This is a genomic window from Marihabitans asiaticum (assembly GCF_007828725.1).
GTDB lineage: Bacteria > Actinomycetota > Actinomycetes > Actinomycetales > Dermatophilaceae > Marihabitans > Marihabitans asiaticum.
This window is the reverse complement of record NZ_VIUW01000002.1, coordinates 341,042-396,008: the sequence shown is the minus strand read 5'-3', so window position 1 is coordinate 396,008 and position 54,967 is coordinate 341,042. Positions and strand designations below refer to the sequence as shown.

Genomic DNA, 54,967 nt, shown 5'->3' with positions numbered 1-54,967 from the left:
GTCGTGCGCTCGCGAGGCATGCTCGCAAACGGGGCACACGGCGACTTCGACGGGCTGCTCCGGTGACCCACGGGCACCTCCTGGCCCTGCTCGCGGCCGTAGCAGTGGTCCTGGCCGGCTGCGGTGGCGAGGGCTCGACGATCAACGACCAGATGCGTCAGGGCGACCAGAAGGGATACGTCGCCGGTGACGGCACCATCCAGGTGCTGGCGCCGGAGGAGCGCGAGACCGTCATCACCCTGGAGGGGACGACCCTGGAAGACGAGGCGTGGTCCTCGCAGGACCACCTGGGCGAGGTCGTGGTGGTCAACGTGTGGGGGTCGTGGTGCGGGCCGTGCGTGGAGGAGGCGCCGGACCTGGAGGAGGTGGCCACCGAGTTCGCCGAGGCGGGTGAGCCGGTGCAGTTCATCGGGGTCAACAGCCGTGACTCGGTACCCAGCGCCCTGGCCTTCCAGCAGAAGTACGACGTGTCCTACCCCTCGCTCCAGGACGACGGCGGGCGCACCCGCGCCCAGCTGCAGGGGCTGGCCGTCGCGACGCCGACCACGATGGTCCTCGACGGACAGGGGCGCCTCGCCGCCCGGGTCAGCGGACCCGTGGAGGCGTCGACGCTGCGCGGCCTGGTCGAGGACGTGCTGAAGAGTGAGTCCGCCCGGTGAGCGAGGTCGTTCTCAGCGGGCCGCTGCTGCTGGCCGCCGCGATCGCCGCGCTGGCAGGTCTCGTCTCGTTCGCCTCGCCGTGCGTGCTACCGCTGGTCCCCGGCTATGTCGGTTACCTCTCGGGAATGGCGTCGCCCATGTCGGGCGCTCACGCGCCGGGGCGGTGGCGCCCGACGGTCGGGGCGCTGCTGTTCGTTATGGGTTTCTCGGCCGTCTTCATGGCGATGAGCGTGGTCATCTCCTCCCTGGGCATGGCCCTGGCGCAGCACCAGGGGCTGCTGCTGCGCCTGTCCGGCGCGGTCGTCCTCGGCCTCGGCCTGGTCATGCTGCTGCAGCCGACAGCATCAGTTTCGGTGCGATGGCGACCGGCCGCCGGGATCGCCGGGGCTCCGCTGCTCGGGGTCGCCTTTGGCCTGGGATTCAGCGCCTGCACCGGACCGGCGCTCGCCGCGATCCAGACGCTCGGCACCTCGATCCTCCCGGGGGACGACCAGGTGGGCCGCGCCCTGGTGCTGGGCACCGCATACAGCCTGGGACTGGGGGTGCCGTTCGTGCTCGCCGCCGCCGGGCTGGGCTGGGCCAGCCGCGCCTCGCGCTGGCTGCGCGACCACTACCTGCTCGTGCAGCGCGTCGGCGGCGGGCTGCTCGTCCTCCTCGGCCTGCTCATGATCGCCGGCATCTGGGCCGAGGCCATGGCGTGGGTCCAGACCCGACTGACCAACAACTTCACCACGGTGATCTGACATGGCCAGCACGCGAACACCGGAACGGATCGAGCCGTCCTATCCCAAAGACCGCACCACCTTGGGCGGCCCCCGCCTCGGACCAGCCGGCTGGGCACGTTGGGCCTGGCGGCAACTCACCAGCATGCGCACCGCCATCTACCTGCTTCTGCTGCTGGCGGCCGCGGCCTTCCCCGGCTCAATATTCCCGCAGCGCTCCGTAGACCCGGTCCAAGTGCGCACCTTCTTCGAGAACAACCCCGACCTGGCGCCCTGGCTGGACCGGGTTCTCCTCTTCGACGTGTTCTCCTCCCCATGGTTCGCCTCGATCTATCTGCTGCTGATGATCAGCCTGGTCGGTTGCATCATCCCGCGGATGCGCCAACACTGGCGTTCGATCCGAGCCCAGCCGCCGCCGGCACCACAGCGTCTGACCCGACTGCCCGCCCGCGCCGACGGAACCGTCGCCACCGACGGCCGCGAGGCCCTGGCCGCAGCCCGGGAGGCGCTGAAGGCGAAGGGCTACCGGCTGCGCGACGCCGAGGACGGCGATCTCTGGGTCACCGGAGAGAAGGGGTACCTGAAGGAGACCGGAAACCTGCTCTTCCATCTGGCTCTGCTGGGCGTGATCGTCGCCTTCGCCGCCGGTAACCTGTTCGGCTGGCGCGGGGAGATCATCATCCAGGAGGGGCAGTCGTGGACGGCCACTGCCGGCACCTTCGACACGCTCAACTTCAGCCCGTTGGCCGATGAGGGAGACATTCCCACGTTCACCGTGGAACTCAACAAACTCGACGTAGCCTTCGAAAGCCAGGCCGACGGCGCCCAGTTCGGCCAACCCCGCAGGTTCGACGGGTTGGCCACCGTCGAGGTCCCCGGCCAGGAACCCGAGCAACAGGAGTTCGCAGTCAACCACCCGATCTCCGTGGCCGGAGACTCCATCTTCCTGCTCGGCAACGGCTACGCCCCCATCGTGACCATCCGCGACCCCGACGGAGAAGTCCTCTACTCCGACGCGGTCACCTTCCTCCCACAGGACAACAACTACGCCAGCGAGGGCGCCATCAAGGTCACCGCGCGAGACCCCGGCCTCGGCCTGGTCGGCGGCTTCCTACCGACCCTGCGCATTGATCCCGAGCTGGGGATGACGTCCTCCTTCCCCGGCCTGGTCGACCCCGTGCTGGCACTGACGGCATTCGAGGGAAACCTGTTCCCCGACGGGCGCCCGCAGTCGGTCTTCAATATCGACACCGACCAGATGACCCAGCTCACCGACGAGGAGGGCAACCCCGTCGCGATGCTGATCCGCCCGGGCGAGTACTTCGAGCTACCCGACGGCACCACCGTGGAGTTCGACGGCATAATCCGCTGGGCCGGGCTGCTGGCGCGGCACGACCCGGGCCGGATGCCCGCCCTTGGCTTCGCGATCGCCACCACCGTCGGCCTGGCCCTGATGCTCGGTATCAAGCGGCGCCGGATCTACGTACGGATCAACCCTGAACACCCCATCAATGGTCCGATGCAGACACTAGTGAGCATCGGTGGCCAGTCCAAGGGCAGCGACCCCGGACTCCAGGCCGTCGTCGACGACGTCCTGCTCCGGATCACCGGGACCACGGGTGGCCGGACCAATACTCCTAAAACCCACCATCGAGACAAGGACACGGTATGACCGACCCACAGCTGGCCCTGGCCAGCGACATCGCCATCTGGGCCAGCCTGGCCGTGCTCGCGCTGGCCCTCATCTCCTTCTCGGCACACCTGGCCGTTACCGGAACCGCCAGGGAACGCGCCGCCTCCGTCAAAGTCGCAGAGAGGGTCCGCGTTGGGGCCGGCACCGACTCTCAGACGGAAGCCAGAGACGGCCGCGAAATCGACGCTCCGGAGCCAACCGGGCCGACCACCACCGCCGTCGAGCCACCAACAGTCAGTCATCCCGCCGAGGTCACCCGCCGCTGGGGCATCATCGGGGTGCAACTCACCTGGCTGGCGACCTTCGGAGTCGTCGGCGGCACGATCTTGCGCGGGGTGTCGGTACAACGCTGGCCGCTGGGCAACATGTACGAGTTCGCGATCGTCGCCGCATCCTTCGCCCTCATCGTCTACTCCACGTGGAGCCTGAAACGCGACCGGCTGTGGCTCGGTCCCTTCGTCGTGCTGCCAGTCATGGCCGTCCTTGGCGCGGGCAAGATCTGGTACACCGAGGCCTCCCAACTCATGCCCGCCCTGGACAACACGATGTGGCTGTCCATCCACGTCACCCTCGCCACGCTGTCCGTGGCGCTGTTCATCATCGGTGCCGCCCTCGGCGTCGCCTTCCTGCTCCGCGACTCAGCCGAGAAGAGAAACCGCATCCGGGGTTGGCTGGCCGGCCTGCCCCAGGCAGACAAACTGGAGACGATGACCTACGGGATCCACATCTTCGCCTTCCCGCTCTGGACGTTCACCCTCATCACCGGCGCGATCTGGGCCGAGGTGGCCTGGGGCCGCTACTGGGGCTGGGACCCCAAGGAGATCTGGACCTTCATCATCTGGGTCGTCTACGCCGCCTACCTGCACTCCCGCGCCACCAGCGGCTGGACCAAACGACACGCCACCTACGTGGCACTCCTCGGCATGCTCTGCATCATCCTCAACTACACCGTCGTCAACCTGCTCATCACCGGCCTGCACAGCTACTCGGGGGTGAGCACGTGACGCCTTCCGCTACACCGTGAATGCGGCTGATGAACGCCAGCAACCCCAAGAACGTCGACTCCGACCACTACCAGCAAGATCATGGCCGTCAAGTGACCGACGCCCGTGGCCAAGACGGACCCGACCTGAAACGCCATCCCGCAATCGCTGGCCTCCAGCGACGTCATGTCCCTGGGGCACCAGGGCCTAAAGCGTGGCTACCTGGAACTCAAGAAGTCGGACGCAGGCGTCCAATCCCGGGGACGAACCGCCCCACGCGGGCGGCATAGTCGGCATAGGCCCGCCCGTGCGTGGCCAGCAGGTGCGGCTCCTCGACGGCGCGGACCTGCATCTGGATGCCCGCATAGACCAGGACCAGGCCCGCCAAGGCAACAAGGTTCGGGGAGGCCAACGCGAGCCCGGTGAAGGTGATAAGAGCGGTGGTGAAGATCGGGTTGCGGACGAACGCGAAAGGCCCGGAGGTGACCAGCTCGGTGCGTTCTGTCGGGTCGACACCGATGCGCCAGGCGGTGCCCATGGCCAGCTGCGCAGCGTAGGTGCAGAAGATGCCTGACGCGGCCACCACGGCCGCTGCAGTGCGCAGGGCCGGCGAGCTCAGCGGTGACACCACCGGGTCGAGCCCGAGTAGGTCTGCGACCGGTGCGGCGACGCCGACCAGGAGAGAACCCGCACCGCTGATGCGATTGGCCCACCACTGCCGGGTGCCGCGCGCGGCGGCCGCGAAGCGGAATCCGCTGTTACCGGTGCGCCGCCGCTGGACGGCCATGCGACCCACCCCCGGCGAGCAAGGCCCACACGACGAACAGCGCCAGACCGAGGATCGCATGGCCGCTCACAGCGGACCTGGGCTCGCGGCCGCCGGCTTGACGGCGACGCCGAGGACGAAGTCACCGAAGAACCGTGTCACAGCAGGGACCGGCAGCGACAGACCCAGCTCCCCCAGCGCCTCGACGAACTCCTCGGCGCTGAACCGGTCGACCTTCGGGTGCTCGAGGAACGTGCGGTAGGACCAGCGCTGCAACGCGTGGCGGGTGACCTCTTCAAACACAAGCTGCCCGCCCGGGCGCAGCACCCGCACCGCCTCGGCCACCGCCTCGCGCCAGACCGGGACGTGGTGGACCACCGCGAAGTCCACGACGGCATCCACCGCCGCGTCGGCGACCGGCAGCGCGCATGCGTCACCGACGCGCACATCGACCCGCGACCCGAACCGCGCCAAGCGCCGCCGGGCACGCTGGACCATCACCGGGTCCAGATCCACCGCTGTGACATGCGCGGCGCCCCACCGCTGCAGCAGCAGCTCGGCACCGGCGCCGCGCCCACAACCGATCTCGACCACGCGCAGGCCGGCGATCCGGGCGCCCAGACGCTCCAACAGCGGCAGTTCGTACGAACGCTGCAGCCACGCCCGGGGTGGGCTGTCGACGAGCATCGTCTCGATCCGGTTCATCAGCACAGCTGCCCTCCCTGGGCCTCGGTCTTGCCTCGTTGCCGAAGCCTCGGTCGAGGAGATCGCCGAGTACCTGGGCAGCGGACCCAGACACCGTAGCCGTTGAGCCAGAATGAATCCTGATCCGACAACATTCGTTATGACATTTTTTAGTCTGCGTATTACATCGGATGAATCAATCGCGGGCGGCTGACCCACTGCCCCGCTGGCCGGACTGAACCCAGCTCTGACCAGCGGAAACGCAGCACCGAGCGTCGTCGTAACGGCGTCCTAGGCGACGGCCTCGAGGGCGAAGAAGATGAACCCGATAAAACGGGTGGGGTCGGATTCGCTCGGCGGCAGCAGCTCAGGAGGCGTATCGGGCGACACCGGCGGCTCGCTGATCGCCAAGATCCTAAAGCCTGCGGCGGTGAACGACTCCGACATTGCGCTCAGCGACCGATACCAGATCGTTAGTGTCGCGGAGACGCCGTCGAAGTCGTACTCCTCCTCGTTCGGCACGGTCGCGAAGTAGTTCACCTCCGGGTACATCACCGGCGGGATGACCGGGTGGTTGACCACCACGACCAGCCGACCGCCGAGCTTCAGCACCCGGCGTAGCTCCAGCAGCGGCCGCGACCAGTCCTCGAGGTAGTGCAGCACGAGCACGGCCAACGCGTCGTCGAACGACTCCTCGTCGTACGGAAGCGACTGGGTCAGGTCGGCCACCTGCAGGTCGACCTCGTCTCCGAGCCGCTCCCGGGCGAGTCGGATCATCGCCGTGCTCGCGTCGAACCCGGCCACCCTCGCGCCCCGCTCCTTCAGGTCGGCGAGGAGCGGCCCGGACCCGCAGCCAGCGTCTAAGATCCGACGCCCGGCGACGTCACCGAGCAGGTCCAGGACCGCCGGCCGGGCGTACCACCTGTTGAACAGGCTGTTCTCGTTCGCCCTCGCGTACGCGTCGGCGAAGGCGTCGTAGTGGTCCGGTTGCTGCTCGGCGGTCCGCGTTTCGGAGGTCATGGCGCGCCAGTGTGCCAGTACGGATGGCGCGGTCGGCGTGGACGAGCCGTTCCTACACATCGCCCCAACGACCGGACCTGCCGTGTTGAGAGCGGATCGACCGATCGATACGCCCGGGCTTGATACGCAGGCTGTCCAGTACCGGTGGAGAGGGGTGCTGTCGGCTCGGCCCTGGGGCCTGACCCCGGTTCTTGGACACGCTGAATCCAGCACGTGGTGCTGGGGAAGCGAGATGATCCGAGAATCATGGCTAGGAAGAACTATTCCGAGGAGTTCCGTCGTCAGGCCGTCGACTTGTACGAGTCCACCCCGGGTGCCACGGTCCGCGGCATCGCCGAGGACCTCGGCATCGTGCGTGGCACGCTGCGGGGTTGGCTCGAGGTCTACGGGACCGGCAAGAAGACCGCTGCTGACGGGACGTTGACCTCCAGCCCACTGCAGTGCAGGCCGTCGAGGAAGAACTCCTCGGCGCCCGAAGGTGAGACGCCGGAGCAGAAGATCGACCGACTGGAGGCCGAGAACGCGGCGCTGCGGGCCGAGACCACCAAGCTCACCACCGAGCGGGAGATCCTGCAGCGGGCGGCCAAGTATTTCGCCGGGGAGACGCGCTGGTGAGTCGCTTCCAGTTCGTCGCCGACAACTCCGCCACCTTCGAGGTGAAGCGACTGTGCGAGCTCGTCGAGATCGAGCGCTCCTCCTACTACGCCTGGCTCAAGGCAGCCCCGGCACGCGAAGAGCGAGCTCGGGCCGATGCCGAGCTCGCGGAGCGGATCAGGGCCGTCCACGCCGAGGACAACATTTGCGGTGCGCCGCGGATCACCGCCGAGCTCAACGACAACACCCCTGCCGGTGAGCGGGGTTAACCACAAGCGCGTCGCGCGGGTGATGCGGGCCGAGGGCATCCGTGGCTATGTGAAGAGGCGGCGGGTGCGGACCACGATCCCCGAGCCGTCGGGGCGGAAGTACCCCGACCTGCTCCAGCGCGACTTCACCGCCGAGCGCCCCAACCGGCGCTACGTCGGCGACATCACCTACCTCCCGCTCGCGGACGGGACGAACCTGTACCTGGCGGCCGTGATCGACTGCTACTCCCGACGGCTCGCCGGCTGGACGATCGCCGACCACATGCGCGCCGAACTCGTCGAGGAAGCGTTGAACGTCGCGGCCGCGACCCGAGACAGCCTCAAGGGCGCGATCTTCCACAGCGACCACGGGTCGGTCTACTGCTCCAAGGCCTACGCCCAGCTCTGCAAGAAGTTCGGCGTCACCCAGTCGATGGGCGCCCTCGGCTCGTCGGCCGACAACGCACTCGCGGAGTCGTTCAACGCCACGATGAAGCGCGAGGTCCTCCAAGACACCGCCTGCTGGCCCGACGAGCTGACCTGCCGCCGGCAGGTCTTCAGATGGCTCGTCCGCTACAACACCCGCCGCCGTCACAGCTAGTGCGGCTACCTCTCCCCGTCCACCTACGAGGCCCGCCGGGCCGCTACGCTGCCAACCGCCGCGTAATCACACCCCGTGTCCAAGATCCGGGGGTAAGGCCCAGGGCCTTCTTGGAAGGCTGTGCATCATGCCTCGTCCCTACCCGCCAGAGTTTCGTCAGCGCGCCGTGGCGCTCGTTCGTGCCGGCAAGCAGATCAAGCAGGTCGCCTACGAGCTCGGCATCAGCGCCGGGTGTCTGCACACCTGGGTCCGCCAGGACCGCATCGACCGCGGGGAGCGTCCCGGGGTCTCCACCGCCGAGTCCGCGGAGCTCCGGGCGGCGCGCAAACGGATCCGTGAGCTCGAAACTGAGCTAGCGATCATCCGTGCGGCCTCGAAGTTCCTGGCGGAGGAGAAGCCGCACCCAAAAGGGTTCATCCGGTGATCGACCGCCTCGTCGACGCCGGCATCCCGGTCAAGAAGTGCTGTCGGGTGCTGGGTGTCTCCAGCCCCGGCTACTACCGCTACAAGAACCGGCCGACCTCGGCCACGCAACTGCGCCGCGAGTGGCTGACCGGCCTGATCCGCGAGGTCCACGTCGCCTCGCGCGGTACCTACGGCTACCGCCGCATCCACGCTGAGCTAACGATGGCGATGAACGTCCAGGTCAGCTCGCGGCTGATCTCGGTGCTCATGACCCAGGCCGGGATCTACGGCCTACCAGGGCCGGCGCGAGTCAAGCGGCTGCGTGGTGTCGTGACCAGCGAGGACCTGGTCAACCGCAAGTTCCACCGCCTGGCCCCGAACGAGCTGTGGGTCACCGACATCACCGAACACCCGACCCGCGAGGGCAAGGTCTTCTGTGCCGCCGTCCTCGACGCCTACAGCCGCCGGATCGTGGGCTGGTCGATCGACACCCGACAAGACAGCGCCCTGGTCATCAACGCCCTCGATATGGCCATCCGCAACCGCCGGCCCGCACCGGGTGGGATCGTCCACGCCGACCACGGAGTCCAGTTCACCTCGTGGGCCTTCGGCGACAAGATCCGCGCCGCGGGCCTGATGCCGTCCTTCGGCAGTGTCGGCGACGGCTTCGACAACGCAATGATGGAATCGTTCTGGTCCTCGATGCAGATCGAGCTGCTGAACCGCAAGAAGTGGAAGACGCGAGTCGAGCTGGCCAACGCGATCTTCGAGTACATCGAGATCTTCTACAACCGCCAACGACGCCACTCCAGCATCGGCTACCGCACCCCGATCGAATACGAACTACGCTCCGAAACCACCACCGTCACCGCCTGAGACTGCAGACGCCAACGGGTAACCAAGCCATAGGGCACGTCAAAGTGACAACCAGATCTTCAGCAGTCCCCAGTCCCCCGGGTAGGGACCGGGGCCGCGGCTCGTTGTTGCCACGCGATCACCGCAGGGATCCGCTACCGGGCGGGCTGAGCAGTTCAATTGGCTCATCATTCCTTGGCTCGTCGTCGCCCATCATGGCCGCAGCACCGCAAGCTGCCCCGATCACAGCAGTGGGGACGTCGCCAGGGCCGTCCACAGGGGGTCTGCGAGGACCCCGAGGGCCAGGCTCGCGGTGGCGGCGACACCGGCGGTGGCGGCAGCCCAGGCGTCCCCGCCCGTGCGGCGACGGGTCGCGGATTCCTGGGTGGGGCGGGCGAAGACGGGACCGAACCAGCGGAGGTAGTAGAAGAGGCTGAGCAGGCTGTTGAGCATCACGAGCAGGGCCAGCCAGCTGTGTCCACCGTCCCAAGCGGCGGTGGTGGTGGTGAGCTTGCCGACGAACACGGCCGTCGGTGGGGTGCCCACTAGGCCGAGCAGTGCGACCAGCAGGGCGAGTGCGAGCCCGGGGCGTTCGTGGACCAGCCCGCGGTAGGCGGTCAGGTCTCGGCGCTCGGGAAGGGCCGCGGTGACCGCGAAGGCGGCCACGTTGGTCAGGGCGTAGGCGGCGAGATAGAACAGCAGCGAGGGCAGGGCAAGGTCACTGCGGCCGACGGCGGCCACAGGAACGAGGAGGAACCCGACCTGGGCCACGGTTGACCAGCCCAGCAGCCGGCGAGGATCACGCTGCCAGTAGGCGGCGAGGTTGCCCTGGAGCATCGAGGCCGTGGCCAGGACTGCCGCGACGATCAACCATGTCTCGTTCCCGGCTGAGATCGTGGCCACGAACCGGTAGATGGCCACCAGTGCTCCGATCTTGGGCACGGTGGTCAAGAAGGTCGCGGCGGTCACGCCGGTGCCTTGTGCGGCGTCGGGGATCCAGAAGTGGACGGGCGCTCCGCCGGCCTTGAAGAGCAGCCCGGTGAGCACGCACAGCACGCCTGCGCCCACGGCTGCGGCCGGGGCGCCAGGTAGTTCGTCCTTGAGTTGGGTGTAGTCGGTGGCGCCGGTCAGGGCGTAGAGGAGGGTGACGCCGAGCATGAGCAGGATCCCGGACAGCGCGCCCATGAGGTAGGTCTTCATGGCGGCCTCGGCCCCGGAGCGACCGCCGGTCAGGCCCACGATCCCGTACAAGGGAATGCTGGCCAGCAGGAATCCGACGATGAGCACGAGCAGATCGGTGGTCCCGGCCAGGACCATGACCCCGGTGGTGGCGAAGAGCAGCAACGCGTAGGTGTCGGACTCCCGCGGGGAGTCGGCGATCTCCCCGGAGGCCACGCCCAGGACCAGCAGGGTGGCCAGTGCGGCGATCACCCGGGCGGCGCCGGTGGCGGTGTCCACGGCAAAGGTTCCCGAGAATGCGGTCTGCGCGGGCCCCGCCATGGCCAAGGCCGCCGCGGTCGCGGCACCCAGCAGCGCGAGGGCGGCCACGGCGCGGGCGATCCACTGACGGTCCCGGGGGAGGAAGGACCCGCCCAGCAGGACGACCAGGCCACCGAGGAAGGTGAATATCTCCGGGAGTAGCAGTGCCGGTTGCATCTGCATCGAGGCGTCCACGGTTACCTGCCGACCAGATCGACGAGGGCGGCCGAAGCCGGCTCAATCACCCCGAGCAGCACCTGCGGTAGCACCCCGATGAGCAGGGACAGGGCCAGCAATGGACCAACCGACCACAGCTCTCGACCGTGCAGGTCCGCGAACCCGGGCGACTGGCCCTGCGTGGGGCCGGTGAAGACTCGCTGCAGCGCTAACAGGAAGAGGGCGGCGGTGATCAGGATGCCCGGCAGAGCGATCGCGGTGACGGGAGCGACGGCGATGCTGCCGGCAAAGATCTGGAACTCAGCGATGAACCCGGACAGCCCGGGCAGGCCCAGGGAGGCGAAGGCCGCGATCGCGAACAGTGCCGCGAAACGCGGCGCGGGTGTGGCCAGGCCACCGTAGGCGCCCATGTCGTAGGTGCCGGCGCGGGTGCGCATCACCCCGGCCAGGAGGAAGAGCGCGGCGGTGATCAGCCCATGGCTGACCATCTGCACGACCGCGCCGGTAACTGCCACCGAACGGGCCTGGGCGGTGTCACCGGCGATGAGGCCGACCGCACCCAGGGCGAGGATGATGTAGCCCATGTGGTTTACGGAGGTGTAGGCGATCATGCGTTTGAGGTTGGTCTGGGCCAGTGCCACGAACGCTCCGTACAGGACGGAGACGATGCCGACCACCACGATCACCCAGGCCCACCCGCGCCACGCCTCGGGCAGGATCGGCATGGCGATGCGCACGAAGCCATAGGTGCCCATCTTCAGCAGCACACCAGCCAGCACCGCCGAGCCCGTGGCCGGGGCGTCGGTGTGGGCGGGGGGCAGCCAGGTGTGGAAGGGCACGGTGGGGGTCTTCACGGCCAGACCCACCAGGATCGCCGCCAACACCAGCCCGCCGGCCAGCGGGTTGTCCTCCAGCGGCGTGGCCGCGACGAGCTCGAGGATGTCGAAGGTGTGTGGGTCCGAGGCCACGTAGAGGCCGATGAAGCCCAGCAGGAGGGCGAGGGACCCCAGGAAGGTGTAGAGGAAGAACTTCAGTGCCGACCGGGCGGCATTCCCGTGACCCCAGCCGGCGATCACGAAGTACATGCCCACGATGGACAGATCGAAGAAGACGAAGAACACGATGAGGTCGGCAGCCACGAACACCCCGAGACTCACGCCCTGCAGGAACAGGAACAGAGCCGTCTGCGCGCGGGGCCGCTCACCGTCCCGAAGGGCGTAGACGGCGCACGCGAGGAAGACGACCGCCGTCATGGCCACCAGCGGCAACGAGAGCCCGTCCACGCCGACGTGGTAGCTGCTGCCGACCCCCGGGATCCAAGGCACCTGCTCCTCGAACGCCAACCCGTTCGGTCCCGGATCCTCATACCCGGCCCAGAGCACGCCGACGAGCACCAGCTCCACGGCGCTGACCGCGACCCACGCCCACCGCGCAGCCGCGGCGCCGAGCGAGGGAACCGCAGCCACGACTACGGCGACGGCCAGGGGAAGGAAGACGATCAGACTCAGCATGCTCAACCCATCACGGCGTAGACGGACCAGACCACGGCGCCGGCGGCCAGTACCGCCACGGTCTGGAGGAAGTACTGGTGGATGGCGCCGGTCTGCGGGGCCCGCGCCAGGTGCCCGAGTCGGCGGACCCGTCCGGCGACGGCCACCACGGCCCGGTCCAGCACGTGGTCATCGACGCGGGCAGCTGACCGCGCCAGCACGGGGACCGACCCGGCCACGGCATTCACGGCCCGGTCCAGGACGTGGTCGTCGAACCGCGCCAGAGCGTGCGCCACGGTCAAGGACGGGCGCACCACGACGGCCTGCGCCGCCGCTTCCAGCCCCAGCCACCGCCGAGCCCATCTCGGCGCGGGGGTACGCAGTCGCAGCATCAGCAGCAGCACGATCGCCGCGATCACGGCAGAGACGGCCAGCTCGACGATTGGGACCTGCCCGTGACCGCCCAATGCGTCGGCGAGCATGCCACTGATCGGGGGCAGGGCGAGCACACCCAGTACGGCTGCACCCACGGCGAGCAGGACCAGCGGCGCCTGCTCCAGGGTGCTGACCCCGCCGGTGTCGTCGGCGCGGGCGCCGCGCCGCCAGATCGCCCACAGGGCCTTGCCGGCATAGGCAGCCGACAATGCCGCGGCCAGTAGCCCTGCGGCGTAGAGCCACGGGGATGACTCGAGCGCGGCCGTGAGCACGGCATCCTTGGTCGCCCACAGGGACAGCGGTGCGATCCCGGCCAGAGCCAGCGCCGCCACGCTCGCGGCCACCCCCACGACCGGCCACCGACGGGCGACGCCCCGCAGTTGCCTAAGGTCCTCGGTCCCCAACGCGGTCAGCCAGGCGCCCGCGGCCAGGAACAGTAGGGCCTTGACCGAGGCGTGCGCCACCAAGTGGGCGGCGCCGCCACCGACCGCGCCGACACCGGCAGCGAGCACCACGAAGCCCAGCTGGGCGGCCGTGGAAGCGGCCAACAACTGCTTGAGATCCCGCTGTGCCAACGCCACGAGCCCCATGAGCACCGCCGTGAGCACGCCGACCCACGCGGTCAGCGGCCCGGCCCACCCGGTCGCGGCCAGCAGGGGCTCCACGCGCAACAGCAGGTAGCCACCCATGGCGACCATCGCTGCGGAGTGCAGCAGCGCGCTGACCGGGCTGGGTCCTTTCATTGCTCCGGAGAGCCAGAAGGAGAAGGGCAGCTGCGCTGCCTTGCCCAGTGCCGCCACCACGACCCCGGCGGCGGCGACATCCCGCCACGGCCCCTGCCCGGCCGGCAGGTCGGCCAGGGCCATCCCCGTCCCGCCGGCCAAGGCGGCGCCCGCGGCGACGTAGAGGCCCAGGTCGGCCGTGCGAGTCGTGATGAAGGCAGTGAGGCCTGCTGAGACACGGTCGACATCTCGCCACCAGAAGCCGATCAGGGCGTAGGAAGTCGCGCCCATCACCTCCCAGGCGAACAGCAGCGCCGGGATGCTGGCGGCGGTCGCCGTGACCAGGGCGGCCGCCGCGAAGATGAGCATCAGCCCGTGGAAGCGACCCCGGGACTCCCGAATGTTCCCGGCCGAGAAGACGAGGACCAGGAAGGTCACGGTGGCGATCATCGGCACGACCAGCGCCGCGAGAGCGTCGACGTCCAGCGCGAAGTCAGCACCAACGACGAAGGGGTACGACACGGCCGGGCGAGTCAGCGCAGCGGCGAACGCCAAGACAGTCGTGAGCCCTGAGGTCACCAGCGCGATCGGTACCGCACCGCGGCGCGGGCGGGCGAGGGCGAGCACGCAACCCACGGTGGCCGGGAGCACCACCATCGCCAGCAGGACGGCCGGGGGCCCGCTCATCCGGACAGCTCTTCGGCCATGTCGGTCATGTCCGTCTGGCGCCGTCGGTGCAGCAGCGTGGCCACCGCGAAGCCCATGGCCATCTCCACCGTCATCGCGGCCAGCACCACCAGCAGCAAGACCTGCCCGGTCGGATCCGGGGCCAGGAAGAGCCAGAACCCGGCGGCAGCCAGGAGCACCCCGTTGATCATCAGCTCCAAGCCCATCATCACCATCACCACGACCTGCTGGGACAGGGCGCCATACAGGCCCACCGCGAACAGGGCGGCAGCCACCACCAGCACAGCCTCGAGGGTCACCGGCCCACACCCCCCGGCTGGGGATCGTCGGCCGGGCGGCGGCGCAGATCATCGCCGAACCGGTCATAGCGGCTGCGGTGGGCAGCCAGGACCACCCCGGCCACGATGGTCGCGACCATGACCGGACCCAGCACGGCCATGACCAACATCTTCTCGCCCATGATCTCCAGACCGAGCGCGCGGGTGAGATCCTCGGGAACGGCGCCACGGCGCTGTGGCCAGGGGATGAGCAGCGCACCACTGGCCAGCAGCACGAAGGCTCCGACCGATGCACCAATCGCCGTCTTCTTCCCGTGGGTCATGTCCATGGGCATCAGCGCGGGATTCATCCCCATGAACATCACCATGTAGATGGCCATCACCGCCATCTCCATCACCATCATCAGGATCGTGATGAGCCCCAGGTAGCCCTGCTCCAGCAGGAGGATCTGCACTCCCACGGCGATGAACGACAGGGCCAGGGCGTACGTGGCTCGTGCCATGGAGTCCACCACGAACACGGCCACGCCCGCGGCCACGGCCACCACGGCCAGCACCCAGAACGCCACTCCGGTCAGCACGGCTCAACCTCCCGACACGACGATGAGGGACACGAGCAGGTCCTGGACCACGACCGCGGGGAGCAGCACCATCCACCCGATCTCCATGAACCGGTCCGGGCGCACCAGCGGAACCTTTCGGCGCAGCCACACCAGCACGGCCAGCACAGCCACGGTCTTGACCAGCACCCAGGCCCAGCCGGGCAACACCGGCCCGGAGCCACCGCCCAGGAACAGCGGCACCGAGAAGGCTGCTCCAGCCACCAGGAACAGGTAGCGCCCGGCCTGGAAGACGAGACGGTCCACGGCCGAGAGCTCGGCCAGCACCCCACCGGCGATGTCTGCTGCCAGCGCGGGAGCGAACGGTCCCCACACGGAGAACCCCGTCACGCCCACTAGGTAGACGAGGAAGGCCACCGGCATCCACACGACGAACCACAGGCCGTCCTGGGCGGCCACCACATCCCCGACACCCAGGCTGCCGGCGGCGATCGCCGGAGCGACCAGGGCGAACATCAGCGGCAGCTCGTAGGCCAGTCCGTGGGCCAGGAAGCGGTAGCCGCCCACCAGGCTGTGGGTGGAGTTTGCGCCCCACCCGGTCAGCCACACCAGGGCCCAGACCATGACGTCGACGACGTTGAACCACACGATGCCCACATCGGGATCGGCCAGCACCCACCGGCCCATCGGGATGACCGCGACGATCAAGAACGCGCCGATGAACATCCCGGCGCCACCGACTCGCCACAGCAGGGTGTCCGCGGCCACGGTGGTGCGTTGGCGTTGCCGCAACAGCCGCGCAGCGCGGCTCAGTGGCGCGGTCCACCCGCCGCGCACACCCAGCTGCCGGGCCGAGAGCACGGCATCGAGAGTCACCGCGACGTAGGCCAGAGCGCACAGGAGGATGCCGGCCACCCCGGCCCACCCCACAGCAGCGATCACCATCCCACTCTCAGGCATGCCCCGTCTCCTGGACGGTCGAGAAGGGTTCCAGATTCAAGCTGGCCACGGCCAGACGCACGGTGGCCAGCTCCAACCCGGTCACCAGATGCGGCATCCTCTCCCACGGCACTGCGCCAGACTCCACGGCCGCCGGGACTGCGCCGCCGCACACCTCGCTCCGGAGCCCTTCCACCATGGACGACAGGCGATCGTGGGCGTCTCCCCGGCAACCCTCCGGCAGGCCGTGCCGTGCCAGATCGGACGGATCGAGGACCAGCACCCCCCGCAGGGACCAGCGCAGCAACCACGATCTCCGCACCGTACGGTGCAACCGCTCGACGACATCCCGGGCGGCACCCTGATCGCCACGCACCAGGGCGTCCCGGGCCCGGCGAGCACGCGCCGCCGCGTCATCCGCCCCGGCCAACGCCAGCAGCGCCATGACGCCATCGCACCGCACCGCAGACGCAGGCACCGGAGGGGCCTGGGGCTCCTTGCTGCCGGCTGCCTGGCCCGCACCGTCAACGACGGACGCCGCAGCGTCGACGACGACATCACCTTGCAGCGAGCAGCACAGCACCAGCCCAGCCGGCCAAAACGGAAGCACAGGACCGAGCGGGAGATGCAGGACATCCATCTCCAGACCGTCCCGGTCCTGACCACCTTGGGCCAGCGCGATCCCGGCCGGGGCCATGTCCATTCCGCCATGACCCCCGTGGCCCGCGTGGTCCATGCCCTCGTGGTCCATGGCCTCGTGGTTCATGCCCTCGTGCCCACCGCGGTCCATGCCCTCGTGGTTCATGCCCTCGTGCCCACCGTGGTCCATGCCCTCGTGGTTCATGCCCTCGTGCCCACCGTGGTCCATGCCCTCGTGGTTCATGCCCTCGTGGCCACCGTGGTCCATGCCCTCGTGGCCCATTTGACCGTGGTCCTCAGGAATCCGAGGCTCCTGCGCCCTCTCCCGGGCATCCGCCCGGTGATACGGGGTATCGAGAAGGAGCGCTGCCGCGTCCTCGAGAGCAGAACCCACAACTGCCGACGAGGCGACGTCGACGCGCACCCGCGGACCGGGCATCTGTTCCCACAGGCGCTGCGCGAGTTCTACCAGCTCGGGACCTGGCACACCGCACACCGCCAGCACGTCCGCATCCGCCGGCGTCCATGCCGCACACCAGCCTCGGAGCAACATCTGCTGCTCGAGCTCCACGCGCGTGAGCCAGTGACCCGGTGCCTCGACGATCAGGACACGGGCGGAGTTGACCGCCAGATGGGCGAGGATTCGGGTCAGACCCATCGGAAGACCCCCTCCCGCCAAGCCCACGTCACGGCGATGAGCAGTGCTCCGAGGAAGAGGAACATCTCCACCACCGCAGTCATCCCCTCCTCGGCCACGACCACTGCCCACGGGTACATGAACAACATCTCGACATCGAAGGCGAGGAAGACGATGGAGGCGGGATACCAGCGGGCGTGGAACCGGGAGAGCGCATGTTCCTGGGGCAACCACCCCGACTGCGCCGGGAGCACCGTTAGTGGCTCGGCCAGTACATTGACAGCCCGGTGGAGCGCATAGAGGAACGCCACAGCGAACACCGCCACCAGCGCCATCGCCACGATCCCGTACACCGCGATCCGCCCTTCTTGACCTGTAGACAACAAACTTATGTAAGCCAGCAGAGGATCGACGCAAAAAAAGGGGGCGTCGTCTGCCACGGACTGCGCACTCAGCAGCATCTCAGCGTCGAGGTCACTTGGCTGGCTGGATCTCGCTCTCCACGACCCACTTGTGATTGGTCATCTTCATGCCATCCATCGTGAGGTCGACCATGTACACCGTCTCATCGCTCGCGCTGTCGATCGTCGCCTCGGCGCCATCCATGCCGGCCATGTGATCGGCATCCAGGACGACCTCGGTACCCGCTTCCAATGGCGCGTCGCCGGGGTCCTTCAGCTCCTCGTGAACGACCCACTTGTGGTCCGTGATCCGCTGGCCGCCGTCCGTGGGCGTGTAGCTGATGGAGTAGGCCGTTGTGTCGAAGGCGCCCGAGATGGTCGCCTCGGCCCCCTTCATCCCCGACATGTGGTCAGCAGTCAACGTCACCTTCGTGCCCACGGGATACGTCGGCGAACTCGCCTGCTCGATGCCCTCTGGAGGAGGTCCGCCATCAGTCTTGTGACCACCCATTGCCTCGCTGGTCCCACTGCTGGACGCGGACGAGTCAGACGTCATCGACGACTGCGGTGACTGCGTCGCGTCATCCTCGGCCGTTCCTCCGCACCCCGCCAGCAGCGCAATTGCCGCCGCGGCAGTCGCTGCCGCGTGAACCTTCCGATGGACCGTCGTCATGCCATCTTCCTTCCTTCGCGCCTTCTCCTCGTGAACTTTCATACCCTTACCCCCTGGCAGCATGTACGGCTGCGTCGGATGGAGCAGGACGAGTTCGAGCAGGGTCCCGACATCTTGAACCAGGGCATGCTGACCAATCGTGGGCACATAGCCCAGCAGCTGTTCGCTCCTGTGCCAGGCGAGCAGGTTTCGGCATACCTCGCTGGGGTAGCCCAAGGACTCTCGTCGACGCGTGCCGCATGCACCGTTGTCGCGTCGCCTCATCGAATGAAGGAGTACAGACATGCACACCGTGGAGCAGATGCTCGAGACCTACCCGAAAGATCTGGGTGGGATCGACAGAGCCAAGTTGATCGAGTGCATCCAAGCCTGCTTCGAGTGCGCCCAGACGTGCACCGCCTGTGCCGACGCCTGTCTGAGTGAGGACACAGTCACTGATCTCACCAAGTGCGTCCGCGCCAATCTCGATTGCGCGGACATCTGCACGACGACCGGCTCGGCGCTTTCGCGCCACACCGGTTACGACGCCAACCTCACGCGGGCTTTCCTCGAGGCCTGTGCGACAGCCTGCAAGTCGTGCGGTGACAGCTGTGAGGAGCATGCCTCGATGCATGAGCACTGCCGGATCTGTGCCGAGGCGTGCCGGCGGTGCGAGCAGGCCTGCCGCGAGTTGATCACCTCGCTCACCTGACCGATTATCGGGGCCGGGTCGCGCGCCACCCGTGATCCGGCCGGCCGAGCTCGTCAAGGGCATGCCGCGCTCAGAGTTCGCGCTGCATGGCCGTGATCTCGGCTTTCTGCGTCTTGACGATGGCCTTGGCCATCCTCTCGACTGCGTCGTCCTCGGTCGTGGTTAGAACTTGATCCGCCATGATCACAGCGCCTTGATGGTGCTGGATCATAAGGGTGAGCCACTGCCGGTCGAATTCGGCGCCAGTGGCTGACGTGAGTGCCGCCATCTGCTCCTGCGTCATCATCCCGGACCCGTGCTCCATGCCGGTGGAACTCGCGGTGGGAGCGTCCCAGTCCTCGAGCCAGCTTTCCATCGTCTGGATCTCGGGGCCTTGGGCGCCTTTGATGTCCTTGGCGAAGTCGCGGACCTGCTCCGAGGCATTGGCTGAAGGTTCAAGAGCGAGGTCGGCCATCGCGATCGCCTGCTCGTGGTGAGGGATCATCATTTGGGCGAACATGATGTCGCCTTGCCGGCCCTCCGCCGTCGTAGAGGTGTCGCTGGTGCTCATCGGTGTCTTGTCGTGGTCCATCCCGGACATGGATCCGTCAGAGCCGCTGGAGCAGGCAGCCAGGGCGCCTGCGGTGAGGGTTGTCGCGACCACGTGAGCAGCGCGCCGTCCAAGGCGGGTCATCGGGGACTCCTTCGCAGAATGTTCGGGGCAGGACCAACCCTCACGTCGCGGAATGGTGATTCGATCCCGATCGTATTGAGGTTGGATGAAGGCCACCGCGATGCCGGTGGAGGATCAGCGCCGCGGAGTCCGAGACCTGGTCGCACAGGCACGACGACTCACTGGACCAATGTCTGGGTGGTCCTTCCTGCATCCGTGGTGCTGATCACGCGCCCGTGGACGGACGCGATGATCTCCAGTTGTCCGTCACTAGTGCGGCCCGCCCACAACGCTTCGGCCGGCCCGATGCTCCCCGGATGAAGGGTCCAGGTCTGGCCGGCGTCGCTGCTGGTTGCCAGTCTGCCCGCGGCTGAAGAGGTGACGATGGTCTCCTCGTCGGCCCAGGCGGCGAGGACGGCGACCTCTGGTGGGGCGAGGGAGGTCCAGGTGGTGCCCTCGTCCTGACTCATGAGCAGGCCAGCGCTTGTGGTGGCCAGCACCTTCCCGGACGTGGGGGAAGCGGCCAGCACCCGTGGCGGTGAGGGAATGTCCCGCGTATCCCAGGTCTCTTTGTCGCTGGTGTGTCGAAGCGTTCCGTCGAACCCGATGACGCCGTTTGGGCCGGCGGTCAGAGCGTGGAAATCCGAGCGCCCGCCGCGTGAGGCGACCTGCCAGGTGCGACCCGTGTCCTGTGACGTGATGAGACCTACTGGCTGGGGGAGGTCGGTACCGGGTGCTGGGTGGCCGGAGGCATACAGAGTGCCGTCGTCGCCGATGGTGAAGCCCATCAGGTCGATGGCAGGACCGTTGCGGACGAGCTTGCCGTCGACCTGCTGGAACAAACCTTGATGGGTCGCCACCAGCACGTCGCCGGTTCGTGGATGTCGAGCGATCCCATGAACATGGATCAAGGGTGCGGGCTGTTGGCTCGCGTCGCTTCCCGCTGGGCTGGACGACTCACCGCCAGTGGACTGCGGTGTCCCGGTCTCGGATGTCGAAGAGCACCCGGCCAGCAGCGCCACCGCAGCCACCACAGCGATACCTCGGGCGACACGTCGTCGACGGGGCCTCATGCGATGTACTCCAACGCGATCATCATGCCGCCCTCTGCGTGGTAGATGTTGTGGCAGTGGATCATCCAGTCGCCCTCGTTGTCGGCGTCGAGGTCGATGGCGAAAGACTGCATGGGGGCCATGAGGACAGTGTCCTTCCTGAGCCCGGAGGGCAGGGCAAAGGTGTGGCCGTGCACATGCACCGGGTGAGTCATCATCGTCATGTTGGTGGCGTTGATCCGCAGTCGTTGCCCGGCCCGGACGGTCAGGGGCTCGTTCTTGCCGAACGGAGCTCCGTTCATCCCCCATGCGTAGGGCTGCATCGATCCGGTGAGAGTGAGCCGCGCGGTTGCATCGGGTCTCCTGCTGGGCAGCTTGGCTGCCTGGGCGGGTCTCAGGTCGGAGCCGATGAGGACCCGTCCGGTCAATTCTCGTGGGCTGGCGTCCCCGCCGGGTGCGGCGCCGCTTCCGGTGCGGGCTACGGCCATGGCCTGACCGCCGCCGGCCTTGCCGACCGGCTTGGCCACCAAGGGGAAGGCCCCGTCGCCGAGGGTGACAATCGCGTCATAACGTTCGCCCATCCCGATATAGAACGCGTCCGTCTCGGTCGGCTCGACCGGGAACCCATCGCTGTGCGTGATCGTCATCCGGTGCCCCCCGAGAGCAACGGTGAAGATGGTGTCGGAGGCGGCGTTGATGATTCGCAGACGAACCTTCTGCCCGGCCTTGGCTCTGAGCGTCTCGGGGTCCGCTGGCGGCCGTCCGTTGATCAGGAAGTGCGGGTAGGTCACGTCTCCGGCGTCGCCCCACGGCTCGGCCTCGTCCATGGCGCCATGGTTCATGCCACCCATCTCGCCGTGGTCCATACCACCCATGCCACCCATGCCCCCGGATCCGGAGTCATTGGCCAAGAGCTTCTCCAGGACCTGCTCGGGCGTGGTGCCTGTTCCGTCGATCCAGTCATCGAGGACAAGGACCCACTCGGCGTCGTAGCCGCCTGGCTCGTTCGGGTCGTCGATGATCAACGGGGCGTACAGTCCCCGGTCGAGCTGAACGCCGACGTGAGGGTGGAAGAAGTACGTGCCCGGATCGGGCGCGGTGAACTCGTAGACGTAGGAGGTCTCCGGCTTCACCGGGTCCTGCGTCATGCCGGGGACGCCGTCGGCCGGGTTGCGCAGACGAATACCGTGCCAGTGGATGGTGGTCTCGTCCGGAAGTTGGTTGTCGAGGGTGACGCGCAGGAAGTCGCCGGCGGTGGCCCGCAGAAGTGGACCAGGCACGGCGTCGCCGTATCCCCAGGTCGAGACGGTGCGGCCCGCTAGATCGAGGGTGATCGGCTTGGCGGTCAAGGACTTGGTCACCACCGTCTGGCCCGGGTCAGGTGAGACCGGCGTCGGAGCGCCGAAGGCCCCCTTCGGCGCGCTGGCACCCGATCCTTTGGTGGCGGCATACGTTCCCAAGCCCGCTGCGCCAGCGGTACCGAGGCCACCGATCAGCAGGCCACGGCGAGTGATAGAGCCCATAGTTCCCTCCAGGGGTCGGTGTACCGACGCGCGTCAGCGCCCATGAATGATCAGGTGACGTCGCTTTTCGTACTCATCGACGCTCAGGTCACCGCGGGCCAGTCCTTCGTCGAGAAGCGTCAGCGCGTCGGTCCGGGTAGGGCCTGTGGCGGTGCTTCTCTGGCCGGGGAACAGTGCGCGCACGGCGAGCACGACGATCACCCAGAAGGCGAGGACGCCTGCGGCCATGCCCAGCCACATCATGTCGCAGCCGTGATTCCACATCATCGGAGACTCCTTCTTGAAGCCGACCTCCCGGCATGCAGACAGGCTCCGGCGGGAAGGTCATGGGTTGGTGGTCGCCGCGTTGAGGTTTGACGAAGATCCTCGTCGATTCGCCGCTGACGTCGGCCGTGGTGCGGCCCTCGGGTGAGACTGTCTGTCGTGAGCACACGAACCCCTGTCGAGCCGTTGTCGAAGGTGCTCATCATCGAGGACGAGAAGACGCTGGCAGAGATGATCGCCGCCTATCTCGCCCGCAGCGAGTACCAGACCACAGTCGAGCACAACGGCGTCGCCGGAGTCGAAGCAGCACGAGAGCAGTCCCCAGACGTGGTGATCCTCGACCTGGGACTGCCCGGACTGGACGGCATCGAGGTCTGCCGCCAGATCCGCACCTTCAGCGACTGCTACGTCATCGTCGTGACCGCCCGATCGGACGAGGTGGACACCCTGATCGGCCTCTCCGTGGGCGCCGATGACTACGTCACCAAACCCTTCAGCGTGCGCGAGCTGGTGGCACGCGTGCAGACGGTCCTGCGTCGCCCACGGGGCGGGAACGCCGGCAACTCCAGCGCTGCGGCAACCCCATGGGTATTCGGCGACCTTCAGGTCGACCCAATCGGGCAGCAGGTCCACCTGAAGGGAGAACCAGTTCCGCTGACACCGACCGAACGGGATCTGCTGATGACCTTGGCCCAACGGCCCTCGATGGCCTTCTCCCGCACGCAGCTCATCGAGGAGGTCTGGGGTGGCGGCTGGGTCGGGGACGAGCACCTGGTCGACGTCCACATCGCTCACCTGCGACGCAAGCTCGGAGACAACCCCGATCTCGCTCGCTACATCACCACGGTGCGCGGCATCGGTTACCGGATGGGGCCCGGATGAACAAGCGCGTCAACACACTCTCCAAGGGTCTGGCGCCTCGACTACTGGCGGGACAGATCCTGGTACTCCTTGCGGGAGCACTGACAGCCGGGCTCGTCGCCGCCGTCATCGGCCCCCCGATCTTCCACGACCACCTCCTCCAAGCGGGGCACCAGGAGAACGCACCCGAGCTGGTCCACATCGAGATGGCCTTTCGGGACGCTTCGCTCATCGCCCTGGGGGTGAGCCTGCTCATCTCTCTGACTGGGGCGACTGCGGTGGCCTGGTTCCTCGCCCGACGGCTGCGTCAACCGCTGGCGCAGATGACCGATGCCGCGCGCGAACTGAGCCGTGGCCATTACTCCACCCGCGTGCCTCATGTCGGTGCGGGGACTGAGCTCGAGACCCTCGCCGGAGCATTCAACGTGATGGCGGCCCGCTTGGAAGGAGTCGAGGACACCAGACGACGGATGCTGTCCGACCTCGCCCACGAACTGCGCACGCCGATCGCGACCTTGAGCGCCTACCACGAGGGACTGCACGACGGCGTGGTGACCCTCGGTGATGACTCTCGTCTCGCGTTGACCGCCCAGACGGAACGGCTGGCGCGACTGGCCGAGGACATCAACGAGGTCTCCACGACCGAAGAAGGACATCTCGCCCTCGACATCCAGCGCCACAAGGTGACTGACTTGTTGTGGGCGGTCTACTGGGGCATGCGTGACAGCTACTCGGAGAAGGGCCTCAACCTGGTCCTGGACGTTGACAAGGCGACAGGACTCGAGACCCTGGTCGACCGGGTCCGATTCGCCCAAGTCATGACCAACCTCCTCACCAACGCCCTCAGGCACACACCCGCCGGAGGAACGATCACCGTCGCAGCGGGACGCGACGGCGGAGAAGCCATCATCACCGTCACCGACACCGGCGAAGGTATGACACCCGACCAGGTGCTGCACGCATTCGAACGCTTCTACCGCGGCGACTCAGCTCGCACAAACGACCAACGAGGATCCGGTATCGGCCTGACCATCAGCAAGGCCATCATCGATGCGCATCACGGAGGACTCACCGCATCCAGCCCCGGCCCCGGAAAGGGCTCATGCTTCACCATCTCCTTGCTGCTCGTGCGATGACGAGTAAGAGACCAAGGGAAGCCAGGCCTTGAGAACCACTGCCTCCAGCAACTGATCCACGGTGGGGCTCCGTCGGGCCCGTTGGGCGTGAGGAAGACGCGACAGGCTGAAGCCGGTTGCTCGTCACCCCGGGCAAACGGGTTGCGGCCGTCTACGAGGACCGTGGGCGAGCCGATGAAGCCCAGCCGTACGGCGCCCTCTGGTGTTTCGATCAGTACCTTGGTGACGGTCTGCTCGTCTCGGCCGAGTCGCGTTAGAACAGTGACTCGACGCTCGGGCAGAGGGGTGGGGAATCCCTCCCAACGAACCGACCTCACGTTGATTCCATCCCACGCCGACTGGCCCGCTCTCCTGTCGAGAGCGAGCTGATCGCTGGCCCCACGACGGCCGTGCACTGCACTACGGGGGGCGGCTCGTGCCGGTTCGCGAGCCTGGAGGTCAATCACCGGGGGCGTCGATCGTTTTTGTGTCGCGGCTGAGGCCCTGTCCAGCGCCGCGTCCTGCGAAGTCAGCGAGTCACGCGATCACCCCGCTCGGGGGCTGGATCGGCGCCGACGTGAAGCGCTGAGAGGGGACAGGCGAGGTCCGCGCGATTGTGCTCGACACCCTTCTCGGGTGGAGCTGCTACGGGTACTATGAGAGCCACGTGCAGCAACCGCCTTGCTGTCGTCCGGCCCCCGGAGGTTGCCGCCTCGCGGGGGTCATTCACGTCCGCAGCCGGTCGAGTTATGCCTCAGTTGTGCCCATGGGAGGGAACGACGAGGGCCTCTGACTGCGTTTCCGCAGGTCAGAGGCCTAAGTCAGTTGGTCGGGGTGACAGGATTTGAACCTGCGACCTCTTCGTCCCGAACGAAGCGCGCTACCAAGCTGCGCCACACCCCGAGGCCGCTCGTGAGCGGCGACAGGCAGGATAACCCAGCCGTGGGCTGCCGCCCCAATCGGCGGGATCAGCCGCCGTCCGAGTCGCTGGAGGAGTCGCTGGTCTCGCTGGTGACGGACGCCGAGGTGCCTGGAGAGGTGCTCGGCTCGGCGGGCGCGGTGGTGTCAGTGGTCGGTGTCCGGGAGGGCGAAGGGGGATTGCTGCTCGGCAGTGGGGCGGGTGGCGAGGTCGTCGCGGGGGTCTGCGGCGGGGTCCACGGAGGGGTCCATGCCGGGGTCGAGGTAGTCGGCCCGGGCGTCCAGGTCGAGGAGGTGGGCGGGGTCCACACCGGCGTCGTCGAGGTGGAGACAGCCGGCGACGCGGGCTGCTGGGACTGGGAGGTGGTGCTTGGCGGGGTCCAGGCGGGTGTCGACGCCCCCGTGGTGGCAGACGGGGATGGAGTCGTCGTCGACGACGTCGAGCTGCTTGACGAACGGGGCGATGAGGACGAGGAGTCACTGCTCGTGGAGCTGACCGGCGAGGTGAAGGTGGCAGAGGGCGGTGGCGCGGGCGGCGACTGGCCAACTCCCAGGGCCGCGACGGAGGCGCCAGCGGCGAAGAGGCCCGCGGTGACGAGAGCGGCAATCTCGGTGGCCTTCATGCTCGGGTCTCCTCACGAGGGATGAGCGTCAGCAGGGAGGCTTCCGGGCGGCAGGCGAAGCGGACCGGCGCAAACCGGGACGCGCCCAGACCGGCGGAGACGTGCAGCCACGACGCATCGGCCGGAGCATCGGTGTCCTGCAGGTCGGCCGCTCCCGGCCACCAGCGCGACAGCCCTCGCGCGCGTCGTCGGTCGAGGTCGCAGTTGGTCACCAGCGCCCCGTACCCGGGCGCGCGCAGCTGACCGCCATGGGTGTGCCCGGCGATGACGAGCGCTGCTCGGTCGGTGTGCATCGCGTCGAGCACGCGCTGGTACGGCGCATGCGCCACCCCGACGAGCAGGTCGGTGCCTGGCCGCGCCTCGCCCGCCACGCTCGGGTAGTCGTCCCGCTCGATGTGCGGGTCGTCGACCCCGACGAGATCGAGGGTGAGATCGCCGACCCGCACCTGGGCCCGGGCGTTGTCGAGGTCCGCCCACCCGGCGGAGGTCATCCCTTCGCGCAGCTCCTCGGTGGGCAACCGGGTCCGGTTCGGGGGTGCCTGCGCGTACCGGTCGGTGAGGTACCTCGCCGGGTTCTTCCAGGTCGGCGCGAAGTAGTCGTTGGACCCCATGACGAAGGCTCCGGGCAGGTCCAGCAGCGGCCCCATCGCGTCCAGCGCACCGGGGATGGCGTCGAGGTGGCTGAGGTTGTCGCCGGTGTTGACGACGAGGTCGGGGTCGAGGTCGGCGAGCCCGCGGATCCACGCGGTCTTGCGCCGCTGCCCTGGGACGAAGTGGATGTCGCTCAGCTGGAGGACCCGCACGGGGCGGCTGCCCGCGGGCAGCACCGGGACGGACCACCGGCGCAGCGTGAAGAGCTGGGTCTCGAGGCGGGAGTAGGCCAACCCGGCCACCCCGGTGAAGGCCAGAGCGCCGACGGCGCGCGCAGGGGAGAGGGATGCCATGGGCCCATTGTCTACGGGCGGGCACGGGGCAGTCGATGCCGGCTGCAGGCGCATGCGACGCGTGGAGAGCGGAGGCGGGGAAGCCACGACGACAACGAAGGGGGAGAATGGCGCCATGAGCGAGTCCTTGAAGGCGACCATCCAGCACGACCTGCACGACGCCATGCGGGCCCGGGACCAGGTGCGCTCGGCAACCCTGCGGATGGCGCTGGCCGCGGTCACCACCGAGGAGGTGGCCGGGGACACGGCCCGGGAGCTGACCGACGCCGAGACGCTCAAGGTCCTCGCGAAGGAGGCAAAGAAGCGCAAGGAGTCGGCGCAGGCCTACCACGATGCGGGTCGGGCCGAGCTGGCCGAGCGGGAGGAGGCCGAGCTCGCGGTCATCGAGGCGTACCTGCCGGAGCAGCTCGACGAGGCGGAGCTGACCTCGATCGTCGACCGCGCCATCGCCGCGACCGGGGCGACCGGGATGGCCCAGATGGGTCAGGTGATGAAGGTCGCCCAGGCGGAGGTGGCCGGCCGCGCCGACGGTGGTGCGGTGGCTGCTCTGGTCAGGGGACGGCTGAGCCAGGCGTAGCCGCCGAGGCGCAGCCCGTCGCGCAGGGGGTCAGCCCGTCTGCTGCTGCTCGGCCGGTGCGCTCGGGGCCACCGGTGGGATGTAGCTGCCGTCGCTGCTCGTGGGGTCGTCTCCGCGCATCGTGGACTCGGCAGGCTCGGGGAAGGTCTTCGCCTCCATCTCCTTGCTCGCGGTGTCCATGATCTGCTTCCAGAGCGGGGCCGCGATGGTGCCACCGAAGACCTGGTCGTAGTAGCGCCCGCCGATGTTCACCCGGTCCATCTGCTTCTCGGTGATCGGGGTGCCCACCCAGACCGACGTGGCCAGCTGCGGGGTGTAACCGACGAACCACGACTGCCGGTGCTGGTCCGTCGTGCCGGTCTTGCCAGCAGCCTCGCGTCCTCCGGCCAGCTGGGCGTTGCTCGCCGTCCCCTCCTTCAGCGGCGCGGTGAGCAGGTCGGTCACGCCTCGGGCGACCTCCGTGTCGATCACCTGCTTGCACTCGGGCCGCTTGATCTCCATCTCCTTGCCGCTGGCCGTCGTGATCGACTCGATCGGGCTCGGCGGGCAGTACTTGCCGTCGGCGGCGAGCGTGGCGAAAGAGCTGGCCAGCTGGACCGGTGAGGTGGAGTCCGAGCCGAGGACGAGGTTGGCGATGGAGTACGAGCCGTCGACCTTCTTCCCGCTGGCGTCGCGCGCGAGGCCGTACTTCTCGCCGTTGCCGTCGGTCAGGCCCATCGCGGTCATCGTCTTGGGGATCTCGCACGACCCGACGTCGGAGGCGAGCTGCGCGAAGGCGGTGTTGATGGAGTTCGCGGTGGCGTTGCGCAGGGTGAGCCGGCCACCGGAGGTGAAGTCGTTCTGCACCTCCCACGGCTCGGTCGTCGTGCAGTTGGAGTCGAACTCGTCCTTGGTAAAGGTGTGCGGCCGCTTCAGACCGGCCACCGGCGCATTGATCGTGGACTCGACCGGCTTGCCCTTGCCGAGCGCGGTCGCGAGGGCGTACATCTTGGCGGTCGACCCGATGGCGAAGCCGTTGGTGCCGCCGTAGGTCGTGGGGTAGGTCCAGGCCTGCTCCGAGAACTTCGTCGTGGCCTGCTCCAGGCCGACCTTGTACTGCGAGGTCTGTGCGATCGCTCGGACCTTGCCGGTGCCGGGCTCGATCATCGCGGCCGCGGCGCCCACGCCGCTCGGGTCACCGTTGGGCACCTTCTCGGTGAGGTAGCGGTGCATCTCCTTCTGCCAGTCCGAGCGAAGCGTCGTCTTGATCGTCAGACCGCCGGTGAAGACCGCCTGCTGACGGGCGTCGGGGTCGGGGCCGAGCTCGGGCATCGTCTTGAGATAGGAGATGACGTAGTTGCAGAAGTACGGATCGACCGCCTTGGTGCAGGTGCCGCCCTCGTTGCGCTTGAGCTTGATCATGTCCTCGAGCTGCTCGCCCTTGAACTTCTCCAGCTGCTCCTCGTCGATCACGCCGACCGCGTGCATCCGGTCAAGCACGACGTCGCGACGCTCCTGCACCGCGGCGGTGTTGGTCCGGATGTTGAGCACGCCGGGGGACTGCACGACGCCCGCGAGGGTGGCGGACTCGCCGATGTCGAGGTCCTTCGCGCTCTTGGAGAAGAAGTGGCGGGCGGCCGCCTCGACCCCGTAGGCCTGGTCGCCGTAGTAGACGAGGTTGAGGTAGCCGCGCAGGATCTGGTCCTTGGTGTGCGTCTCCTCGACGTTGAGCGCGATCTTCATCTCCTGCAGCTTGCGGCTGTAGGTCTGCTCCACCGCCGCCTTGGCCGCCTCCTGGTCGTCCTCACGCAGTGCCTTCTCCTGCAGCATGATCTTGACGTACTGCTGGGTGATCGAGGACCCGCCCTGGGTCTCCTGGCTCGTGAGGTTGCTGAAGAAGGCCCGGCTCGTCCCGCGCAGGTCGATGCCCCCGTGCTCGTAGAAGCGGCTGTCTTCGATCGCCAGCTGCGCCTTGATCATCCACGGCGAGATCTTCTTCATCGGCACGATGATCCGGTTGGCGTCGTACGGGGTCGCCAGGGTCTTGTTGTCGGCGGAGATGATCTTGCTCTGCTGCGCCAGGGAGACGGCGGTGAACTCGTCGTCGAGGTCCTCGAAGGCGGTCACCGTGCTGCGCGCAGCGGTTCCGGCGGCCCCCGCGAGCGGCATGACCAGACCTGCGCTGATCATGCCCATCCCCACAGCCACGGCGAGGAAGGCCCCGAGCAGGCTGGTCAGGTGCGGGGCAGAGGAGCGACGCATGGCGCCAGGGTAACCAGCAAGCCTGAGAGACGCCGGGCGCCGCTCCGGAGACCGGCCGATGCCGTGCAGGGCCTGAGACCCTCACTGACTAGTTCTTTCGGGCTATGGTAAAGAATCGGTAAGCACCTACGATGTGGGACAGCCTCTGCAGACCGCGCGGGGGCATGAGCCGGTCGGGGAGGAGTCTCGATGACCACGGTGGCGTCATCCACGAGGTGGACGAGCGACTGGGCGAGCCGCGGCAGGTGCCTCACCCTCGACCCGGACTCGCTCTTCGTCCAGGGCAAGGACCAGCGCGTAGCGAAGCAGGCGTGCCGTGGGTGCCCCGTCGTCGCCGAATGCCTGGCAGATGCTCTCGACAACCGCACCGAGTTCGGTGTGTGGGGTGGCATGACCGAGCGCGAGCGCCGCGCCCTCCTTCGTCGCCGCCCCGACGTCACCTCGTGGGCCGAGCTCTTCGCGCAGGCCCGAGCCACCGAGCAGCCGGGCTGACCCAGGACCGCTCCGCCACGGTCCAGCAGGTCCGTCAGGCTCGACGGAGCAGTGCCTGACCGATCGCCGAGAGCGCCTCGAGCCGCTGCACCTCGACCTCGGCGGCCGGCACCGCCACCACCGGGATGCCTCGCGACCTGACGTCTCGGCGGAGTTCCCGCACGACCTGAGCGTGCCGCCGGGCGTCGCGGGCCCGCCCGATCTGCACGTCGAGGGCGGCGGCCGCGATGCCCTCGTGCGGCCGCCCCTCGTCCGCTGAGGCAGCGACCGCAGCCCTCGCCTCCTGGATCCCTGGCCGCTCCGCCGCGGTGACGACCCGGTTGGCGACCACGGCTCCGACCTCCAGCCCGTCGGTCGCCATCTGCTCGATCAGGGTCCGCGCCTCGTGCGCCGGGCCGCGCTCGGGAGCCGTCACGACGATCAGTGCGCTTGCATCCGAGGCCAGCAGCGCCCGGGTGCGTGCCGCCCGCTCGGCGAAGCCGGTCAGCACCGTGTCGAGAGCGTGCAGGAGGCCTGCGACGTCGTCGACGAGCGAGCCGCCGAGCACCGAACCCAGGACGCGTCGGGCCAGGCTCTGCCCCCCTTCGCCCCGCCCGCCGAGCACCCGGGAACCGACCCGGGTGCCGACCCGCGCCGGCACCGCCAGCAGCCGGAAGAGGCGACTGTCGAGGAACCCGCCGAGCCGCTGCGGCGCGTCGAGGAAGTCCAGCGCGGACCGCGCGGGCGGGGTGTCGACGACCACGAGGTCCCATCGTCGGCCCGGCCCGACATCGTCGACGACCTGGCCGAGCCGCTCCATCGCCATGAACTCCTGAGTGCCGGCCAGCGAGGTCGACAGGCTCTCGTACATCGGGTTCGTCAGGACGCGGGCCGCCGTCTCGGCGTCGGTCCGCGCGCGCACCACCTCGTCGAAGGTGCGACGCATGTCGAGCATCATCACCTCGAGGGTGCCGGCGTCCTCGGCGTCGTCGGGCAGGGGGACGGCCTGCGGCTCGGTGCCGATCGAGCCCAGCCCCATCGCCTGGGCGAGCCGTCGCGCGGGGTCGATGGTGAGCACGACCACTCGTCTGCCGGCCTGAGCGGCAGCCAGTCCGAGGGCGGCCGACGTCGTCGTCTTACCCACCCCACCGGGTCCAAGGACCGCGAGGACCCGCACCCCGGGGTCGCGGACCGCATCGGCGAGACCGCTCATGCCAGCCCCCTCAGGTCCTCGGCGAGCGCGCCCAGCTCCGACGGGGTGAGCGACTCCGGTACCCGGCGAAGGGAGGTCAGTCCCAGTCCGGTCTGCTCGAGCCGGCGCAGGCGCGCCGACCTGTCCGCATCGAGCGCCACCCGGGTGGCGAGCTGATCGAGCAGCGCCTGCGACGCCCCGTCGTCGAGGCGCAGACCATGCCGTGCGCACTCACGCGTCAGGGCCGGCGCGGTCATCGACCGCGCCTCGTCCCAGCGGGTGGCTCGAAGGACGGGCTCCTCGACCTGGTTGACCAGGAGCGACCCGAGCGGGATGCCCAGGGCGCGCAGCTCCTCGACCGCCTCGATCGTCTCCTGGACCGCGAGCTCCTCGAGCACCGTGACCACGTGCACCTGGCTGCCCGCGCGGCGGAAGACCTGCGAGACCGCGTCGGCCTGGCTGCGGATCGGCCCGACCCGGGCCAGCTCGGCCACCTGGACCGGCGCGTCCAGGAAGCGCCCTACCCGCCCGGTGGGCGGCGCGTCGAGGACGACGTCGTCGTACTCGCGCCCCTGGACACCTCGGGCACCCCGGCCGGACCGGCCGCGACCGCGCTCGGGCCGCCGGAGGATGTCGTAGACCTTGCCCAGCACGATGACGTCCCGTACCCCCGGCGCGACCGTGGTCGCGAAATCGACGGCGCCCACGGAGTCCAGGACCGACGCCGCCCCAGGCACGCGGACGGTGCGCCTCAGGTACTCCGCGAGGGCCGCGCGCGGGTCCACGGCCGTGATGTGCACCGAGCCCGCCGAATCGGCCCCGAGGTCGGTATCGACGGCCAGCTCACCGCGACGGGCCGCGCTCACCCCTTCGCCATCCAGGCCGAAGACGCCGGCCAGGCCGTCTCTCCCTTCGACCTCCATCGCGACAACCTGCCGCCCCCGACGGGCCAACGCCACGGCCAGGGCAGCGGAGGCCGTGGTCTTGCCGGTACCGCCCTTGCCGGTGACCACGTGCAATCGGGTGCGCACCTCGGCAGGGTAGACGCCCCCGCAGCCGCCCCGACGATCGATAGGGTGCGATCCATGACTCAGTGGGAGTACGCAACCGTGCCGCTCATCGTCCACGCGACCAAGCAGATCCTCGACCAGTGGGGCGAGGACGGCTGGGAGCTGGTCCAGGTCGTTGCCGGCCCGGACGGGCAGAACCTCGTCGCCTACCTCAAGCGGCCGAAGGGCGCGTGATGGCGGTCGCAGAGCGCCTCGCCGAGCTGGGCATCGAGCTGCCACCGGTCGCGGCGCCCGCCGGCTCCTACCAGCCGGCGGTGCGCTCGGGCGAGCACGTCTGGACCTCCGGCCAGTTGCCTGTCGTCGACGGCCAGATGGCGAGCACCGGGCAGGTCGGGGAGGGGCCGGGTCTGGTCTCCCCGGACGAGGCCAACCGGCTCGCCCGGACCTGCGCGGTCAACGCCCTGGCCGCGGTCGCCTCGGTCGCCGACCTCGACCAGGTCGAGCAGGTGGTCAAGGTCGTCGGCTTCGTCTCCAGCGACCCGGGCTTCACCGGGCAGCCCGGGGTGGTCAACGGCGCGAGCGACCTGCTCGCCGAGGTCTTCGGCGACTCCGGGCGGCATGCCCGCTCGGCCGTCGGGGTGGCGGTGCTGCCGCTCGGCGCCAGCGTCGAGGTCGAGCTGGTCGTGCGGCTGCGTGCAGCGTGACGCGCGGACTGATCTGATGACGACGCGTGACTTCTTCCTCGGCAGCCAGCTGCCGCTCGCGGCTGATGACGCCCCCGTGAGCCAGGCCCGACCGGCAGCGACGGTGATGCTTGTGCGCGACGCCGTGCAGGGGATCGAGGTCTTCATGCTGCGCCGGGCCCGCTCGATGGCCTTCGCCGCCTCGATGCTCGTCTTCCCCGGTGGCCGGGTCGACGTGCGCGACACCGATGACGACCTGCGCTGGGCCGGCCCCTCGGCGCAGGAGTGGGCGCAGCGGATGGACTGTGGGCAGAGCGAGGCCCGGGGCTTCGTCGCGGCCGCCGTCCGCGAGGTCTTCGAGGAGACCGGGGTCCTGCTCGCCGGGACCGACGGCGAAGGGGGGAGGCTGGCCGACCCCGCCGCGCGGCGTCGCGCCCGCGCCGCCCTCGAGCTCGGCGAGATCCCGCTGAGTCAGCTGCTCGAGGAGACCGGGACCGACCTGCGCAGCGACCTGCTGACGTACCGAGCGCACTGGGTCACCCCCGAGATCGAGCCCCGCCGGTACGACACCCGGTTCTTCGTCGCCGAGCTGCCCGCCGGGCAGGAGCCGGACGGCGACACCTCCGAGGCCGAGGAGGCCGCCTGGGTCCGCCCGGAGGACGCACTGGCCCGCCACGCCGACGGCGCTCTGGCTCTCATGCCGCCGACACTGGTCTGCCTCGAGGACCTCGCCGCCGCCGGCTCGGTCTCGCGGGCGATGACTGCGCCGCCCGCGGTCCCACGGGTGCTGCCCTATCTCGCCCAGACCGATGCCGGCCCGGCGCTCCGGGTGGAGCTGGCGTGAGCGGGGCGGCTCACCCCCCTTCGCCGTCGGCCGCGGTCGGTGAGTGGGCGGGCGGGCAGATCACCGAGCACGCGCACTGCCTGCTGCAGGGCAACCCCGGTCCGATGACGCTGGACGGGACGAACACCTGGGTCGTCATGGCCCCCGGGTCGAGCTCGGCGCTCGTCATCGACCCCGGCGAGGACGACGAAGCCCACCAGCAGCGGGTCCTCGACCATGTCGCGTCACGGGACGCGCGGATCACCCAGATCGTGCTCACCCACGGCCACGGCGACCACAGCGAGGGCGCCCCGCGGCTGGCTCGGCTCACCGCAGCGCCGGTGGTCTCGGCCGGGCGTGGGGGCGACCTTGGCCACGGGGACGTGCTCGACGCCGGAGGGGTGGAGCTGTCGGTGGTGGCGACGCCGGGGCACACGGCGGACTCGCTCTCCTTCGCCCTCGCCGCCGACCACGCGCTGCTCACCGGTGACACGGTCCTCGGGCGGGGCACGACGGTCGTCGCCCACCCGGACGGCGAGCTCGAGGCCTACCTGTCGTCGCTCGAGACGATCTCCCGGCTCACCGGCGACGGCGCGGTGAGCACGATCCTGCCCGGCCACGGCCCCACCGTCCCCGACGCCGCGGCGATGGTCGGCTTCTACCGACGGCACCGCCGCGAACGGCTGGACCAGGTGCGCCAGGCGGTGGCCGACGGGGCCCGTGACGCCGACGAGGTGGTGGCCAGCGTCTACGCCGACGTCGACCGCTCGGTCTGGCCCGCGGCCCGGCTCTCCGTGCTCGCCCAGCTCACCTATCTGCGGCGGCGGGGCTGACGACGGGGGATCTCAGCGGGCGCGGCGGCGAAGGCGCTCGACGTCGAGCAGGAGCACCGCACGAGCCTCGAGGCGGAGCCACCCGCGGGTGGCGAAGTCGGCGAGCGCCTTGTTCACCGTCTCGCGGGAGGCGCCGACGAGCTGGGCCAGCTCCTCCTGGGTGAGGTCGTGGGCCACCATGACGCCCTCCTCGACGGGGCGGCCGAAGCGGCTGCTCAGGTCGAGCAGCGCCTTGGCGACCCGACCGGGGACGTCGGTGAAGACGAGGTCGGCGAGGTTTTCGTTGGTCCGACGCAGCCGACGCGCGAGCGAGGCGAGCAGCGTCGCCGCGATGCGCGGGTGGCTCTGCAGCAGGGTGCGCAGCTGGTCGTTACCCAGGCCGATGAGCTGGGTCTCGGCGACGGCGGTCGCGGTCGCGGTGCGCGGGCCGGGGTCGAAGAGGCTCAGCTCGCCGAACATCTCACCCGGGCCGAGGATCGCGAGGAGGTTCTCGCGGCCGTCGGTGCTCGTGCACCCGAGCTTGATCTTGCCCTCGGTGATGACGTAGAGCCGGTCGCCCTGGTCGCCCTCGTGGAAGAGGACGTCGCCGCGCTCCATCCGGACCGCCTCCATCGAGGCCATGATCTCGCGAGCGGAGTCCTCGTCCAGCGTGGCGAAGAGGGGCGCTCGTCTCACAACATCCAGGTCCACAAGGGCACAGTGTGCCATGCATCACCTAGGCGGCGGGCCGTAACCTTCCGACCTGTGTCGACCCCTTCGCAGAGCCCCCTGGCCCGCAAACGGCGGGCGCGCCGCGGCTACCGGCTGCTGCACGAGCGTTACCCCTACGCGCACTGCGAGCTCGACTTCGAGACGCCGCTGCAGCTCCTCGTCGCGACCATCCTCTCGGCCCAGACCACCGACGTCGGCGTCAACAAGGTCACCCCGACCCTCTTCGCCCGCTACCCCACGGCCGCGGACCTCGCGGCGGCCCAGCCTGCCGAGATGGAGGAGATCCTCCGGCCGACCGGCTTCTACCGGGCCAAGACCCGCTCGGTGATCGGGCTGGGACAGGCGCTCGTCGCCGACCACGACGGCGAGGTGCCGGGCACCCTGGCCGAGCTCGTGAGGCTGCCCGGGGTGGGACGCAAGACCGCGAACGTCGTGCTGGGCAACGCCTTCGGTGTCCCCGGCATCACCGTCGACACCCACTTCGGGCGGGTCGCGAGGCGCCTCGGCTGGACCGAGGAGACCGACCCGGTCGAGGTCGAGCGCGAGGTCGGTGAGCTCTTCGAGCGGCGCGACTGGACGATGCTCAGCCACGTCCTCATCTTCCACGGCCGGCGTACCTGCCACGCCCGCCGACCCGCGTGCGGCGCCTGTCCCGTCGCGGCGATCTGCCCCTCCTACGGCGACGGTGAGACCGACCCGGACAAGGCGGCCCGCCTGCTGAAGTTCGAGCTCGCCCCGACGGCGGGCTCGTGACGCGGCCACCGGTGTGGCTGGGGCAGGTCATCCCGTCCCTGCTCGCGGACCTGCCGGACTGGTTCACCCGCTTCGCCCCGCCCGAGGACTGCCGTCGGCACTCCGCGGTGCTCATGCTGCTCGGTCCATCCGCGGACGAGCCGGGAGAGGTCGACATCGTCCTCACCGAGCGCAGTCACACCCTGCGCAGCCATGCGGCGCAGGTCTCCTTCCCCGGCGGCAAGCTCGAGCCCGGCGAGGACGCCGTGGCCGCGGCGCTGCGCGAGACCTGGGAGGAGGTGGGGGTCGAGCCGGAGACGGTCGAGGTGATCGGCACCTGGCCCCCGCTCTACCTCACCCCGAGCAGCAACGCGGTCACCCCGGTCCTCGCGTGGTGGTCCGCACCGCATGCCATCGGCGTGGTCGATCCGGGCGAGGTGGCCGCGGTGGCCCGCGTGCCGGTGCGGGATCTGGCGGACCCCGCGAACCGATTCACCGTCACCGCTCCCAGGGGCTACCGCGGGCCGGGCTTCGAGGTGTGCGACCTCTTCGTGTGGGGCTTCACCGCCGGGTTGCTCGACGTGCTGCTCACCGCCTCTGGCCAGGACCAGGCGTGGGACGAAGGGGTGACCCGCAGCCTCCCGATGCGTCACCTGCGACCGTTCCTCGACGCCAGGGGACGGCGCGAGGAGTGAGTCGTCGCAGCTGGGGTGTCACGGGAGAGTCGGCGGGAGCGTGGCCGAGAGCCAGCGGGTGATCACGTCGTTGACCTGGTCGGGTGCCTCCTCGTGCGCGAAGTGGCCCACCTCGGGGATCGCGACGAGCTGGAGCGGGCCGGTCACGTGTGATGCGCTGTCGCGGGAGAGGGCTGCGGGGATGGCCGGGTCGGCCTGCCCGTGCACCGACAGGACCGGCACGGTGATCCCCGGGCGTACCCGGCGCATGTACCGCAGTCCGTTCGGGGTGAATCGGGAGCGCATCACCCAGCGGTGGTACTCGGTCGCGGCGTGGCTGGCGAAGGGGACGGCGATCATCTCGCAGTAGCGCTGCTGCACCTCGGGGGTGATCCAGCGCTGGTCGCTACCGGACCACTCGCGCAGGTAGCGGGGCACGGTCCCGACCTCGGCCTGGGCGCTCCGGCCGCCGGACGCGGGCGCTGGGCGCTGCAGTGCGCGCACGTACCGCCGCGCCCCGCGATGACCCGGCCGCCACACCGCAGACCTGAAGACGGCGGGGTGCGGCATGCCGATCACACCGATGGCGGCGGTGACCTCGGGATGGATGCCGGGCATCGACCACGCGATCGCACCGCCCAGCCCGTGACCGATGACGCAGGCCTGGCTCGCACCGAGCGACCGGATGATCGCGGCCACGTCGTCGCACACCGTCAACGGGTCGTACCCGCCGGGCGGCTTGTCGGAGGCGCCGAACCCGCGCAGGTCGAGCGCCGCGACCCGGTAGCCCGCCTCGGCGAGCGCCGGGAGCTGGTGACGCCAGGTCCACCAGAACTGGGGGAACCCGTGCAGCAGGAGGACGAGAGGACCGCTGCCGGCGACGGCAAGGTGGAAGCGCGCGCCGTTGGCGGCGACGAGTCGGTGTTCCCAGGGCCCGTCAACGAGCGCCGCGGCCGAGTCGGGTGCTCCGGGGGAGGTCGGGTCGACGCTCAGTGGCCCGGCTTGATCGCCTCGACGGTCTGCTGCGCGTTGCGGATCGCCTTCTCGGGCATCGGCTTGGCCTTCTTCAGCGCCTTGGCGCCGAGCATCCCGAGCACCCCGGCGATGACGAGGAGGATCACGGTGACGATGAGGTACCCGGCCCACAGCGGCAGCCAGACGTCGATCGTGTGCGCGAGCGTGTGGAGGAGGAAGATCAGGCCGAGGAGGCCGAGGAAGGCCGCGCCGCCGAGGAGCCCAGCGCCCTTGCCGCCGACCTTCAGCCCCGAGGTGACCTCGGACTTGGCCAGCTGGATCTCGCTGCGGACCAGCGCCGAGACGTCGTGGCTGGCGTCGGCGACGAGCTGTCCCACGGTGCGCTCGCTCTCGCCGCGCGCCGGGTGACCCACGAGGCGGGCGGCTGATCGGGAGGCCAACGAGTCGCGGCGGGCGTGCTCCTCGAGGAGCTCGGTGTCGTGGGTCGCGTCGGTCTGCTGGAAGCGGTCGGTCGAGGTGCTCATGGAGATCTCCTCTGGGCGGAGGTGACGGGCAGTCCGTCCTGGCGTTTCGTCGTCACACTACCCGGGCGGGGCGCCGGAGGGCCGCGAAGACGAACCCGGGTCGTGGTGAGCGATGTCTCCTGCCCGTCTTAGGATGGAGCGCATGACGCCCGCGGACGTGACGCCATGAACGGCGGCGTCCTGCCGTTCTCGATCGCGCTGCTCGGCCTCCTCGTCGCGGTCACCCCCCTGGTCACCCGCCTCCTTGGTCGGGCGTCCGGCTGGCCGCTCGCTGCGGCCTACCTCGGCGTCGCCGCTCTGCTCGCGCCCGCGGCGGGGCGGGTCCTCGACGGTGAGCCGGTCACCTGGAGCCGCGCCTGGTTCCCGGCGCTGGACTCATCCTTCGCCCTGCGCGCCGACGGGCTGGGGGTGGTCTTCGCCGCCATCGCACTGGTGATCGGCGCCGTGGTGCTGGCCTACGCGACGAGTTACCTCGGTGAGGGCAGGCAGACGAGCTTCTACTGGCTGATGACGGCGTTCACCTTCGCGATGGTCGGCCTGGTCCTCGCGGACGACCTCGTGCTGCTCTTCCTCTGCTGGGAGCTGACCTCGCTGGCCTCCTTCCTGCTCATCGCGCGCTCGGGCACCTCGGCCGAGGGCGCGTCCATGCGGACCCTGCTCATCACCGGGCTCGGTGGGCTCTTCCTCCTCGCGGCGGTCGCCGCGATCGTCGCCCGGCTGGGCACCACGTCGTTGCACGAGGTCCTGGACTCGCCGGTGTGGGCCGAGGACCCCGCCTTCGCCACCCTCGTGGCAGTCCTCGTGGGGCTGGCCGCCTTCACCAAGTCGGCCCAGGTCCCGTTCCACGTCTGGCTGCCCGACGCGATGGCGGCGATCACCCCGGTGAGTGCCTATCTGCACGCCGCAGCGGTGGTCAAGGCAGGCATCTTCCTCATGCTGCGCTTCAGCCCGGCGCTGCACGACGTGGTGGCCTGGAACGTCCTGCTCGTCGTCGGCGGCCTGCTCACCGCCCTCGTCGGTGGCTTCACTGCGATCCGGCAGCAGGACCTGAAGAAGCTCATGGCCTGCTCAACCGTCAGCCAGCTGGGCTTCATCACCGCCGCGATCGGTGTCGGCACCTATCACGCGCTCGCCGCGGCGGTGCTGCACACCATCGCTCACGCACTCTTCAAGTCTGGCCTCTTCATGATGGTGGGGGTCGTCGACGGGGCGGCCGGCACCCGCGAGCTCACCCGGATCCCGCGCCTGGTCTCCCAGATGCCGGTGAGCTTCGCCGTCATGGTGCTCGGCTGCGCGTCGATGGCGGGCATCCCCCCGATGCTCGGCTTCCTCTCGAAGGAGGAGCTGCTCGCGGCGTACGGCGAGACTCCGGGCGGGCAGCTCGCCGGCGTGGTGGCGCTGGCCGTCGGCGCGCTGGGCGCGGTCATGACCTTTGTCTACTGCGGGCGGGTGGTCTTCGGCTCGTTCGTCGACGGCACCTCCGACCGTGAGATCAAGCCGGTGTCGCCGGTGATGATCGGGATGGCCGCCCTGCCGATCGTCGTCGGACTGCCGCTGGCGCTCGCCGTCGGCGTCCTCGACACCACCGTCGGCGCCGCGACGCAGGCCGCCGTCGGTGGGCCCCTCGAGGACCCCATCCACCTCGCCCTGTGGCACGGCTTCACCCTCGAGCTCTTCATCTCGGTCGGGATCATCGCCGTCGGCGCCCTGCTCGTCGCGAACCGCCGCCGGCTCACCCCCTTCGTCGACGGCCGCAGGCTGGCACCCGACTCGGCGACGGTCATCGGAGCGATACGCGACGGCCTCGCCCGGGTCGGCGACCTCGCCGCGCGGGGGGTGCGTGCCGACCACCCGAGCCGGCACGTCTCGATCAACACCGCGGCCGTCAGCGTGGTGCTGCTCGGGGGAGTGATCGCGGTGCGCGACGACCTCGCCGCGCAACCGCTGCAAGACAACCTCATGCGCCCCTTCGACGCCGTCGTCCTCGTGCTCATGGCGCTCTCGGTGCTCGGCGTCGCGGTCTCGCGCACCCGTCTGGCTGCAACCCTCTGCCTCAGCGGGGTGGGGATCCTCGCGACCGCACAGATCATGGCTCTCGGTGCTCCCGACGTCGGCCTGACCCAGCTGCTCGTCGAGTCGTTGACGATCATCGTCATCATGCTCGTGCTGCAGAAGCTGCCGACGACCTTCGGCAACCCGAGACGGGACGGGCATAGCCGGCTGCTGGCCCGGATCGGGCTGTCGGTCCTCTCCGGGGTCGCGATGGCCGCCGGTACCTGGGCGCTCACGAGCCGCCGACCGCGCAGCGACGTGGCGATGTACTACCTCGAGGAAGGCCCGGTCGAGACGGAGGGGGCGAACATCGTCAACACGATCCTCGTCGAGTTCCGTGCGCTGGACACCCTCGGCGAGCTCGCCGTGCTCGCGATGGCCGGGGTCGCCGTCGTCGCGGTGCTCTCCAGCCTGCGGCACGAGTACCTCGACCCCCCGCCGGCGAAGAACAGGTGGTACGTCAAGCCGCCCGAGGTCACGCTGACCGGCAAGGGCACCACCGCCTACCGGGCGATCCACCGCACCTGGCCGAACACCGTGCCGCTCCAGCTCATGGTGCGCTTCGCGGCGCCCGTGCTCGTCGTCATCTCCGCCTACCTCTTCTGGCGCGGGCACAACGCGCCCGGCGGCGGCTTCATCGCCGCCCTCGTCGGGTCGGCCATCGTCGCGCTCATGTACCTCTCGACCTCGCGCGACCGTCAGCTCGGCCGACCCCGGCTGCCTCTCTTCCTCATCGGCGGCGGCATCCTCATCGCGGTAGCCAGCGGTCTGTGGGGGCTGCTGGCGAAGGGGAGCTTCCTCGAGCCGCTGCATGCCGAGGCCCTCGGTCAGCACTGGACCAGCTCGATGGTCTTCGACCTCGGCGTCTACCTCGGGGTGCTCGGGCTCTTCCTCATGACGGTCAACCTCCTCGGGACGAGCGAGGGAGAGGCGCCCGCGCCGGGCGAGGAGTGGACCCGAGAGCGGGTGGACGAGGCGTTCGAGGGCGAGCTGCCGGGGCCGATGGACACGGTTCGCGGTGAGCGTGCCGACGACCACCCGGGCAGCCGCGTCGGTGTCCGCACCCACCACGTCTCGCAGGGCGTGCCACCGCGGGAGGTGGGTCGGTGATCACCTTCGTCCTCATCGGGGTGCTCGTCGCCGGTGGCACCTTCCTCATCCAGCAGCGCTCGCTGGTCAAGGTCATCTTCGGGCTCTCCCTGTGGAGCCACGCGGCCAACTTCATCCTCCTGTCGGCGGGGGTGGCAGCCTGGCGCGCCGAGCCGCTGGCCGACCGAACCGCGGCCGCCGACGCCGCCGACCCGCTGCCCCAGGCCTTCGTGCTCACCGCGATCGTCATCACCATGGCCGTGACGGTCTTCATGCTCGCGCTGGCGATGATCGGGCACAACGACGACACCCGACGCATGCCCGAGACGGGGGAGGTGCACGACCGATGAGCGCCGCAGACCTCCTCCCGCTCCTCGTCGCGGTGCCCCTGGCCTTCGCCGGGCTCACCGTGCTGCTGCGCCGGCACGTCGTCGGCGCGAGCCTGCTCGTCGTGACCCTCGTCGGCGTGCTCGTCACCTCGGTGGTGCTCATCGCGCGGCACGCGAGCACGCCCGTCCTCGCCTCCGGGGTGGGCGGCTATCCCGCCGGCGTCGCGATCCCCTTCGTCTCCGACACCCTCACCGCGCTCATGCTGGCCGTCACCTCGCTGGCCACGCTCGCGACGACCGCGTGGCTGATCATGACGGGCGAGACGCGCTACCGCTTCGTCGTGCCGCTCGTCCTGCTCCTCGTCGCGGGCGTCAACGGCGCGCTCCTCACCGGTGACCTCTTCAACCTCTTCGTCTTCATCGAGGTCATGCTCCTCCCGAGCTATGCCCTCCTGGCGCTGACTGGCGGGTGGCGACGGCTCGGGGTCGGCCGCCTCTTCGTCGTGGTCAACCTCGTGAACTCGGCGGTCCTGCTCATCGGCGTCGCCTTCGTCTACGGCACGGCGGGGACGGTCAACATCGCGGCCCTCGCCGGTCGTGGGGTGCAGGACGACCGGACCGGGCTCGCCGTGGCGATGGTGCTCGTGGCGCTCGCGGTCAAGGCGGGCATCGTCCCCGTGCACACCTGGCTGCCGCGCAGCTACCCGGCGACCTCGCCTGGGGTGATGTCCCTCTTCGCGGCGCTGCACACCAAGGTCGCGCTCTACGCGATCTACCGCATCTACAGCGTCGTCTACGACGGGCAGGCGAGCTGGATCGGGATCGTCGTCGTGCTCGCGGCGGTCACCGCCGTCGTCGGCGCGGTCAGCACCCTCGGCGAGTCCACCTTCCGGCATGCCATGGCCTACCAGATGGTCGCCGGGGTCGGGCACATCCTCATCGGCGTCGTCGTCTTCACCCAGGCCAGCCTCGCCGGTGGGCTCCTCTACCTTGCGCACCACGTCATCACGATGGCGGCACTGCTGCTCACCGGTGGGGCCATCGAGCACACCTACGGCTCGCACCGCTTCGACCGTTTGTCGCGGCTGATGACGCGGGAGCCCTGGGCAGCGACGGTCGTCGCCCTCGGGCTGCTCTCGCTCGTCGGCCTCCCGCCGACCTCGGGGCTGTGGGGCAAGCTGCTGCTCATCGTCGGGGCGGCGGAGGCGCCCGGCTGGCAGGCGTGGCTGCTCGTCGGGGCGATCGTCCTCGCCTCGATCATCTCGATCATCGCCCTCCAGCGCCTCTGGTCCGAGATCTTCTGGGGCCCGTCGATGGAGACCTACCGCACCGACAACGCCAGGACCCGGATCAGCGAGCCGGTCCCGCTGCCGGACGACGTGCGCATCCCGGCGCGGATGCTGGCGCCCGGCACGGCGATGATCGCCGTGTCCGTCGCGATCTTCGTCGGCATCGGTCTGCTCAGCCCGGTCGTCGACCGCGCCGCCGCAGGGCTGGGCGACAGCACGGCATACGTCGAGGCGGTGCTGCGATGAAGGCTCTCTACGCGGTCCGCTACGCCCTCTACGTCCTTCTCGAGCTGCTCAAGGGGGCGTTCGTCCTGGGTCGGGACATCGTCACCCCGGGCCTTGCGGTGTCCCCGGCCGTGGTCGAGCTGCCGCTTCGCTGCCATTCCGACCTGGAGATCTCGGTGCTGGCGTCCTCGATCACCATCACCCCCGGCACCCTTGTCTGCGGCACGGCCGCGGCCGAGGGCGACTCGCCGACCACCCTCTTCGTCCACTGCCTGTACGCGCGTGACGTCGACGCCGTGGTCGCGGACCTTCGGGAGATGGAGGCGCGGTTGCTGCTGGCGACCCGAGGCGCCACGGCGAAGGGGGAGCAGTCGTGACCGTCGTCGTGTGGCTGGCCATCGGCGTGCTCGGCGCGGCGGTGGTGACCTCGCTGTGGCAGATCCGGTCTGCCTCCGACGCCGCCAGCGCAGCCGTCGTCGGTGACCTCATCTTCTTCTCCGGGGTGGCGATGCTCGTGCTGGTGAGCATCGAGAGGGAGTCGGCCGCGGTGGTCGACGCCGTCATGCTCGCCTCGCTGCTCGGGGTGCTGGCGACGGTCGCTCTCGCCCGGATCATCACCAGGGGGCGCCGATGACCACGCTCGTCCATCTCGTCGCGGCCCTGCCCGTAGCTGGCCCGATCACGCCTGAGGCGGCCGAGCCGGCTCTCGAGGGTGCGGCTGCCGTGGTCGTCACCGCGGTGGCGGCCGTCCTCGTGCTCCTCGGGGCGGTATGGGTGCTGCTCAGCGCGATCGCCATGCACCGCGTCGGCGACGCCCTGAGCCGGGTCAACGCACTGGGCCCGGCCACCGGGGTCGGCATCCCGTGGATCGTCATCGGGGCCTGGCTGCACAACCTCACCGTGCACGCCTTCTCGTGGATCGACGTGGTCAAGGTCGCGATCACGCTCGGGGCGCTGCTCATCGTCTCCTCGGTCGCGAGCAACGTGCTGGCCCGCGCGGCGATCATGTCCGGTGCCGAGATGGACCCCGCGACCTCGCCCAACGACCTGCTGGACGAGCCGCCGTCACCGCGCTGAGCTGGGCTCGGCGCGCTCGGGCGCCATGGCTCGCCAGCTGCCGCGCGCGATCATTACCTCGCGCAGGATGTCCGGCCGATCCGTGATGAGGCCGTCGACGCCCATGTCGAGCAGGGCGTGCATCTGGGACGGGTCGTCGACGGTCCAGACGACGACCCTGACCCCCAGCCGCCGCGCGCGCCGGACCAGCGCCGCGGAGTGGATGGGCACCCCACCGAGGTGCAGCGGGACGTGGGCGAAGCGGCCTTGCACCAGACGTGACGGGACCGGGACGCCGGTCCGGCTGGCGGAGATCAGCGTCGTCAGCGACCTCCAGCCCAGGGCGGTGCGCACCTGCGGTGCCTGAGAGCGGAGCAGCTCGAGCCAGCCGTCCGGCGCCCCGGCGACGCAGACCCGACGGGCGAAGTCGGGGCGCTGGAGCAGCCGGGCCATCGGGGCGATCGCGGCTCGGTCCTTGAGGTCGACGGTGAACCGGGCGGTGGGGAAGGCGGTGAGGGCGTCCTCCAGGGAGGGGATCGGGTCGAGCTGACCGTCCGGGCCGGTGACGAGCACCCGCTCGAGCTCTCGGCGACTGCGCTCCAGGATCGTGCCCGAGCCGGTGGTGCACCGCTCCAGCCGCTCGTCGTGGAAGCACATGAGCTCGCCGTCGGACGTGATCCGCACGTCCGTCTCGAGGTAGCGCAGTCCGAGGTCGAGCGACCGGCGGAACGCCGCGAGGGTGTTCTCGGGTGCCATCGCGGCACCGCCGCGGTGCGCGATCGCCAGCGGTGTCGTCTCGTCGCCGTACCGAGGGGCCGAGCGGCTCATGGCTCCATCGTCCTGGGGCGAAGGGGGTGATCCGTCACCCGAGCAGGGTGGTTGGTGGAGTGTTCACGAAGGCTTGGCCGGCTCACCCCTTCGTGCTCACCGGTGGGCTGCTCTGGAGGCGATCCGGCGAGCCGGACGACGGTCGTCCCGGCGGAACGGGTCTTGCCCGCACCGCGCTGAACTGCGAATACTGGGCCGACGGGCAGGGTGCCCGGCACGCAAGGAGGCACGATGAGCGACCGACCCGAGAAGCACGAGACGTCATACAGCGAGCACGCCGACGAGTCGGCCCCGCCGCAGCCGCCGGCGCCGGACAACGCCGACCCGGACGCCCCGACCGAGGCGACGACCGCCTACGAGGCGCACGCGGACGAGTCCGAGGCTCCGCACGGTCCCGAGGCGGACGCCGTCGATCCCGGCTGAGCGGCACGATTCGACGCCAGACAACGACGATCCGCCCGCGAACGTTCGCGGGCGGATCGTTGTCTGCCGAGGAGAGCTCGGGTCTACTTCTGCAGGCCCGACTGGATCTGCTCCATGACCGAGGAGTCCGCGAGGGTCGTGACATCGCCGACCTCGCGGTTCTCGGCGACGTCCTTGAGCAGGCGGCGCATGATCTTGCCCGAGCGGGTCTTCGGCAGCTCGGAGACGACCATGATCGTGCGCGGCTTGGCGATCGGGCCGATCTCCTTGGCGACGTGGTTGCGCATCTCCTGGACCAGGTCGCTGCCCTCGCCCACCTCATCGGCCTGCTCCCGGGCCTCCTCGCGCAGGATGACGAAGGCGACGACCGCCTGCCCGGTGGTCTCGTCGTTGGCGCCGACCACGGCCGCCTCGGCGACCGCCTCGTGCGAGACCAGCGCCGACTCGATCTCGGCGGTCGAGAGGCGGTGGCCCGAGACGTTCATGACGTCATCGACCCGTCCGAGCAGCCAGATGTTGCCTTCCCCGTCGTACTTCGCCCCGTCCCCGGCGAAGTAGTACTCGGGACCGAAGCGGCTCCAGTAGGTGTCCTTGTAGCGCTGCTCGTCACCCCAGATGCCGCGCAGCATCGACGGCCACGGCTTGGTCAGCACGAGGTAGCCGACCTTGTCCGGCTCGGTGAAGGGCTTGCCCTCGTCGTCGAGGATCTCCGCGCTGATGCCGGGGATCGGCTTCTGCGCCGAGCCCGGCTCGAGCTCGGTCACCCCCGGCAGCGGGCTGATCATGATCGCACCGGTCTCGGTCTGCCACCAGGTGTCGACGATCGGCGCGGACCCGCCGCCGATGTGCTCGCGGTACCAGCGCCACGCCTCGGGGTTGATCGGCTCGCCGACGGTGCCGAGCACCCGCAGCGAGGACAGGTCGTACTTCGCGGGGATGTCGTCGCCCCACTTCATGAAGGTGCGGATCGCGGTCGGTGCGGTGTAGAGGATCGACACGTCGTACGTGTCGACGATCTCCCAGAAGCGGCCCTTGTGCGGGGTGTCCGGCGTGCCCTCGTAGAGCACCTGGGTCGCGCCGTTGGCCAGCGGCCCGTAGACGATGTAGCTGTGCCCGGTGACCCAGCCGATGTCGGCGGTGCACCAGTACACGTCGCTCTCGGGGTGCAGGTCGTGCACGACGGCGTTGGTGTACGCCGTCTGGGTGAGGTAGCCGCCGGTGGTGTGGAAGATGCCCTTGGGCTTACCGGTGGTCCCCGAGGTGTAGAGGATGAAGAGCGGGTGCTCGGAGTCGAAGGCCTGAGCCTCGTGGGTCTCGGGCTGCTTGTCGACGACCTCGTGCCACCACAGGTCGCGGCCCTCGACCCAGCGCACGTCCTCCTCGGTGCGGCGGACGACGAGCACCGTCTGCACCGGGGACTCGTCGTCGCCGTGGTCGATCGCCGCATCGACTGCTGCCTTGAGCGGGGAGGGCTTGCCGCGGCGGAACTGCCCGTCGGCGGTGATCACGAGCTTGGCGTCGGCGTCGGCGATGCGGGTGTGCAGCGCCTCGGCAGAGAACCCGCCGAAGACCACCGAGTGAGGTGCTCCGAGCCGGGCGCAAGCCAGCATCGCCACGACCGCCTCGGGGACCATCGGCAGGTAGATCGCCACCCGGTCTCCCGTGCTGACCCCCAGCTCCTCGAGGGCGTTCGCCGCCTGGGCGACGAGCTTCTGCAGGTCCGCGTAGGTGATGGTGCGGGTGTCGCCCCCTTCGCCCTCGAAGTGGATGGCGACCCGGTCGCCGTTGCCGGCGTCGACGTGCCGGTCGACGCAGTTGACCGACGCGTTCAGCTCGCCCCCGACGAACCACTTCGCGAAGGGGGCGTCGCTCCAGTCCAGCGTCTCCTCGAAGTCCTTGGACCAGGTGATCCGCTCGCGGGCCTGCGCGGCCCAGAAGCCCTCGAAGTCGGACTCGGCCTGCTCGTACAGGTCAGCCTGACCGTTGGCCTGCTCGGTGAACTCCGGGCTGGGTGCGTAGCTCTGCGACACGTGGTCCTCCTCGATGAGTCCGCGCTGTGCGCGGCATGCTTCGTCACTGCACTTCGTCACCGCAGCCTGCCTTGGCTCGGGCCGGGCGACAACCTCTGCGAGCGCACGCTCGCCGGGCGGCGGCCCGGCGGCGACCAGCGGTCGTGATGGTCAATCTGCACAGCGGCACAGCGGATATCGCACGACGACTGGTCAGCAGTGGTCATTCTGTCCACCAGTGCAGCCATCAGGTGCACTCGTCGTCCAGCGCTGCCACGGTAAGAGGATCCAACAGCGGTCGACGACGACGTCGGCCGCGCCAGGGAGGCGCACCATGTTCGAGGACGGCCAGCTCTACTCGCCGGTGACCGAGCACGAGGACGGGACCGTTCAGGTCCACCTCGCCGACACCCACCCCGGCAAGGACGATGCGCACTATCTGCGGCGCCGTGGCGAGATCGCCGGCGCGGCCCTGCGGTGGGACCGCGCGGGGGGAGCGCCCCTGCCGACGATCGAGTACACCGACACCGAGCACGCGGTCTGGGCCGAGGTCTGCCGCGAGCTCGCGCCGAAGCACCTGCGCTACGCCCACTCCGAGTTCCTCGCCGCCAAGGACCGGCTCGACCTGCCGACCGATCACGTGCCGCAGCTGCACGAGGTGACCGAGCGGCTCGAGCCGCTCACCGGCTGGACCTACATCGCCGCACCGGGCCTGGTCCCCCTTCGCGAGTTCTACGGCGACCTGGGCCAGCGCACCTTCAGCTCGACCCAGTACCTCAGGCATGCAAGCCAGCCGCTCTACACGCCCGAGCCGGACATCATCCACGAGGTCATCGGCCACGGGAACGGGCTGGCGAGCGAGCGCTTCGCCCGGATCACCGAGGCGGCGGGGCAGGCCCTGACGCGGATGGAGAGCGAGGAGGCGGCCAAGCTCGTCGCCGACGTGTTCTGGTTCTCCATGGAGTTCGGCGTGATCTACGAGGCCGGCCCGGTCGGCGCGCGCGAGCTCAAGGCATACGGTGCGGGGATCCTCTCCAGCTTCGGTGAGATGGATGAGTTCCGCGAGATGGAGATCCGCGACCTAGACCTCGCCGACATGGGGACGTTGAACTACGACATCACGCAGTACCAGCCGATCCTCTTCGCCGCGAAGGACCTCGGGCACCTCGAGGATGTCGTGGGGGACTTCTTCGCCACGGCCGATGATGACGCCTGCGCCCGCCTGCGCCGGGAGGCAGAGGGCCGGGGCCTGGTGCCCGAGCGGGTCTGAGTCGAGCGGGTCTGCGTCAGCGCGACGCGATGCCGGCGACGACGAGCGCCAGCCCGGCGCCGAAGTCGTCGGGGGAGTGGTCGACGACCGCGCCGAGACGCGCCGCGTGGTCGTGCGCCTGCTGGGCGTAGGCGTGGCCGTAGACGAAGTGGAGCAGGGTCCGGGACGCGGTCGATGCGGCTGGCTCCTCGAGACCGGCTTCGAGCAGCAGCGCGCGTAGCTCGTCCTCGGGAGCGCCGCCCCCGAGCCCGAAGGCCCACATGCTCAGCACGAGGTCCGCCCCGTCCGGGTAGGCCAGCACCGCGGCCCGGACGTCCTCGCACCGACGACGCACCCTGGTCTGCCAGCTCGCGTCGGCGCGGGCGGGCCGACGCGGGGCCCGCTCGAGGATCGCGTCGGCGACGAGGCCGAGCAGCTCCTGCTTGCTCGCGACGTGGTGGTAGAGCGCGGACTGCTGCACCCCGAGCTCGGCCCCGAGGGCCCGCATGGTCAGGTCGGGCAGGCCGACCCGCTCGAGCAGGTCCAGCGCGGTCGCGACGAGATCCTCACGGCGAAGGGGGTGTCGACGGCTGGGGATGGTGGCTCCTGGGTCGGCGGGCGGTCTTGAGGCTCAGGCCGTGGGCGGCCTTCGCAGGTCGACCACCATGATAATTTGAACGCCGTTCACCGCACCTGAACGCCGTTCAGCAAGAGGACAGGACCACCCCCGATGACTTCGACCACCTCCGCACCGGCTCGCACCTCCGCCGCCGTCGACCTGGCGCTGGTGTCCGCCTTCGCGGCACTGGCTGCGGTCTGCTCGATCCTGCCGGCGATCAACGTCTCGACCTTCGCCCCGATCACGCTGCAGACCTTCGGCGTCCTCCTCGCCGGGGCTGTCCTCGGCGCCCGCCGGGGCGTTCTCGCGATTCTCCTCTGGCTCGCCCTCGGCGCGGCCGGCCTTCCGGTCTTCGCCAACGGCAAGTCGGGCCTCGCGGTGCTCGCCGGGCCGACCTCGGGCTACCTCGTCGGCTTCGTCGTCGGTGTCGCGATCATGGGTGTCGTCGCCGAGCTGCTCGCCCGGCGCGGTCAGGTCAGCAACCCGGTCGCCCTCTTCGCCGGCGGGCTCCTCGCGGTCCTGGTGATCCACGTCCTGGGCATCGTCGGGCTGCACCTGCGCGCGGATCTGGACTGGGCGGCCGCCGCGACCGTGGACGGCGCGTTCTGGATCGGCGACCTCATCAAGCTCGCCGCGACAGCTGTGGTCGCCGCTGCCGTGCACCGCGCCTTCCCCTGGTTGCTACGCCGCCGCGCCGCCTGAGCGCCGCACCAGCTCATGGCGAGGATCGAGCTCGACCGGGTCACGGTCCGCCGCGAGACCGCCGACGGCGACCTGCTCGCGCTCGACGAGACGGACCTGACCCTCACCGAGGGAAGGATCGCCCTCATCGGCCCCAACGGCGCAGGCAAGTCGACCCTCGCCCGCCTCGTCAACGGTCTCGTCACCGCGACGAGCGGCACGGTCCGCGTCGACGGGCTCGACGTCGCGCGTGAGGGTCGCGAGGTGCGCCGCCGGGTCGCCTTCTCCTTCACCGACCCCAAGGCCCAGCTCGTCATGCCGACTGCGGGGGAGGACGTGGCGCTCTCCCTTCGCCGCAGCCACCGCGACCCGGGGGAGCGAAGGGAGGCCGCCCGCAAGGTCCTCGCCCGCTTCGGCCTGGAGGGCCTCGAGGACCGCAGCGTCCACGCCCTCTCCGGGGGGCAGGCCCAGCTGCTCGCGCTCGCCGGGGTCCTCGCGACCGACCCCGACGTGCTCGTCGCCGACGAGCCCACCACCCTGCTCGACCTCGGCAACGCTCGCCGGGTCGGTGACCTGCTCCTCGGGCTGGACCAGCAGCTCCTCCTCGTGACCCACGACCTCGAGCTCGCCACTCGGTGCGAGCGAGCCCTGCTCGTCGTCGGGGGTCGCGTCGCCGCCGACGGGTCCGCGGCCGAGGTCGTCGAGCACTACCGGAGCATCGCGTGAGCCGAACCCTCCTCGGCGCCTACCGGCCGGGCACGACCCTCCTGCATCGACTCCCCTCCGGCGCCAAGCTCACCGCCCTCCTCCTCGCCGGGCTGGTCCTCACCCTGCTCACCGGATGGCGCTCGGCGCTCGCCGGAGTGGCGGTGGCGCTCCTCCTCGCGGTGCTCTCGCGCATGCCGCTGCGCTCCCTCGCGCGCTCGCTGCGCGGCCTGGCGCTGCTCGCGATCGTTCTCGGGGGGTGGCTCACCTGGCAGGCCGGCTGGCCCCGGGCCGTGGCGACCGTCGGCGACCTCGTCGCCCTCGTGCTGCTCGCCACCGTCGTCACCACGACCACCCCCGTCGACGCGATCCTCGACACGATCACGTCGGTAGCGCGCCCCCTTCGCCCCCTCGGCGTCGACCCGGAGCGGGTCGGTCTCGCCTTCTCCCTCGTGCTGCGGACCATCCCCGCCACGCTCGGGCTCGCCGAGGAGACCCGTGACGCCGCCCGCGCCCGCGGCCTCGAGCGTGACCCGAGAGCCCGACTCACCCCCTTCGTCCTTCGGGTCGTCGCCGATGCGCAAGCGACCGGCGAGGCGCTGCACGCCCGAGGCGTCGGGGACGACCGAGACCACCGCGAGACCTGACCACCCCACAGCAGGGAGAGCACCATGACCGAGCACGACCACCTCGTCTAGGCGATCCTCGGCGGCCACCGCACCACCGAGGCAGAGGCACTCGCCGTCCTGCGCACCAGCGACGAGGACACCCTCGATCTCGTCTCCGCCGTCGCCCGGCTGCGCCGCGCCTACTTCGGGATGACTGTCAAGGTCAACTACCTCGTCAACCTCAAGTCAGGGCTCTGTCCCGAGGACTGCGGCTATTGTTCCCAGGCGCTCGGGTCGAGCAGCCAGATCCTGCGCTACACCTGGCTGAAGGCCGACGAAGCCCTCGAGCAGGCGCGCGCCGGTCTCGACGGTGGCGCCACCCGCGTGTGCATGGTCGCCAGCGGACGTGGGCCCACCGACCGGGACGTCGAGCGGGTCGCCGGCATGGTGGGTGCGATCAAGGAGGAGCACCCGCAGGTCGAGGTGTGCGCCTGCCTCGGGCTGCTGAAGGAGGGCCAGGCCGAGCGGCTGCGCGCGGCCGGGGTGGACGCCTACAACCACAACATCAACACCGCCGAGTCCCACCACGACTCGATCGTCTCGACGCACACCTACGCCGACCGGGTCGCGACCGTGGCCACGGCGCAGGGCGCCGGGCTCTCCGCCTGCAGCGGGCTCATCGCCGGCCTCGGCGAGAGCGACGAGCAGCTCGTCGAGGCTCTCCTCGCCCTGCGTGACCTGGGCTCGGAGTCGATCCCGGTGAACTTCCTCATGCCCTTCGACGGCACCCCCAAGCAGCAGACCTGGGAGCTCACCCCGCTGCGCTGCCTACGGATCCTCGCTACCGCGCGGGTGCTGGCACCGCAGCGGGAGATCCGCATCGCGGCCGGGCGGGAGATGCACCTGCGCAGCCTGCAGACCCTCGGCCTGCACCTGGCGAACTCGATCTTCCTCGGCGACTACCTCACCTCCGAGGGGCAGGCCGCCCAGGACGACCTCGCCCTGCTCGCCGACGGCGGCTTCACCATCCTCGGCGCCGACGAGGTGCCCGGGGAGCGCCGCGGGGGAGAGCCTGCGATCCGGCGCCGAGGCGCCGGGACCACCGAGGCGGCCAACGCCTGAGCGCAGGCGAAGGGGGGAGGAGCGGCCGCTCCTCCCCCCTTCGCCTGTTGTCCGAGACGGATCAGTGCTCGATAGCCTCGGCCACGCCGTGGCCGGTGAGGCTGCGCACCTCCATCTCGGCGTACTTGGCCCGGTTGAACTCCTTGCTCGTCACCGTGCCGATGTATCCCAGGAGGAATCCGAGCGGGATCGAGACCAGACCCGGGTTGTCCAGCGGGAAGAGGTGGAAGTCGACGTTCTGCAGCATCGACGGGCTCTTCCCGGTGAGCGGGTCGACCGGCTTGCCGGACACCACCGGGCTGAAGATGATCAGGCCGATCGCCGAGATCAGACCGCCGTACATCGACCACAGCGCGCCGCGGGTGTTGAAGCGCTTCCAGAAGAGGCTGTAGAGGATGGTCGGGAGGTTCGCGCTCGCGGCGACGGCGAAGGCCAGCGCGACGAGGAAGGCGATGTTCTGGTCCTTGGCGAGCATGCCACCGAGGATCGCGATGATGCCGCCGACCAGGGCGGCGTACCGAGCCACCTTGACCTCTTGCTCCGGACTGGCCTTGCCCCGCTTGATGACCTGGTTGTAGAGGTCGTGGGCGACCGTCGCCGAGGTGGTGATGGTCAGGCCCGCGACGACCGCGAGGATGGTCGCGAAGGCGATGCCCGAGACGATGCCGAGCAGCGGTGACCCGCCGAGCTCGAACGCCAGCTGGGGTGCCGCCGAGTTCGCCTTGCCGGGTGCGTTGGCGATCTTCTCCGGCCCGACGAGGGCACCGGCGCCGTAGCCGATGACGAGGGTGAGCAGGTAGAAGCCGCCGATCAGCCAGATCGCCCACTCGACCGACTTGCGGGCCTGCTTGCTCGTCGGGACGGTGTAGAAGCGCTGCAGCACGTGCGGGAGTCCTGCGGTGCCGAGCACGAGGGCCAGCGAGAGCGAGATGAAGTCGATCTTCGTCGTCGTGTTCTTGCCGTACTTCAGCCCTGGCTCGAGCAGCTTCTCGCCCGCCGCGGGGTTGGTGTCGACCGCGCTCTGCATGAGCGAGGAGAGGTTGAGCCCGAACTTCGCGAGGACCCAGACGGTCATGATCGCGGTGGCGGCGATGAGCAGGATCGCCTTGATGATCTGGACCCAGGTCGTGCCCTTCATCCCGCCGATCATCACGTAGGCGATCATCACGGCGCCGACGATGGCGATGACGATGTTCTGCGCCGCGGCGCCGCTCACCCCGAGGAGGAGGGACACCAGCCCGCCGGCTCCGGCCATCTGGGCCAGGAGGTAGAAGAAGGACACCGCGAGCACCGAGGTGGCGGCGGCGACCCGGACGGGTCGCTGCCGGAGGCGGTAGGAGAGGACGTCGGCCATGGTGAAGCGGCCGGTGTTGCGCATCAGCTCGGCCACGAGCAGCAGCGCGACGAGCCAGGCGACGAGGAACCCGATGGAGTACAGGAAGCCGTCGTAGCCCTGCAACGCGATGGCTCCGGCGATCCCGAGGAAGGACGCCGCGGAGAGGTAGTCGCCCGCGATCGCGATGCCGTTCTGCTTGCCGGAGAACGAGGCGCCGCCGGTGTACATCTGTCCGGCGGTCTTCTTCCCCCCGGCCACCTTGATGACGATGGTCAAGGTGAAGAGGACGAAGATCGCGAAGATCGAGATGTTCAGGGTCGGGTTGCCGATCGTCTCGGCCATGGGTGCCAGGGAGCTCACGGGTTCCTCCTGCGGTCCGCGTCGTCAAGGCGCTCGGCTTCCAGCGCCCGGTCGACATCGCCCGGTGCCCAGTCGCCGCTGTCGGCGAAGTCGTGGTCGTCGCGGCCGTCCATCATCGCGCCGACGGCGTCGGCCTTGGGGTCGAAGGACCGGTTCGCCCACCGGGCGTAGAGGAAGGTGATGGCGAAGGTCGAGACGAACTGGAGCAGGCCGAAGATCAGCCCGATGGTGATGTTGCCGACGACCTTGGTGCCCATGAACCCGGGCGCGAAGATCGAGAGCAGGACGTAGAGGAAGTACCACGACAGGAAGAACGCGGTGACGGGGAAGACGAAGCCGCGGAAGGTCCGCCGGAGGTCGGCGAACTCCTCGGACTCCTGAACGGCGATGTATCTCTCGCCGAGGTTCGTGGCGGGCTCGCTCATGGGCGCTCACCTCCGGTGCTTGGGCCGGGCACCGTTGCCCGGCCGGACGGCACCACTGTTGACGGGCAGGCCGTGCCCTGTCTCCCCCTGCCGGTCGTGGCGCGCCAGGTGGACCGCTCTTCCCGA

General features: G+C 69.6%; 56 protein-coding genes, 1 tRNA gene and 3 pseudogenes. 30 read left to right on the top strand and 30 right to left on the bottom strand.

The features are described from left to right. The first annotated feature begins 62 nt into the window (after positions 1–62). From FB557_RS06450 to ccsB, 4 genes are read left to right on the top strand one after another with little or no spacing between them, the layout of a single operon-like run. Entirely contained in the window at positions 63–659 is a 597-nt protein-coding gene (locus tag FB557_RS06450; RefSeq protein ID WP_144856753.1) for a TlpA family protein disulfide reductase, read from the top strand. Further along, a complete protein-coding gene (locus tag FB557_RS06445) occupies positions 656–1,402 on the top strand; it encodes a cytochrome c biogenesis CcdA family protein (protein ID WP_144856751.1) in 747 nt (248 codons plus the stop codon). The genes FB557_RS06450 and FB557_RS06445 overlap by 4 nt, the downstream gene beginning before the upstream one ends. 1 nt (position 1,403) lies before the next feature. Further along, on the top strand, positions 1,404–3,053 hold the full coding sequence (gene resB, locus FB557_RS06440) for a cytochrome c biogenesis protein ResB (RefSeq protein WP_144856749.1): 1,650 nt from the start codon (positions 1,404–1,406) through the stop codon (positions 3,051–3,053). Then, the gene (gene ccsB / locus FB557_RS06435; protein WP_144856747.1) at positions 3,050–4,078 is read left to right on the top strand and encodes a c-type cytochrome biogenesis protein CcsB; all 1,029 of its coding nucleotides are present in this window, start codon (positions 3,050–3,052) and stop codon (positions 4,076–4,078) included. Before resB ends, ccsB begins: the two co-directional genes overlap by 4 nt. Positions 4,079–4,286: 208 nt before the next feature. On the opposite strand, the gene FB557_RS06430 is transcribed toward ccsB, so the two are convergent. The 3 genes from FB557_RS06430 to FB557_RS06420 form a co-directional block, all read right to left on the bottom strand. After that, positions 4,287–4,844, bottom strand: a complete 558-nt coding sequence (locus FB557_RS06430; protein ID WP_144856744.1) for a methyltransferase family protein — start codon at positions 4,842–4,844, stop codon at positions 4,287–4,289. A gap of 66 nt (positions 4,845–4,910) precedes the next feature. Continuing rightward, positions 4,911–5,528 (bottom strand): class I SAM-dependent methyltransferase, encoded by a 618-nt coding sequence (locus FB557_RS06425; RefSeq protein WP_174316830.1) that lies wholly within the window; start codon positions 5,526–5,528, stop codon positions 4,911–4,913. Positions 5,529–5,798: 270 nt separating this feature from the next. Next, on the bottom strand, positions 5,799–6,527 hold the full coding sequence (locus FB557_RS06420) for a class I SAM-dependent methyltransferase (protein WP_144856742.1): 729 nt from the start codon (positions 6,525–6,527) through the stop codon (positions 5,799–5,801). Positions 6,528–6,773: 246 nt separating this feature from the next. Here FB557_RS06420 and FB557_RS06415 point away from each other — a divergent pair. Together FB557_RS06415 and FB557_RS06410 are read left to right on the top strand one after the other, a co-directional pair. Then, positions 6,774–8,036, top strand: a pseudogene (locus tag FB557_RS06415) (IS3 family transposase). Positions 8,037–8,097: 61 nt separating this feature from the next. Continuing rightward, positions 8,098–9,251, top strand: a pseudogene (locus FB557_RS06410) (IS3 family transposase). Positions 9,252–9,473: 222 nt separating this feature from the next. Here the strand turns inward: FB557_RS06410 and FB557_RS06405 are convergent. The 9 genes from FB557_RS06405 to FB557_RS14525 form a co-directional block, all read right to left on the bottom strand. Beyond that, entirely contained in the window at positions 9,474–10,892 is a 1,419-nt protein-coding gene (locus tag FB557_RS06405) for an NADH-quinone oxidoreductase subunit N (protein WP_246074503.1), read from the bottom strand. Between the two features lie 14 nt (positions 10,893–10,906). After that, entirely contained in the window at positions 10,907–12,397 is a 1,491-nt protein-coding gene (locus FB557_RS06400; RefSeq protein ID WP_144856740.1) for a complex I subunit 4 family protein, read from the bottom strand. Between the two features lie 2 nt (positions 12,398–12,399). Beyond that, on the bottom strand, positions 12,400–14,220 hold the full coding sequence (locus tag FB557_RS06395) for a proton-conducting transporter transmembrane domain-containing protein (RefSeq protein ID WP_144856738.1): 1,821 nt from the start codon (positions 14,218–14,220) through the stop codon (positions 12,400–12,402). Continuing rightward, positions 14,217–14,519, bottom strand: coding sequence for an NADH-quinone oxidoreductase subunit NuoK (locus FB557_RS06390; RefSeq protein WP_144856736.1), 303 nt, complete (start codon positions 14,517–14,519; stop codon positions 14,217–14,219). The genes FB557_RS06395 and FB557_RS06390 overlap by 4 nt, the downstream gene beginning before the upstream one ends. Then, positions 14,516–15,079, bottom strand: a complete 564-nt coding sequence (locus FB557_RS06385) for an NADH-quinone oxidoreductase subunit J (protein ID WP_007926994.1) — start codon at positions 15,077–15,079, stop codon at positions 14,516–14,518. The genes FB557_RS06390 and FB557_RS06385 overlap by 4 nt, the downstream gene beginning before the upstream one ends. 3 nt (positions 15,080–15,082) lie before the next feature. Continuing rightward, on the bottom strand, positions 15,083–16,018 hold the full coding sequence (locus tag FB557_RS06380) for a complex I subunit 1 family protein (protein WP_144856734.1): 936 nt from the start codon (positions 16,016–16,018) through the stop codon (positions 15,083–15,085). Beyond that, the gene (locus FB557_RS14530; protein ID WP_246074501.1) at positions 16,011–17,294 is read right to left on the bottom strand and encodes a hypothetical protein; all 1,284 of its coding nucleotides are present in this window, start codon (positions 17,292–17,294) and stop codon (positions 16,011–16,013) included. Before FB557_RS14530 ends, FB557_RS06380 begins: the two co-directional genes overlap by 8 nt. Then, the gene (locus FB557_RS06370) at positions 17,285–17,626 is read right to left on the bottom strand and encodes an NADH-quinone oxidoreductase subunit A (protein WP_007926989.1); all 342 of its coding nucleotides are present in this window, start codon (positions 17,624–17,626) and stop codon (positions 17,285–17,287) included. Before FB557_RS06370 ends, FB557_RS14530 begins: the two co-directional genes overlap by 10 nt. 121 nt (positions 17,627–17,747) lie before the next feature. Further along, the gene (locus FB557_RS14525) at positions 17,748–18,347 is read right to left on the bottom strand and encodes a YdhK family protein (protein ID WP_246074586.1); all 600 of its coding nucleotides are present in this window, start codon (positions 18,345–18,347) and stop codon (positions 17,748–17,750) included. Positions 18,348–18,630: 283 nt separating this feature from the next. Here FB557_RS14525 and FB557_RS06360 point away from each other — a divergent pair, with 283 nt between their 5' ends. Then, entirely contained in the window at positions 18,631–19,038 is a 408-nt protein-coding gene (locus FB557_RS06360) for a four-helix bundle copper-binding protein (RefSeq protein ID WP_144856732.1), read from the top strand. A gap of 70 nt (positions 19,039–19,108) precedes the next feature. Here the strand turns inward: FB557_RS06360 and FB557_RS06355 are convergent, their stop codons facing one another. The 4 genes from FB557_RS06355 to FB557_RS06340 all read right to left on the bottom strand — a co-directional run bounded on the left by FB557_RS06355 (position 19,109) and on the right by FB557_RS06340 (position 22,532). Next, positions 19,109–19,711: a DUF305 domain-containing protein gene (locus FB557_RS06355; protein WP_144856730.1), complete on the bottom strand. Its 603-nt coding sequence runs from the start codon at positions 19,709–19,711 to the stop codon at positions 19,109–19,111. A 158-nt stretch (positions 19,712–19,869) separates the two neighbouring features. Further along, entirely contained in the window at positions 19,870–20,763 is an 894-nt protein-coding gene (locus FB557_RS06350; RefSeq protein WP_144856728.1) for a F510_1955 family glycosylhydrolase, read from the bottom strand. Then, positions 20,760–22,265, bottom strand: a complete 1,506-nt coding sequence (locus tag FB557_RS06345) for a multicopper oxidase family protein (RefSeq protein ID WP_144856726.1) — start codon at positions 22,263–22,265, stop codon at positions 20,760–20,762. The genes FB557_RS06350 and FB557_RS06345 overlap by 4 nt, the downstream gene beginning before the upstream one ends. Positions 22,266–22,298: 33 nt before the next feature. Continuing rightward, positions 22,299–22,532, bottom strand: coding sequence for an SHOCT domain-containing protein (locus tag FB557_RS06340; protein WP_007924950.1), 234 nt, complete (start codon positions 22,530–22,532; stop codon positions 22,299–22,301). 156 nt (positions 22,533–22,688) lie between these two features. On the opposite strand from FB557_RS06340, the gene FB557_RS06335 reads away from it, so the two are divergent. Next, a complete protein-coding gene (locus tag FB557_RS06335) occupies positions 22,689–23,411 on the top strand; it encodes a response regulator transcription factor (RefSeq protein ID WP_281290045.1) in 723 nt (240 codons plus the stop codon). Further along, positions 23,408–24,526, top strand: coding sequence for a sensor histidine kinase (locus FB557_RS06330; protein WP_144856724.1), 1,119 nt, complete (start codon positions 23,408–23,410; stop codon positions 24,524–24,526). The genes FB557_RS06335 and FB557_RS06330 overlap by 4 nt, the downstream gene beginning before the upstream one ends. 805 nt (positions 24,527–25,331) lie before the next feature. Here the strand turns inward: FB557_RS06330 and FB557_RS06320 are convergent. Together FB557_RS06320 and FB557_RS14150 are read right to left on the bottom strand one after the other, a co-directional pair. Then, positions 25,332–25,408, bottom strand: a tRNA-Pro gene (locus tag FB557_RS06320). A gap of 162 nt (positions 25,409–25,570) precedes the next feature. Next, the gene (locus tag FB557_RS14150) at positions 25,571–25,732 is read right to left on the bottom strand and encodes a hypothetical protein (RefSeq protein ID WP_170236217.1); all 162 of its coding nucleotides are present in this window, start codon (positions 25,730–25,732) and stop codon (positions 25,571–25,573) included. Between FB557_RS14150 and FB557_RS06315 the strand changes: the two genes are divergently transcribed. Then, entirely contained in the window at positions 25,718–26,071 is a 354-nt protein-coding gene (locus FB557_RS06315) for a hypothetical protein (protein WP_144856722.1), read from the top strand. The genes FB557_RS14150 and FB557_RS06315 overlap by 15 nt on opposite strands. On the opposite strand, the gene FB557_RS06310 is transcribed toward FB557_RS06315, so the two are convergent. Continuing rightward, entirely contained in the window at positions 26,043–26,990 is a 948-nt protein-coding gene (locus tag FB557_RS06310; protein ID WP_144856720.1) for a metallophosphoesterase, read from the bottom strand. The two genes, FB557_RS06315 and FB557_RS06310, sit on opposite strands and share 29 nt — an antisense overlap. A gap of 115 nt (positions 26,991–27,105) precedes the next feature. Here FB557_RS06310 and FB557_RS06305 point away from each other — a divergent pair, with 115 nt between their 5' ends. After that, the gene (locus FB557_RS06305; RefSeq protein ID WP_144856718.1) at positions 27,106–27,567 is read left to right on the top strand and encodes a GatB/YqeY domain-containing protein; all 462 of its coding nucleotides are present in this window, start codon (positions 27,106–27,108) and stop codon (positions 27,565–27,567) included. Between the two features lie 30 nt (positions 27,568–27,597). Here the strand turns inward: FB557_RS06305 and FB557_RS06300 are convergent, their stop codons facing one another. After that, complete coding sequence (locus tag FB557_RS06300; RefSeq protein ID WP_144856716.1) at positions 27,598–29,808, bottom strand: transglycosylase domain-containing protein; 2,211 nt, start codon at positions 29,806–29,808, stop codon at positions 27,598–27,600. A gap of 189 nt (positions 29,809–29,997) precedes the next feature. On the opposite strand from FB557_RS06300, the gene FB557_RS06295 reads away from it, so the two are divergent. Beyond that, positions 29,998–30,300, top strand: a complete 303-nt coding sequence (locus FB557_RS06295; protein ID WP_144856714.1) for a WhiB family transcriptional regulator — start codon at positions 29,998–30,000, stop codon at positions 30,298–30,300. A 34-nt stretch (positions 30,301–30,334) separates the two neighbouring features. Here FB557_RS06295 and FB557_RS06290 read toward each other — a convergent pair whose 3' ends face one another. Beyond that, positions 30,335–31,492: an ArsA family ATPase gene (locus FB557_RS06290; RefSeq protein WP_144856712.1), complete on the bottom strand. Its 1,158-nt coding sequence runs from the start codon at positions 31,490–31,492 to the stop codon at positions 30,335–30,337. Beyond that, positions 31,489–32,502 carry an ArsA-related P-loop ATPase gene (locus FB557_RS06285; protein WP_170236216.1) on the bottom strand — a complete coding sequence of 338 codons (1,014 nt, stop codon included), beginning with the start codon at positions 32,500–32,502 and terminating at the stop codon, positions 31,489–31,491. The genes FB557_RS06290 and FB557_RS06285 overlap by 4 nt, the downstream gene beginning before the upstream one ends. Before the next feature lie 54 nt (positions 32,503–32,556). On the opposite strand from FB557_RS06285, the gene sp36 reads away from it, so the two are divergent. Genes sp36 through FB557_RS06270 form a run of 4 tightly spaced genes read left to right on the top strand, consistent with a single transcriptional unit; the run spans position 32,557 to position 34,820 of the window. Beyond that, entirely contained in the window at positions 32,557–32,715 is a 159-nt protein-coding gene (gene sp36, locus FB557_RS14145) for a Sp36 family protein (RefSeq protein WP_170236215.1), read from the top strand. After that, positions 32,715–33,185 carry a RidA family protein gene (locus FB557_RS06280; protein WP_144856708.1) on the top strand — a complete coding sequence of 157 codons (471 nt, stop codon included), beginning with the start codon at positions 32,715–32,717 and terminating at the stop codon, positions 33,183–33,185. The genes sp36 and FB557_RS06280 overlap by 1 nt, the downstream gene beginning before the upstream one ends. Before the next feature lie 16 nt (positions 33,186–33,201). Beyond that, entirely contained in the window at positions 33,202–34,008 is an 807-nt protein-coding gene (locus tag FB557_RS06275; protein WP_144856706.1) for an NUDIX hydrolase, read from the top strand. After that, positions 34,005–34,820 (top strand): MBL fold metallo-hydrolase, encoded by an 816-nt coding sequence (locus FB557_RS06270; protein WP_246074498.1) that lies wholly within the window; start codon positions 34,005–34,007, stop codon positions 34,818–34,820. Before FB557_RS06275 ends, FB557_RS06270 begins: the two co-directional genes overlap by 4 nt. A 12-nt stretch (positions 34,821–34,832) precedes the next feature. Here the strand turns inward: FB557_RS06270 and FB557_RS06265 are convergent, their stop codons facing one another. Continuing rightward, the gene (locus FB557_RS06265) at positions 34,833–35,510 is read right to left on the bottom strand and encodes a Crp/Fnr family transcriptional regulator (RefSeq protein ID WP_144856703.1); all 678 of its coding nucleotides are present in this window, start codon (positions 35,508–35,510) and stop codon (positions 34,833–34,835) included. Positions 35,511–35,564: 54 nt separating this feature from the next. Here FB557_RS06265 and nth point away from each other — a divergent pair, with 54 nt between their 5' ends. Then, entirely contained in the window at positions 35,565–36,284 is a 720-nt protein-coding gene (gene nth / locus FB557_RS06260) for an endonuclease III (RefSeq protein ID WP_246074497.1), read from the top strand. Then, entirely contained in the window at positions 36,281–36,958 is a 678-nt protein-coding gene (locus FB557_RS06255; protein ID WP_144856699.1) for an NUDIX hydrolase, read from the top strand. The genes nth and FB557_RS06255 overlap by 4 nt, the downstream gene beginning before the upstream one ends. Positions 36,959–36,976: 18 nt before the next feature. Here the strand turns inward: FB557_RS06255 and FB557_RS06250 are convergent, their stop codons facing one another. Next, positions 36,977–37,792: an alpha/beta fold hydrolase gene (locus FB557_RS06250; RefSeq protein ID WP_425462985.1), complete on the bottom strand. Its 816-nt coding sequence runs from the start codon at positions 37,790–37,792 to the stop codon at positions 36,977–36,979. A gap of 134 nt (positions 37,793–37,926) precedes the next feature. Beyond that, positions 37,927–38,436: a phage holin family protein gene (locus FB557_RS14325; RefSeq protein WP_211356499.1), complete on the bottom strand. Its 510-nt coding sequence runs from the start codon at positions 38,434–38,436 to the stop codon at positions 37,927–37,929. Between the two features lie 165 nt (positions 38,437–38,601). Here FB557_RS14325 and FB557_RS06245 point away from each other — a divergent pair, with 165 nt between their 5' ends. From FB557_RS06245 to FB557_RS06220, 6 genes are read left to right on the top strand one after another with little or no spacing between them, the layout of a single operon-like run. Then, a complete protein-coding gene (locus FB557_RS06245) occupies positions 38,602–41,598 on the top strand; it encodes a DUF4040 family protein (RefSeq protein WP_144856695.1) in 2,997 nt (998 codons plus the stop codon). Next, a complete protein-coding gene (locus FB557_RS06240) occupies positions 41,595–41,927 on the top strand; it encodes a sodium:proton antiporter (protein ID WP_144856693.1) in 333 nt (110 codons plus the stop codon). The genes FB557_RS06245 and FB557_RS06240 overlap by 4 nt, the downstream gene beginning before the upstream one ends. Further along, positions 41,924–43,441 (top strand): proton-conducting transporter transmembrane domain-containing protein, encoded by a 1,518-nt coding sequence (locus tag FB557_RS06235; RefSeq protein WP_144856691.1) that lies wholly within the window; start codon positions 41,924–41,926, stop codon positions 43,439–43,441. Before FB557_RS06240 ends, FB557_RS06235 begins: the two co-directional genes overlap by 4 nt. After that, positions 43,438–43,797, top strand: a complete 360-nt coding sequence (locus FB557_RS06230) for a Na+/H+ antiporter subunit E (protein ID WP_144856689.1) — start codon at positions 43,438–43,440, stop codon at positions 43,795–43,797. Before FB557_RS06235 ends, FB557_RS06230 begins: the two co-directional genes overlap by 4 nt. Beyond that, positions 43,794–44,054, top strand: coding sequence for a monovalent cation/H+ antiporter complex subunit F (locus tag FB557_RS06225; RefSeq protein ID WP_144856687.1), 261 nt, complete (start codon positions 43,794–43,796; stop codon positions 44,052–44,054). The genes FB557_RS06230 and FB557_RS06225 overlap by 4 nt, the downstream gene beginning before the upstream one ends. Beyond that, positions 44,051–44,497: a monovalent cation/H(+) antiporter subunit G gene (locus tag FB557_RS06220; protein WP_144856685.1), complete on the top strand. Its 447-nt coding sequence runs from the start codon at positions 44,051–44,053 to the stop codon at positions 44,495–44,497. The genes FB557_RS06225 and FB557_RS06220 overlap by 4 nt, the downstream gene beginning before the upstream one ends. Here FB557_RS06220 and FB557_RS06215 read toward each other — a convergent pair. Continuing rightward, a complete protein-coding gene (locus FB557_RS06215; RefSeq protein WP_144856683.1) occupies positions 44,486–45,304 on the bottom strand; it encodes a glycerophosphodiester phosphodiesterase family protein in 819 nt (272 codons plus the stop codon). The genes FB557_RS06220 and FB557_RS06215 overlap by 12 nt on opposite strands. Before the next feature lie 231 nt (positions 45,305–45,535). On the opposite strand from FB557_RS06215, the gene FB557_RS06210 reads away from it, so the two are divergent. Next, positions 45,536–45,727: a hypothetical protein gene (locus FB557_RS06210; protein WP_144856681.1), complete on the top strand. Its 192-nt coding sequence runs from the start codon at positions 45,536–45,538 to the stop codon at positions 45,725–45,727. Between the two features lie 83 nt (positions 45,728–45,810). Here FB557_RS06210 and acs read toward each other — a convergent pair whose 3' ends face one another. Beyond that, a complete protein-coding gene (gene acs, locus FB557_RS06205; protein ID WP_425462981.1) occupies positions 45,811–47,757 on the bottom strand; it encodes an acetate--CoA ligase in 1,947 nt (648 codons plus the stop codon). A gap of 313 nt (positions 47,758–48,070) precedes the next feature. Here acs and FB557_RS06200 point away from each other — a divergent pair, with 313 nt between their 5' ends. Next, positions 48,071–49,006, top strand: coding sequence for a phenylalanine 4-monooxygenase (locus FB557_RS06200; protein WP_144856677.1), 936 nt, complete (start codon positions 48,071–48,073; stop codon positions 49,004–49,006). Between the two features lie 16 nt (positions 49,007–49,022). Here FB557_RS06200 and FB557_RS06195 read toward each other — a convergent pair whose 3' ends face one another. Then, a complete protein-coding gene (locus FB557_RS06195; RefSeq protein WP_342778929.1) occupies positions 49,023–49,583 on the bottom strand; it encodes a TetR/AcrR family transcriptional regulator C-terminal domain-containing protein in 561 nt (186 codons plus the stop codon). 132 nt (positions 49,584–49,715) lie between these two features. On the opposite strand from FB557_RS06195, the gene FB557_RS06190 reads away from it, so the two are divergent. From FB557_RS06190 to bioB, 4 genes are read left to right on the top strand one after another with little or no spacing between them, the layout of a single operon-like run. Continuing rightward, entirely contained in the window at positions 49,716–50,306 is a 591-nt protein-coding gene (locus tag FB557_RS06190; protein WP_144856674.1) for a biotin transporter BioY, read from the top strand. A gap of 15 nt (positions 50,307–50,321) precedes the next feature. Further along, a complete protein-coding gene (locus FB557_RS06185) occupies positions 50,322–51,011 on the top strand; it encodes an energy-coupling factor ABC transporter ATP-binding protein (protein ID WP_144856672.1) in 690 nt (229 codons plus the stop codon). Then, positions 51,008–51,637: a CbiQ family ECF transporter T component gene (locus FB557_RS06180; RefSeq protein WP_144856670.1), complete on the top strand. Its 630-nt coding sequence runs from the start codon at positions 51,008–51,010 to the stop codon at positions 51,635–51,637. Before FB557_RS06185 ends, FB557_RS06180 begins: the two co-directional genes overlap by 4 nt. A gap of 54 nt (positions 51,638–51,691) precedes the next feature. Then, entirely contained in the window at positions 51,692–52,720 is a 1,029-nt protein-coding gene (gene bioB / locus FB557_RS06175) for a biotin synthase BioB (protein ID WP_144856669.1), read from the top strand. A gap of 61 nt (positions 52,721–52,781) precedes the next feature. Here bioB and FB557_RS06170 read toward each other — a convergent pair whose 3' ends face one another. Further along, positions 52,782–54,398: a solute symporter family protein gene (locus FB557_RS06170; protein ID WP_144857114.1), complete on the bottom strand. Its 1,617-nt coding sequence runs from the start codon at positions 54,396–54,398 to the stop codon at positions 52,782–52,784. 113 nt (positions 54,399–54,511) lie between these two features. Beyond that, a pseudogene (locus FB557_RS06165) lies at positions 54,512–54,841 on the bottom strand (DUF485 domain-containing protein); the annotation flags it as partial. Positions 54,842–54,967 lie beyond the last annotated feature (126 nt).

Excerpts from the sequence above, each read along its gene's own strand:
- FB557_RS06380 (WP_144856734.1), bottom strand. The coding sequence starts at position 16,018 with ATGCCTGAGAGTGGGATGGTGATCGCTGCTGTGGGGTGGGCCGGGGTG.
- FB557_RS06235 (WP_144856691.1), top strand. The coding sequence starts at position 41,924 with ATGAGCGCCGCAGACCTCCTCCCGCTCCTCGTCGCGGTGCCCCTGGCC.
- FB557_RS06310 (WP_144856720.1), bottom strand. The coding sequence starts at position 26,990 with ATGGCATCCCTCTCCCCTGCGCGCGCCGTCGGCGCTCTGGCCTTCACC.
- FB557_RS06220 (WP_144856685.1), top strand. The coding sequence starts at position 44,051 with ATGACCACGCTCGTCCATCTCGTCGCGGCCCTGCCCGTAGCTGGCCCG.
- FB557_RS06420 (WP_144856742.1), bottom strand. The coding sequence starts at position 6,527 with ATGACCTCCGAAACGCGGACCGCCGAGCAGCAACCGGACCACTACGAC.
- resB (WP_144856749.1), top strand. The coding sequence starts at position 1,404 with ATGGCCAGCACGCGAACACCGGAACGGATCGAGCCGTCCTATCCCAAA.
- ccsB (WP_144856747.1), top strand. The coding sequence starts at position 3,050 with ATGACCGACCCACAGCTGGCCCTGGCCAGCGACATCGCCATCTGGGCC.
- FB557_RS06215 (WP_144856683.1), bottom strand. The coding sequence starts at position 45,304 with ATGAGCCGCTCGGCCCCTCGGTACGGCGACGAGACGACACCGCTGGCG.
- FB557_RS06350 (WP_144856728.1), bottom strand. The coding sequence starts at position 20,763 with ATGAGGCCCCGTCGACGACGTGTCGCCCGAGGTATCGCTGTGGTGGCT.
- FB557_RS06430 (WP_144856744.1), bottom strand. The coding sequence starts at position 4,844 with ATGGCCGTCCAGCGGCGGCGCACCGGTAACAGCGGATTCCGCTTCGCG.
- FB557_RS06405 (WP_246074503.1), bottom strand. The coding sequence starts at position 10,892 with ATGCAGATGCAACCGGCACTGCTACTCCCGGAGATATTCACCTTCCTC.
- FB557_RS06280 (WP_144856708.1), top strand. The coding sequence starts at position 32,715 with ATGGCGGTCGCAGAGCGCCTCGCCGAGCTGGGCATCGAGCTGCCACCG.
- FB557_RS06330 (WP_144856724.1), top strand. The coding sequence starts at position 23,408 with ATGAACAAGCGCGTCAACACACTCTCCAAGGGTCTGGCGCCTCGACTA.
- FB557_RS06345 (WP_144856726.1), bottom strand. The coding sequence starts at position 22,265 with ATGGGCTCTATCACTCGCCGTGGCCTGCTGATCGGTGGCCTCGGTACC.
- FB557_RS06305 (WP_144856718.1), top strand. The coding sequence starts at position 27,106 with ATGAGCGAGTCCTTGAAGGCGACCATCCAGCACGACCTGCACGACGCC.
- FB557_RS06185 (WP_144856672.1), top strand. The coding sequence starts at position 50,322 with ATGGCGAGGATCGAGCTCGACCGGGTCACGGTCCGCCGCGAGACCGCC.
- FB557_RS06340 (WP_007924950.1), bottom strand. The coding sequence starts at position 22,532 with ATGATGTGGAATCACGGCTGCGACATGATGTGGCTGGGCATGGCCGCA.
- FB557_RS06245 (WP_144856695.1), top strand. The coding sequence starts at position 38,602 with ATGAACGGCGGCGTCCTGCCGTTCTCGATCGCGCTGCTCGGCCTCCTC.
- FB557_RS14325 (WP_211356499.1), bottom strand. The coding sequence starts at position 38,436 with ATGAGCACCTCGACCGACCGCTTCCAGCAGACCGACGCGACCCACGAC.
- FB557_RS06210 (WP_144856681.1), top strand. The coding sequence starts at position 45,536 with ATGAGCGACCGACCCGAGAAGCACGAGACGTCATACAGCGAGCACGCC.
- FB557_RS06425 (WP_174316830.1), bottom strand. The coding sequence starts at position 5,528 with ATGAACCGGATCGAGACGATGCTCGTCGACAGCCCACCCCGGGCGTGG.
- FB557_RS06300 (WP_144856716.1), bottom strand. The coding sequence starts at position 29,808 with ATGCGTCGCTCCTCTGCCCCGCACCTGACCAGCCTGCTCGGGGCCTTC.
- FB557_RS06230 (WP_144856689.1), top strand. The coding sequence starts at position 43,438 with ATGAAGGCTCTCTACGCGGTCCGCTACGCCCTCTACGTCCTTCTCGAG.
- FB557_RS06275 (WP_144856706.1), top strand. The coding sequence starts at position 33,202 with ATGACGACGCGTGACTTCTTCCTCGGCAGCCAGCTGCCGCTCGCGGCT.
- FB557_RS06395 (WP_144856738.1), bottom strand. The coding sequence starts at position 14,220 with ATGAGCGGGCCCCCGGCCGTCCTGCTGGCGATGGTGGTGCTCCCGGCC.
- FB557_RS06190 (WP_144856674.1), top strand. The coding sequence starts at position 49,716 with ATGACTTCGACCACCTCCGCACCGGCTCGCACCTCCGCCGCCGTCGAC.
- FB557_RS14530 (WP_246074501.1), bottom strand. The coding sequence starts at position 17,294 with ATGGGTCTGACCCGAATCCTCGCCCATCTGGCGGTCAACTCCGCCCGT.
- FB557_RS06355 (WP_144856730.1), bottom strand. The coding sequence starts at position 19,711 with ATGACCCGCCTTGGACGGCGCGCTGCTCACGTGGTCGCGACAACCCTC.
- FB557_RS06170 (WP_144857114.1), bottom strand. The coding sequence starts at position 54,398 with ATGGCCGAGACGATCGGCAACCCGACCCTGAACATCTCGATCTTCGCG.
- FB557_RS06295 (WP_144856714.1), top strand. The coding sequence starts at position 29,998 with ATGACCACGGTGGCGTCATCCACGAGGTGGACGAGCGACTGGGCGAGC.
- FB557_RS06290 (WP_144856712.1), bottom strand. The coding sequence starts at position 31,492 with ATGAGCGGTCTCGCCGATGCGGTCCGCGACCCCGGGGTGCGGGTCCTC.
- FB557_RS06200 (WP_144856677.1), top strand. The coding sequence starts at position 48,071 with ATGTTCGAGGACGGCCAGCTCTACTCGCCGGTGACCGAGCACGAGGAC.
- FB557_RS06400 (WP_144856740.1), bottom strand. The coding sequence starts at position 12,397 with ATGCTGAGTCTGATCGTCTTCCTTCCCCTGGCCGTCGCCGTAGTCGTG.
- FB557_RS06360 (WP_144856732.1), top strand. The coding sequence starts at position 18,631 with ATGCACACCGTGGAGCAGATGCTCGAGACCTACCCGAAAGATCTGGGT.
- FB557_RS14525 (WP_246074586.1), bottom strand. The coding sequence starts at position 18,347 with ATGACGACGGTCCATCGGAAGGTTCACGCGGCAGCGACTGCCGCGGCG.
- sp36 (WP_170236215.1), top strand. The coding sequence starts at position 32,557 with ATGACTCAGTGGGAGTACGCAACCGTGCCGCTCATCGTCCACGCGACC.